Annotated in this window: 58 protein-coding genes and 1 pseudogene (2 of these 59 cut by a window edge); 35 read left to right on the forward strand and 24 right to left on the reverse strand. The window is 62.6% G+C overall.

The genetic code is table 11. The features are described from left to right. The 3 genes from adhP to ACP7BY_RS16870 all read left to right on the forward strand — a co-directional run. Positions 1–376, forward strand: the 3' end of a protein-coding gene (gene adhP, locus ACP7BY_RS16860; protein WP_033963068.1) for an alcohol dehydrogenase AdhP. The gene continues 662 nt to the left of window position 1, outside the view; 376 of the gene's 1,038 nt are visible here — the last part of the coding sequence; its start codon lies off the left edge, out of view; the stop codon is at positions 374–376. 177 nt (positions 377–553) lie between these two features. Continuing rightward, entirely contained in the window at positions 554–2,137 is a 1,584-nt protein-coding gene (locus ACP7BY_RS16865) for an oleate hydratase (protein WP_281047991.1), read from the forward strand. Between the two features lie 234 nt (positions 2,138–2,371). Then, positions 2,372–3,661 (forward strand): glycoside hydrolase family 130 protein, encoded by a 1,290-nt coding sequence (locus tag ACP7BY_RS16870; protein WP_010405616.1) that lies wholly within the window; start codon positions 2,372–2,374, stop codon positions 3,659–3,661. 139 nt (positions 3,662–3,800) lie between these two features. Here the strand turns inward: ACP7BY_RS16870 and ACP7BY_RS16875 are convergent, their stop codons facing one another. The 21 genes from ACP7BY_RS16875 to ACP7BY_RS16975 form a co-directional block, all read right to left on the reverse strand. Then, on the reverse strand, positions 3,801–4,547 hold the full coding sequence (locus ACP7BY_RS16875) for an HAD-IIB family hydrolase (RefSeq protein ID WP_010405618.1): 747 nt from the start codon (positions 4,545–4,547) through the stop codon (positions 3,801–3,803). Beyond that, the gene (locus ACP7BY_RS16880) at positions 4,544–4,750 is read right to left on the reverse strand and encodes a hypothetical protein (protein WP_010405619.1); all 207 of its coding nucleotides are present in this window, start codon (positions 4,748–4,750) and stop codon (positions 4,544–4,546) included. Before ACP7BY_RS16880 ends, ACP7BY_RS16875 begins: the two co-directional genes overlap by 4 nt. Then, positions 4,747–5,562: a Cof-type HAD-IIB family hydrolase gene (locus tag ACP7BY_RS16885; RefSeq protein ID WP_033963066.1), complete on the reverse strand. Its 816-nt coding sequence runs from the start codon at positions 5,560–5,562 to the stop codon at positions 4,747–4,749. Before ACP7BY_RS16885 ends, ACP7BY_RS16880 begins: the two co-directional genes overlap by 4 nt. After that, positions 5,559–6,989 carry a glucose-6-phosphate dehydrogenase gene (gene zwf / locus ACP7BY_RS16890; RefSeq protein ID WP_029622668.1) on the reverse strand — a complete coding sequence of 477 codons (1,431 nt, stop codon included), beginning with the start codon at positions 6,987–6,989 and terminating at the stop codon, positions 5,559–5,561. The genes ACP7BY_RS16885 and zwf overlap by 4 nt, the downstream gene beginning before the upstream one ends. Beyond that, a complete protein-coding gene (gene gnd / locus ACP7BY_RS16895; protein ID WP_010405622.1) occupies positions 6,986–7,969 on the reverse strand; it encodes a phosphogluconate dehydrogenase (NAD(+)-dependent, decarboxylating) in 984 nt (327 codons plus the stop codon). The genes zwf and gnd overlap by 4 nt, the downstream gene beginning before the upstream one ends. An 11-nt stretch (positions 7,970–7,980) precedes the next feature. Then, positions 7,981–10,788 carry a bifunctional transaldolase/phosoglucose isomerase gene (locus tag ACP7BY_RS16900; RefSeq protein WP_010405625.1) on the reverse strand — a complete coding sequence of 936 codons (2,808 nt, stop codon included), beginning with the start codon at positions 10,786–10,788 and terminating at the stop codon, positions 7,981–7,983. After that, positions 10,785–12,869, reverse strand: coding sequence for a transketolase (tkt, locus tag ACP7BY_RS16905; RefSeq protein WP_010405626.1), 2,085 nt, complete (start codon positions 12,867–12,869; stop codon positions 10,785–10,787). The genes ACP7BY_RS16900 and tkt overlap by 4 nt, the downstream gene beginning before the upstream one ends. Further along, positions 12,866–15,271, reverse strand: coding sequence for a glycosyltransferase family 4 protein (locus tag ACP7BY_RS16910; protein ID WP_231564839.1), 2,406 nt, complete (start codon positions 15,269–15,271; stop codon positions 12,866–12,868). Before ACP7BY_RS16910 ends, tkt begins: the two co-directional genes overlap by 4 nt. 465 nt (positions 15,272–15,736) lie before the next feature. After that, positions 15,737–17,140: an NRAMP family divalent metal transporter gene (locus ACP7BY_RS16915; protein WP_010405628.1), complete on the reverse strand. Its 1,404-nt coding sequence runs from the start codon at positions 17,138–17,140 to the stop codon at positions 15,737–15,739. A gap of 86 nt (positions 17,141–17,226) precedes the next feature. Beyond that, a complete protein-coding gene (locus tag ACP7BY_RS16920) occupies positions 17,227–17,922 on the reverse strand; it encodes a cytochrome c3 family protein (RefSeq protein WP_029622670.1) in 696 nt (231 codons plus the stop codon). Then, positions 17,919–18,602: an iron reductase gene (locus ACP7BY_RS16925; RefSeq protein WP_029622672.1), complete on the reverse strand. Its 684-nt coding sequence runs from the start codon at positions 18,600–18,602 to the stop codon at positions 17,919–17,921. The genes ACP7BY_RS16920 and ACP7BY_RS16925 overlap by 4 nt, the downstream gene beginning before the upstream one ends. Position 18,603: 1 nt before the next feature. Further along, positions 18,604–20,583, reverse strand: a complete 1,980-nt coding sequence (locus ACP7BY_RS16930) for an FAD-binding oxidoreductase (RefSeq protein WP_010405631.1) — start codon at positions 20,581–20,583, stop codon at positions 18,604–18,606. A 12-nt stretch (positions 20,584–20,595) separates the two neighbouring features. After that, entirely contained in the window at positions 20,596–20,976 is a 381-nt protein-coding gene (locus tag ACP7BY_RS16935; RefSeq protein WP_033963060.1) for a hypothetical protein, read from the reverse strand. Positions 20,977–21,117: 141 nt separating this feature from the next. Continuing rightward, a complete protein-coding gene (locus ACP7BY_RS16940) occupies positions 21,118–21,489 on the reverse strand; it encodes a DUF1622 domain-containing protein (RefSeq protein WP_033963148.1) in 372 nt (123 codons plus the stop codon). Further along, positions 21,486–21,863, reverse strand: a complete 378-nt coding sequence (locus tag ACP7BY_RS16945; protein WP_137902814.1) for a hypothetical protein — start codon at positions 21,861–21,863, stop codon at positions 21,486–21,488. The genes ACP7BY_RS16940 and ACP7BY_RS16945 overlap by 4 nt, the downstream gene beginning before the upstream one ends. A gap of 80 nt (positions 21,864–21,943) precedes the next feature. Next, positions 21,944–22,408, reverse strand: a complete 465-nt coding sequence (locus ACP7BY_RS16950; RefSeq protein ID WP_010405637.1) for a heavy metal-responsive transcriptional regulator — start codon at positions 22,406–22,408, stop codon at positions 21,944–21,946. 102 nt (positions 22,409–22,510) lie between these two features. Then, a complete protein-coding gene (locus ACP7BY_RS16955; protein WP_010405638.1) occupies positions 22,511–22,849 on the reverse strand; it encodes a hypothetical protein in 339 nt (112 codons plus the stop codon). 86 nt (positions 22,850–22,935) lie between these two features. Next, complete coding sequence (locus tag ACP7BY_RS16960; RefSeq protein WP_010405639.1) at positions 22,936–23,151, reverse strand: hypothetical protein; 216 nt, start codon at positions 23,149–23,151, stop codon at positions 22,936–22,938. A gap of 2 nt (positions 23,152–23,153) precedes the next feature. After that, positions 23,154–23,633: a MerR family transcriptional regulator gene (locus tag ACP7BY_RS16965; RefSeq protein ID WP_033963057.1), complete on the reverse strand. Its 480-nt coding sequence runs from the start codon at positions 23,631–23,633 to the stop codon at positions 23,154–23,156. Between the two features lie 174 nt (positions 23,634–23,807). Further along, entirely contained in the window at positions 23,808–24,170 is a 363-nt protein-coding gene (locus ACP7BY_RS16970) for a hypothetical protein (RefSeq protein ID WP_010405641.1), read from the reverse strand. A gap of 139 nt (positions 24,171–24,309) precedes the next feature. Then, positions 24,310–24,669 carry a hypothetical protein gene (locus tag ACP7BY_RS16975; protein WP_010405642.1) on the reverse strand — a complete coding sequence of 120 codons (360 nt, stop codon included), beginning with the start codon at positions 24,667–24,669 and terminating at the stop codon, positions 24,310–24,312. Positions 24,670–25,268: 599 nt separating this feature from the next. Between ACP7BY_RS16975 and ACP7BY_RS16980 the strand changes: the two genes are divergently transcribed. The 24 genes and pseudogenes from ACP7BY_RS16980 (at position 25,269) to ACP7BY_RS17095 (ending at position 48,247) form a co-directional block, all read left to right on the forward strand. After that, positions 25,269–25,535: a hypothetical protein gene (locus ACP7BY_RS16980; protein ID WP_010405643.1), complete on the forward strand. Its 267-nt coding sequence runs from the start codon at positions 25,269–25,271 to the stop codon at positions 25,533–25,535. Positions 25,536–25,600: 65 nt separating this feature from the next. Further along, positions 25,601–25,864: a DUF2933 domain-containing protein gene (locus ACP7BY_RS16985; protein ID WP_010405644.1), complete on the forward strand. Its 264-nt coding sequence runs from the start codon at positions 25,601–25,603 to the stop codon at positions 25,862–25,864. Continuing rightward, positions 25,861–26,535, forward strand: a complete 675-nt coding sequence (locus ACP7BY_RS16990; protein WP_010405645.1) for a methyltransferase family protein — start codon at positions 25,861–25,863, stop codon at positions 26,533–26,535. The genes ACP7BY_RS16985 and ACP7BY_RS16990 overlap by 4 nt, the downstream gene beginning before the upstream one ends. Before the next feature lie 162 nt (positions 26,536–26,697). Continuing rightward, a complete protein-coding gene (locus ACP7BY_RS16995; RefSeq protein WP_010405646.1) occupies positions 26,698–27,447 on the forward strand; it encodes a Bax inhibitor-1/YccA family protein in 750 nt (249 codons plus the stop codon). 102 nt (positions 27,448–27,549) lie between these two features. Further along, on the forward strand, positions 27,550–29,958 hold the full coding sequence (locus ACP7BY_RS17000; RefSeq protein ID WP_033963050.1) for a heavy metal translocating P-type ATPase: 2,409 nt from the start codon (positions 27,550–27,552) through the stop codon (positions 29,956–29,958). Further along, on the forward strand, positions 29,945–30,805 hold the full coding sequence (gene ppk2, locus ACP7BY_RS17005; protein ID WP_426288227.1) for a polyphosphate kinase 2: 861 nt from the start codon (positions 29,945–29,947) through the stop codon (positions 30,803–30,805). The genes ACP7BY_RS17000 and ppk2 overlap by 14 nt, the downstream gene beginning before the upstream one ends. 197 nt (positions 30,806–31,002) lie before the next feature. Then, positions 31,003–32,256 carry a hypothetical protein gene (locus tag ACP7BY_RS17010; RefSeq protein ID WP_231564832.1) on the forward strand — a complete coding sequence of 418 codons (1,254 nt, stop codon included), beginning with the start codon at positions 31,003–31,005 and terminating at the stop codon, positions 32,254–32,256. A 171-nt stretch (positions 32,257–32,427) separates the two neighbouring features. Next, positions 32,428–33,846, forward strand: a complete 1,419-nt coding sequence (gene atpD / locus ACP7BY_RS17015) for a F0F1 ATP synthase subunit beta (RefSeq protein ID WP_010405650.1) — start codon at positions 32,428–32,430, stop codon at positions 33,844–33,846. Beyond that, on the forward strand, positions 33,843–34,253 hold the full coding sequence (locus ACP7BY_RS17020) for a F0F1 ATP synthase subunit epsilon (RefSeq protein ID WP_010405651.1): 411 nt from the start codon (positions 33,843–33,845) through the stop codon (positions 34,251–34,253). Before atpD ends, ACP7BY_RS17020 begins: the two co-directional genes overlap by 4 nt. Further along, on the forward strand, positions 34,250–34,531 hold the full coding sequence (locus ACP7BY_RS17025) for an AtpZ/AtpI family protein (RefSeq protein ID WP_010405653.1): 282 nt from the start codon (positions 34,250–34,252) through the stop codon (positions 34,529–34,531). Before ACP7BY_RS17020 ends, ACP7BY_RS17025 begins: the two co-directional genes overlap by 4 nt. Next, positions 34,528–34,794, forward strand: a complete 267-nt coding sequence (locus ACP7BY_RS17030) for an ATP synthase subunit I (RefSeq protein WP_010405654.1) — start codon at positions 34,528–34,530, stop codon at positions 34,792–34,794. Before ACP7BY_RS17025 ends, ACP7BY_RS17030 begins: the two co-directional genes overlap by 4 nt. Next, entirely contained in the window at positions 34,791–35,495 is a 705-nt protein-coding gene (locus ACP7BY_RS17035; RefSeq protein WP_010405655.1) for a F0F1 ATP synthase subunit A, read from the forward strand. The genes ACP7BY_RS17030 and ACP7BY_RS17035 overlap by 4 nt, the downstream gene beginning before the upstream one ends. Continuing rightward, positions 35,492–35,734 carry a F0F1 ATP synthase subunit C gene (locus tag ACP7BY_RS17040; protein ID WP_010405656.1) on the forward strand — a complete coding sequence of 81 codons (243 nt, stop codon included), beginning with the start codon at positions 35,492–35,494 and terminating at the stop codon, positions 35,732–35,734. Before ACP7BY_RS17035 ends, ACP7BY_RS17040 begins: the two co-directional genes overlap by 4 nt. Before the next feature lies 1 nt (position 35,735). After that, a complete protein-coding gene (locus ACP7BY_RS17045; protein ID WP_010405657.1) occupies positions 35,736–36,488 on the forward strand; it encodes a H+-transporting two-sector ATPase B/B' subunit in 753 nt (250 codons plus the stop codon). Further along, a complete protein-coding gene (locus ACP7BY_RS17050) occupies positions 36,469–37,989 on the forward strand; it encodes a F0F1 ATP synthase subunit alpha (protein ID WP_033963044.1) in 1,521 nt (506 codons plus the stop codon). The genes ACP7BY_RS17045 and ACP7BY_RS17050 overlap by 20 nt, the downstream gene beginning before the upstream one ends. Continuing rightward, on the forward strand, positions 37,986–38,852 hold the full coding sequence (locus ACP7BY_RS17055; protein ID WP_010405659.1) for a F0F1 ATP synthase subunit gamma: 867 nt from the start codon (positions 37,986–37,988) through the stop codon (positions 38,850–38,852). The genes ACP7BY_RS17050 and ACP7BY_RS17055 overlap by 4 nt, the downstream gene beginning before the upstream one ends. Positions 38,853–39,066: 214 nt before the next feature. Next, on the forward strand, positions 39,067–41,448 hold the full coding sequence (locus ACP7BY_RS17060) for a phosphoketolase family protein (protein WP_033963140.1): 2,382 nt from the start codon (positions 39,067–39,069) through the stop codon (positions 41,446–41,448). A gap of 158 nt (positions 41,449–41,606) precedes the next feature. Continuing rightward, positions 41,607–43,367 (forward strand): PHA/PHB synthase family protein, encoded by a 1,761-nt coding sequence (locus ACP7BY_RS17065; RefSeq protein WP_010405662.1) that lies wholly within the window; start codon positions 41,607–41,609, stop codon positions 43,365–43,367. 18 nt (positions 43,368–43,385) lie between these two features. Next, a complete protein-coding gene (locus tag ACP7BY_RS17070; protein WP_405053021.1) occupies positions 43,386–44,792 on the forward strand; it encodes a bifunctional enoyl-CoA hydratase/phosphate acetyltransferase in 1,407 nt (468 codons plus the stop codon). Next, complete coding sequence (locus ACP7BY_RS17075; protein WP_033963042.1) at positions 44,789–45,985, forward strand: acetate/propionate family kinase; 1,197 nt, start codon at positions 44,789–44,791, stop codon at positions 45,983–45,985. Before ACP7BY_RS17070 ends, ACP7BY_RS17075 begins: the two co-directional genes overlap by 4 nt. Beyond that, a pseudogene (fabI, locus tag ACP7BY_RS17080) lies at positions 45,982–46,755 on the forward strand (enoyl-ACP reductase FabI). Before ACP7BY_RS17075 ends, fabI begins: the two are co-directional and overlap by 4 nt. Positions 46,756–47,128: 373 nt before the next feature. Further along, a complete protein-coding gene (locus tag ACP7BY_RS17085; RefSeq protein WP_010405671.1) occupies positions 47,129–47,407 on the forward strand; it encodes a hypothetical protein in 279 nt (92 codons plus the stop codon). Positions 47,408–47,454: 47 nt separating this feature from the next. Next, entirely contained in the window at positions 47,455–47,859 is a 405-nt protein-coding gene (locus ACP7BY_RS17090) for a hypothetical protein (RefSeq protein WP_010405672.1), read from the forward strand. A gap of 118 nt (positions 47,860–47,977) precedes the next feature. After that, entirely contained in the window at positions 47,978–48,247 is a 270-nt protein-coding gene (locus tag ACP7BY_RS17095) for a hypothetical protein (RefSeq protein WP_010405673.1), read from the forward strand. Between the two features lie 20 nt (positions 48,248–48,267). On the opposite strand, the gene ACP7BY_RS17100 is transcribed toward ACP7BY_RS17095, so the two are convergent. Then, the gene (locus ACP7BY_RS17100; RefSeq protein ID WP_029622678.1) at positions 48,268–49,563 is read right to left on the reverse strand and encodes a hypothetical protein; all 1,296 of its coding nucleotides are present in this window, start codon (positions 49,561–49,563) and stop codon (positions 48,268–48,270) included. 153 nt (positions 49,564–49,716) lie between these two features. Between ACP7BY_RS17100 and ACP7BY_RS17105 the strand changes: the two genes are divergently transcribed. Then, complete coding sequence (locus tag ACP7BY_RS17105; RefSeq protein ID WP_137902815.1) at positions 49,717–50,664, forward strand: lytic transglycosylase domain-containing protein; 948 nt, start codon at positions 49,717–49,719, stop codon at positions 50,662–50,664. Between the two features lie 12 nt (positions 50,665–50,676). Here ACP7BY_RS17105 and ACP7BY_RS17110 read toward each other — a convergent pair whose 3' ends face one another. Beyond that, positions 50,677–51,207, reverse strand: a complete 531-nt coding sequence (locus ACP7BY_RS17110) for a helix-turn-helix domain-containing protein (protein WP_010405676.1) — start codon at positions 51,205–51,207, stop codon at positions 50,677–50,679. Between the two features lie 104 nt (positions 51,208–51,311). Continuing rightward, positions 51,312–51,785, reverse strand: a complete 474-nt coding sequence (locus ACP7BY_RS17115) for a hypothetical protein (RefSeq protein ID WP_010405677.1) — start codon at positions 51,783–51,785, stop codon at positions 51,312–51,314. A gap of 356 nt (positions 51,786–52,141) precedes the next feature. Here ACP7BY_RS17115 and ACP7BY_RS17120 point away from each other — a divergent pair, with 356 nt between their 5' ends. The 7 genes in view from ACP7BY_RS17120 to traV are tightly spaced (at most 58 nt apart) and all read left to right on the forward strand, a layout consistent with a single transcriptional unit that may run on beyond the window. Beyond that, positions 52,142–52,462 (forward strand): TrbC/VirB2 family protein, encoded by a 321-nt coding sequence (locus ACP7BY_RS17120; protein ID WP_010405679.1) that lies wholly within the window; start codon positions 52,142–52,144, stop codon positions 52,460–52,462. 58 nt (positions 52,463–52,520) lie between these two features. Then, positions 52,521–52,811 carry a type IV conjugative transfer system protein TraL gene (gene traL, locus ACP7BY_RS17125; protein ID WP_010405680.1) on the forward strand — a complete coding sequence of 97 codons (291 nt, stop codon included), beginning with the start codon at positions 52,521–52,523 and terminating at the stop codon, positions 52,809–52,811. Between the two features lies 1 nt (position 52,812). Next, a complete protein-coding gene (locus ACP7BY_RS17130; protein WP_029622679.1) occupies positions 52,813–53,379 on the forward strand; it encodes a type IV conjugative transfer system protein TraE in 567 nt (188 codons plus the stop codon). Then, entirely contained in the window at positions 53,379–54,182 is an 804-nt protein-coding gene (locus ACP7BY_RS17135; protein WP_010405683.1) for a type-F conjugative transfer system secretin TraK, read from the forward strand. The genes ACP7BY_RS17130 and ACP7BY_RS17135 overlap by 1 nt, the downstream gene beginning before the upstream one ends. A gap of 1 nt (position 54,183) precedes the next feature. Then, positions 54,184–55,512 (forward strand): TraB/VirB10 family protein, encoded by a 1,329-nt coding sequence (locus ACP7BY_RS17140; RefSeq protein WP_010405685.1) that lies wholly within the window; start codon positions 54,184–54,186, stop codon positions 55,510–55,512. Further along, positions 55,499–56,383, forward strand: a complete 885-nt coding sequence (locus ACP7BY_RS17145; protein ID WP_010405687.1) for a DsbC family protein — start codon at positions 55,499–55,501, stop codon at positions 56,381–56,383. The genes ACP7BY_RS17140 and ACP7BY_RS17145 overlap by 14 nt, the downstream gene beginning before the upstream one ends. After that, positions 56,380–56,609: the 5' portion of a type IV conjugative transfer system lipoprotein TraV gene (traV, locus tag ACP7BY_RS17150; protein WP_010405688.1), read on the forward strand. Its footprint extends 787 nt past the window's final position; the window shows 230 of its 1,017 coding nt (coding positions 1–230); it begins with the start codon at positions 56,380–56,382; the stop codon falls past the right edge of the window. Before ACP7BY_RS17145 ends, traV begins: the two co-directional genes overlap by 4 nt.

The following is a 56,609-nucleotide window of genomic DNA, read 5'->3' on the forward strand; positions in this document are numbered from 1 at the left end:
CGTCGACCCTGCCGCATTCATCAAGAAGGAGATCGGTGGCGCCCATGGCGCACTTGTCACAGCAGTGTCGCCGATCGCATTCCAGCAAGCACTCGGCATGGTCAGGCGGGGAGGCACGGTGGCGTTGAACGGGCTTCCGCCAGGCGACTTTCCGCTGTCGATTTTCGACACGGTCCTGAACGGGATCACTGTTCGTGGCTCCATCGTCGGCACGCGGCTCGATCTGCAGGAAGCGCTTGATTTTGCCTCGGAGGGCAAGGTTCGCGCGACCGTCACGACGGACACGCTGGAGAACATCAACGATATTTTCGCGCGCATGCATCATGGTGAAATCGAGGGGCGGATCGTGATCGATTTCGAGGGCGGCGCCCACTGACCAAGCGAATGCTCTGACGGTGTGCCCCGCCTGTGCCCAACCACCCGTGCGTGCGCCCACATCGTCCCGGCAGGTCCGATCTTTTGGTGAGAACCGCCGCGCCGTCGGCCCCCGGCATAGTGGCATCGCTCGGACCGGGACTCCGGCTCATTTCGATCATGGCGCCACTTGGCGCCAGTGGAGAACAACATGGCAAGCGGTAGAAAAGCGTATCTTGTCGGCGGCGGCATCGGCTCCCTGGCCGCAGCGGCCTTCCTGATCCGCGACGGTGGCCTGAAGGGCAGCGACATTACCGTCTATGAAATGCTTCCGATCCTTGGCGGCAGCCTCGACGGCGCCGGCAGCGCATCGGATGGCTATTCGATGCGCGGCGGCCGGATGCTGACAACGGATAATTACGAATGCACCTGGGGTCTGTTCAAGACGATCCCCTCGCTCGAACATCCCGGCTTGACCGTCTTCGAGGAGACGATCGCGTTCAACGAACGTGTACGATCGCATTCGAAGGCACGCCTGATCGACCGCGATTGTGCCATCCTCGACGTGACCTCGATGGGCTTCTCGATGAACGACCGGCTGGAATTGCTCAGCCTTTCCGTCGCCAGTGAAGAGCGATTGGGCGCCACACGGATTACCGATTGGCTCTCGCCTTCATTTTTCGAGACCAAATTCTGGTATATGTGGGCAACGACCTTCGCCTTTCAGCCATGGCACAGCGCGGTCGAATTCAGGCGCTACCTCCATCGTTTCATCAAGGAATTCTCGAGGATCGAAACGCTCGCGGGCGTAAAGCGCACGGTCTACAACCAATATGATTCCCTGGTCCGTCCTCTGGCCGCCTGGCTCGAAGAACGGGGCGTCCATTTCGCCAGGGACACATTGGTCACAGACCTCGTCCTCGCCCCGATCGGCGGCAAGTCAGCGGTCAGCCGCATCCTGCTGCGCCACGGCGAAGCGGCCGAAGCCATTGACGTCGGACCCGAAGACCTCGTCTTTTTTCAGAACGGTTCGATGACCGACGCCTCGAGCCTGGGATCCATGACCAGTGCGCCGCCGCATCGGACGAAACATGACAGCGGCGGGTGGGCCCTATGGGAGAAGCTCGCCGCGGAGCATCCCGGCTTTGGGAACCCAGCCGCCTTCAATAGCTCGATCGCCGAATCTTGCTGGATATCGTTCACGGTCACGCAGGGAAACACGCGCTTCTTCGACCATATGGAATCCTTCACCGGAAACGTGGCGGGCACGGGCGGACTTGTGACCTTCAAGGATTCGAGCTGGTTGATGTCGGTGGTATTGGCGCATCAACCGCATTTCCCCGACCAGCCGGCGACGAGCCGGGTGTTCTGGGGGTATGCTCTGCACCCCGATCGCATCGGCGATTTCGTGCCAAAGGCGATGTCAGCCTGCTGTGGGGAGGACCTTCTGATCGAGCTATGTGGCCATCTCAATATCGACATGACAGTCTTTGAAACGGCAAACTGCATCCCCTGCCGGATGCCCTATATTACGAGCATGTTCATGCCGCGCTCGAAAGGCGAACGGCCGTTCCCGGTTCCCGAAACGACGCGGAATCTCGCCTTTGTCAGTCAGTTCGTCGAAATACCCGAAGATGTCGTCTTCACCGTCGAATATTCGGTGCGGGCCGCGCAAATGGCGGTCTATCAGCTTCTCGGAATCGATGCGCAGATCCCGCCAGTCAGTCACTACGATCGATCTGCCAGGGTCAATCTGAGCGCGGCGATCAAGGCATTCCGCTAGAACATCGCGCATTCGATCGAGCAGGCCAAACGCAGGCATCACGTTTCCCTGGTGCGCTGCGCGCGGCACTGAAATGGCTACGTAACAATCCCAATTCGGCGCGAAGGCACCATGCCCTACCGACGCGACAGTGCCATCCACCGAGGGCGAATGTCGGGCCCAGGACGGGCTCGCGATATTGGCGCTCGCGCCTTTATTGATCTGCGCGGATTATTCGAATGGAGACCGACCAGCATGACCGCACGCGCAAAGCTAAACTTCTATGATCGCGTTCTTCGACCCGATCCATCGCGCACCGTCGTCCGTCCTTTTGAGCCGAATTATCCCAGAGATTTCGACGGCGGCACGTCCCGCACCCAGGAGACTGTCGATCTGATCGTGGCGCTCGATGAGGCTGAGTTGGCGCGTCAGCTGAAAGGCGTCACACTATCCCTGGACGAGAACCACCGCGACGTCGATGCGATGTTGCTTCGCCGGTTCAACGAAGTCGCCAGCGGGATCGCGGGTGCCGATCGTATCAACGCCAAGCAGCGGCGATTAATAGGCGCCTACTGCAGCGAAGAATTTGCATATGAGGCCGCCGCCTTGTTCAACCCAAGCGCCGTGCTCCATCCCGACCAGTCGGGTCTGCCCGAGGGCACGCTTCGTTTCGTGATGTCGCTGCGAGGCATCGGCGAGGGGCATGTATCTTCCGTGACGTTCCGCACCGGCACCTGGACGCCTGGCGGCGCACTTTTGGTCGATGATCCCAGCCCGACATCGGTATCGCCCCTCATCGATACATGCGGGAGAGGGGAGGGCATAGCAGCACGCCTGTGTTGCGCCGGCAGTCGCACGATCTCGGAGACAGTGCTTTTCCCGGTCCTGCCGAGCCAAACGCAGGGTATCGAGGATACGCGCCTTGTTCGCTTCTGCGAGGATGATGGCAGCATCAGCTACCATGGTACATATACAGCGTTCGGCGGTGGCCAAGTGCGATCGGAATTGCTGAGCACGGCCGATTTTAGATCGTTCGAGATGCGCGTCCTGACCGGCCAGGCCTCGAGTGGAAAGGGCATGGCCCTTTTCCCTCGCCGCATAGCGGGAAAATACGCCATGCTTGGGCGTCAGGACAGCAAGAACATCTGGCTTCACTTCTCCGATGAACTGCTTAACTGGGCAGGTGGCGAAAAGCTCATTACACCAAAATTCCCTTGGGAATTCGTCCAGATGGGCAATTGCGGGTCGCCGATCGAGATTGACGAAGGCTGGTTAGTGATGACCCACGGCGTTGGTACGGTCCGCAACTATTGCATTGGCGCATGCCTGCTCGACAAGAATGACCCATCAAAGCTGCTGGCGCGCACGCCGCGCCCGGTACTGGCCCCGAGCCCGCACGAGAGGGACGGGTACGTACCCAACGTCGTCTATAGCTGCGGTGTGATCGTTCACGATCGAACGATGTTACTACCCTATGGGGTGGCCGATAGCTTCACTGCCTTTGCTACGGCCTCGATTGATAACCTCCTAAGTGTGATGGAGTAGGTCACTCGAACTGATTGGGAATTGCAGACTGTTCGAGCGGTAGATGCCGTTCAAGGAAGACGAACGTCAATTCGGGGCGGCCGCGCGTCGTTTAGCGATGTTGGCTGTGCACAGGGGATACCATGCCATAGCAATCGGATCAGGGTTTGAGGCAAGCGAGAATTGCCATCATCGCGGTCCGGGTCTCCGCCACGTCTCGCACGGGGATTACGTCGATTCCGGCTGTGCGAACGGGATCATCGTTGCCACCGGGATAGATCGCGTCTCCCATGAACAGCATAGCCGACTGCGGAATGCCGGATTCCTCGGAAAGACGGCGCATTCCATAAGCCTTGTCGATGCCTTGGCGAGTGATGTCGATGGAGGTTGATCCCCCCACGTTGACGGACAGCTCGGGCAGTCGTGATCGAAGCGCTGCCTGCAGTGCCTTGCGCTTGGCGAAGTCGGGATCCCACGCTTTCTTTGCGTCGAGCGGCGCCTCCTGTCCAAGTCCAGAGAAAGTAATCTGGCTCCCGCGGTCCTCGATCCGCTCACCCCATGTCCTCTCGTCCGGAAGGCCCACTTCCCATGGGGCCAGTTCAAACGCCTGAAGAATGCGCCTGCGCTCGTCGGGGTCGAATACATCAGCATAGACCGGCTTCCAGGCATCCGTGAAGCGGTAGAGCTTGGTGCCCGTGGTTGGCATGATGAATAACTGACGGACGTCAGCTCTGATGGGCAATCGCGACACGACTTGTGCTTCGAACTGAGGCCAGTCGCCACCGGAGATCACCGCGACGCCGACGAGATCAAGCAGCTTGGCAAGCAACTCGGCCGTTTCTTGGCCTATAGGCTGTTTGCTCTCGGCCAGGGTGCCGTCAAGGTCGAAGGCGATAAGGCGCTTCATCGGTGGACTCCAATCAGGGTGCTGTCGCTCGGCGGATAGGCGGCGCTCGAGCGATCGGGTTCGATATTCTTCAGGCGGACGGTAACCGGTGCGACGGTTGTATCGAGGATCGCCTGCACGATAGCCGGCTTTGACGGCCCTCCGAACGCGATGAACTTTTCCAAGATGTCGCGGCGGATCCGCTCTTGGCCAGGCTCGATCATCTCGAAGCCTCCATCAGGATGATATTGTCTATCGCTTGGGCAGCGCCGTCCTCCTCGTTCGACAGGGTCACCTGGTCAGCGGCGGAGCGGACCGCATCGGGACCCTGCCCCATCGCAATCGAGAGGCCGGCGCGCGCGAACATCGGCAGGTCATTACGCTCGTCGCCGAGCACGGCAACGTTGGCGAGCGGTACGCCGATCGCGGCTGCCAGCGCGGCGACGCCATCGCCCTTGTTGGCCTGGGGAGCGGTAATGTCGAGATAGTAAGGCTGCGAACGGCCGACAGTCGCAAACTGTCCGAGCGCTGCCGCGATCTCGCCGTCAAGTCGCGCGAGCAATGCATGGTCACCGCTGACGCCGACGATCTTGTCGGGATGAGCGAGCAATGCCGCGAAGTCGTCCTTGATTATCGGCTCGATGCTTGCCGCGCGCCGCTCGCGTGGAACATACACATCGTCGGTTGCTTGGGCATACCAGAGGCCACCCGAGAACAGCCACGGCGTGACGGCCGGGTGCTCAAGCAGGGCGAGTGCTCGCGCGGCGCATTCGGGCTCAAGTTGATCTGCCGAAACGACAGTCCCGTCGGGCCGGACGATCGTGCCGCCGTTGAAGGCACCGATGACGCCTGTGAGCTCCAGCCGTTTCGCGATCCAGAGCATGCCGCTGGGCGGGCGGGCACTGATCAGGCTCACCGCAATACCAGCCGTCCTGGCCCTTCCAACCGCAGAGATCACGCCGTCGGAGAGGCTTTTGTCCTGGCGGAGGAGCGTGCCATCTATATCGGAGACGATCAGGCGAATAGGGCCGCTCATCCAAGGTGATGCCAGCGTCGATGCGCGCGGTGCATCAGCGCATCTGCACTTTCGGGGCCGGCGCTGCCTGCGGCGTATCCCTCGGGGGTGCCTTGCGCCCACAGATCGAGGAGCGGCTGCACGGCGCGCCAGCCACCTTCGATCTGCGCGGCACGCTGAAACAGCGTCTGGTCGCCCGATTGCACGTCATAGAGCAAAGTTTCGTAGCCGGTCTGGTGGCCCACGTCGAAATGGTCCCGGTAGCGGAAATCCATGGCGACCGGCGCAGTGTTCACGACGAGCCCAGGCCGCTTGACCACAAACTCAAGGCTGATGCCCTCGTCGGGCTGAATTTGCACCACAAGACGGTTGGGGGGCAGCCGGTCCACCACCGTCTCCTGGAAAAGCGCCAGCGGCACGTCGCGGAATTGGACGACGATCTCGGTATCACGGGTCGCCAGCGCCTTCCCGGTGCGCAGATAGAAGGGCACGCCCGACCACCGCCACGTCTCCACGTGCAACTTGAGCGCGGCGAAGGTCTCCGTGCGGCTGGCAGGGTCAACGTCGGGCTCATCGAGATAGGCGGAAACGGCCTTGCCAGCGATGGCGCCGGAGCAATAGCGCCCGCGAATTGCCTCGGTCGGGTCGATCGGGCGGATGGCGGCAATGACCTTCTCTTTCTCCGTCCGGATCGCATCGGCATCGAAGCTGATCGGCGGCTCCATCGCTATCAGCGCCAGCAGCTGGAAGAGATGATTGGGAACCATGTCGCGCAATGCGCCGGTGGCATCGTAGAAGCTGCCGCGGGTGCCGACGGTCACCGCCTCGGCCGCCGTTATTTGGACATGATCGACGTAGCGGTTGTTCCAGACGGCTTCCATCATGGTGTTGCCGAAGCGTGTGACCATGATGTTCTGCACGGTCTCCTTCCCAAGGAAATGATCGATCCGGTAGATCTGGGACTCGCTGGCGCGGGAAAGGATTTGCCGGTTCAGCGCCTGTGCAGAGGCAAGGTCGGTCCCGAACGGTTTTTCGATCACGACGCGGCGGAAACCATCGGTCTCGTTGAGCAGCCCTTCATCGCCGAGCTGATTTACGACGGTACCGAAGAAGGCCGGCGCTGTGGCGAGGTAGAAGATCGCGTTCCCGGTAAGTTGGCGGCCGAGAGCCTGATACATAGTCGAATCGGCGAAATCGCCCTTCAAATAGCGGATACGACTGCGGAGCCATGGCCAGTTGGCATCGTCCTTCACGAATTCGTCAAGCGCCTGGCGCAGCTGCTCGTCGTCGCTGTCATGATGGCTGACACCGACGAGCGCCATGTCCTCATTCAGCAAGCCGGCCCGAGCGAGGTTAACGAGCGCGGGTATCAGCAATCGGCGGGCGAGGTCCCCAAATGCGCCGAAGATAACGAAAGTAGCAGAGGGTGCAGTCAGAGCATCGCTCATTGCGGCATCTCGACATGGCCGCCGAAGCCGAACCGCATCGCCGAGAGCAGCTTGTCGCCGAACGTCGTGTCGACCCGGCTGCGGTAGCGCGCGAACAGTGCCGCTGAGAGCACGTAGGCAGGGACCGCCTCCTCCATTGCCGCCTCGATCGTCCAGTGACCCTCGCCGGAATCCGCGACCTGGCCCGAGAACTGCTCCAGCATTTGGTCTTTGGCGAGCGCCGTCGCGGTCAGATCGAGCAACCACGACGAAATCACGCTGCCGCGGCGCCAGACCTCGGCGATGTCAGTGAGGTTGAGGTCGAAGCGCTCGTCTTCCGGCAGCTTGGCGGATGACTTGCCCTTCAGGATGTCGAACCCCTCGGCATAGGCCTGCATCAAGCCGTATTCGATGCCGTTGTGAACCATCTTGACGAAATGGCCCGAGCCGGCTGGACCGGCATGGATATACCCCTTCTCGGCACGGGTGTCCTCGTTGGGACCGCCGCGATCCGGTGTGCGTGCGATCGTCCCAAAGCCTGGTGCCATGGCCTCGAAGAGAGGATCGAGACTGTCGAGCGTCGCGGCATCGCCTCCGATCATCATGCAATAGCCTCGGTCAAGGCCCCACACACCGCCCGAGGTGCCCACATCGACATAGTGGAGCCCTTTCATGGCGCACAGCTTCGCCCGGCGGATGTCGTCCTTGTAGAAGCTGTTGCCGCCGTCGATGATGATGTCGCCTGGGGAGGCCAGGCCCATCAGCGTCTCGATCGTGCTCTCTGTCGGCGGCCCAGCCGGCAGCATCACCCAGAAGATGCGCGGGCCCTCCAGTTTGGCTGCGACCTCTTCAAGCGAAGCGGCAGCGGTTGCGCCTTCGCCGGCCAGCATGTCCACCAGCGGCGGGTTCCGATCGAAGGCGACGATCTCGTGACCGCCGCGCATCAGACGGCGCGCAATATTGGCTCCCATTCTGCCAAGGCCGATCATCGCTATACGCATGTGCTCATTCCTCAGTTTTGGGTTGCCGCGATGACAGCTGCGCGCAAGGCTTCGATGCCGCTGCCGTCCTTCTTGATGTGGACCCGCAGAACGGGCCGCCCGCGCGCAGCAAGCACGGCCATGTCGCCGCGCGCCTGCGCAATCTGAATGGTGCCGAAGCTCGCCTTCCTGCCTGGGATCGACAGATCGGGATGGGGATCGCGCGTGATCGTCAGAAACAACCCGCTCGCCGGGCCGCCTTTATAGGCCTGCCCCGTTGAGTGTAGGAAACGCGGCCCAAAACCCGCGACCGTCGCCACCGCCTTGGTAGCACGCACCGCCATCCGCATCGCGGCCATTGCCGCCGCATTCGCCTCGTCGCGCTCGATAAATCCGAGGAAACCGGCATAATGTCCGGGCTTCAGCCGGGCAAAGTGGAGCCGCAGCAGGTTCACCGGATCGCCCGAGCCGAATCCGCTTTCGCCAGCAGCGTAGATCGCCAAGTCTGCGTCTTCCGCGATCGCGATCTCTGGTTCAAGCGCACTGGAAGCTTCATAAGCATCGACGAGCTCGCGCGTGGCGATTTTGGCATCCTCCACGTCGGGCTGGTCGAACGGATTGATCCCAATAACGGCGCTTGCAATTGCCGTCGCGATTTCCCAGCGGAAGAACTCCTGGCCGATCAAATCGCGTGAGGCGACCGTGATCCGGATGAGGGGATGGCCGGCCTGCTTTAGCTGCGCGAGCTTGCTGTCCAGCCCGTCCTCCGCGTCTCCTTCGAGGTGAAGATGCACGAACAGGCGATCGCTCCCGTAAACCTCCGGCGGTCCCGCGGGCTCAAGGTCGACCGGAATAATCCCCTTGCCTTTCTTGCCTGTCGACTCAGCAAGCAACTGCTCGAGCCAGGCCCCGAACGGTTCTAGTCCCTTGGATGCCAAGATGGTTAGCTTGTCGCGCCCGCCGATAGCCGCCTCGCCGATTATCACCCCAAGGCGCACGCCAGGGTTTGCTGCAGGAGGTGAATCGGCACCGCAGGCGAAGACCATTGGCTGGGTTTTCTCGTAGAAATCCTGGATATCGATGCCCATCGCGGCGGCGGGAACCATGCCGAAAGCCGACAGCACCGAATAGCGCCCGCCGATCGCGGGATCCCCTGCGAAGATATGCGCGAAGCCATCCGCCTTCGCGGTCTGGTCCAGCTTTGATCCAGGGTCGGTGACCGCAACGAAATGGCTGCCGTCCTGGCCGGCCGCTGCATAGAAATAGGCGCGCAGGAGCTCAGGCTCCATTGTCGATCCCGATTTGGAGGATATTATGAACAGCGTGTTCGCCGGGTCGATCGCTGCCGCGACCGTCGCGATCTGGCCGGGGTCGCTGGTGTCGAGCACGTGCAGCTTTGGGCTACCCTTTGCGCTGCCGAGGATGCGCGCGATCACCTCGGGGCCGAGGCTCGATCCGCCCATGCCGAGCAGCACCGCGTCCTTGAAGCCTTTGGCTTCTTCACCGAGCATCTTGAGCGTGTCTGGATCAACCTGCTCACTGCGGGCGGCGGCGAGCCACCCGAGCCATTTGCCCTCGTCCTTGCCGGTCCAGAGCGAGGCATCGCCCTTCCACAGCCGGCGCGGCCAAGCCTCGGCGCGAGCGGTTTCGAGGCGCGTGGCGACAGCCTCCTGAAGTCCTGCCGGGAGATCGACTGCCATCAAGTTTTGTCGGCGGCCGAGGAACGCGGTACGCTTGCCCGCGACCGCGCCAAGCAGTGCATCCGCCGCATCGGCGAACAGCGTCACACCCGCCTCGACCAACCTGTCCGCAATATCACCCAGTTTAAGGCCGAGACGCTCGGTTTCGGCCAGCACATGGAGTGCTTTATCCAGATTATCGGTCAGTGTGGCCAGGGCCGTGCCATGGTCACGGAACGCGTCCATCGTCCCAGGCGGCATCGTGTTGACGGTGTCGGGTCCGATCAGCGAGTCGATGTAGAGCGTATCGGGGTAGGCGGGGTCCTTAACCCCGGTCGAGGCCCACAATAGTCGCTGCGGCATCGCTCCCTTGGCGGCCAGCGCCTGCCATCGGTCGCTCGCGAGCAACTCCTGGTACCAGGCATAGGCAAGCTTGGCATTGGCGATTGCGACTTGGCCGCGAATGGCATTTAGAGCCTCGCTTTCCGGGTCGCCTTCCCTGACGCGCGCATCAATCGTCTTGTCGATCTGCGCATCGATGCGGCTGACGAAGAAGCTCGCGACGCTCGCGATCCGGTTGATCGCTTCTCCCTTCTTCACCCGCGCCTCGAGGCCGGCCATATAAGCCTCCGCGACCGCCTGATAAGCGGTGAGCGAGAAAAGCAATGTCACATTGATGTTGAGCCCATCCTCGATCAGTTGACGGATCGCAGGAATGCCAGCCCGTGTGCCGGGCACCTTCACCATCAGATTGGGCTCGGCCACCATATCCCACAGTCGCCGTGCTTCCTCGATCGTGTCGTCGGTGCTGTTGGCGAGATTGGGCGAAACCTCAAGGCTTACATAGCCGTCCCCGCCGCCGAGCCGGTCGTACACCGGTCGTAGATCGGCGGCTGCCGCCTTGATGTCGGCGATCGCCTGGCTTTCGTAGGTATCGGTGACGCTCGCGTCGGCCTTGCCGAGGAAGTTGTTAAAACCCTCGTCATAGGCGTCGCCATGGCCCATCGCCTTCTCGAAGATCGAGGGGTTGGAGGTGACGCCGGTCAGACCGTCCTCCTCAACCAGCTTGCGCAGCCCGCCTTCGTTCAGAAATTTGCGGTCGACGAAGTCTAGCCACACGGCCTGTCCCGCAGCGCCAAGGTTTTTGAGACGGCGGGTCATTTGTTCTTCTCGATCAGATCGCGCGCCACGGCGCAGATATTGTCGACGGTGAAACCGAATTTTTCCTGGAGCTTGGCGAGCGGCGCCGAGGCTCCGAAGGTCTTCATAGTTATTGTCCCGCCGTCATGTCCGACATAGCGGTCCCAGCCCATCGATCCGCCCTGTTCGACGGCGAGCCGCGCGCGCACCGCATCGGGGAACACTCTGTCGCGATAGGCGTCGTCCTGCTTTTCGAACAAATACCAGCTCGGCAGCGAAACCACTCGCGATCGGACGCCTTCGCCCGATAACTTCTCGTGGGCGGCCACCACCATCGGCAGTTCGCTGCCGGTACCGATGAGGATGATCTCGGGATCGCCGCGCTCGGCGTCGCCAAGGATGTAGCCGCCTCTCTCCAGCCCGTCGGCGGACGCATATTTTGTTCGATCGAGCGTCGGGATCGCCTGGCGCGAGAGGATCAGCGCGGTCGGCTCGTGGCTGTGGCTGAGAGCGACCTTCCACGCTGCCGCCACCTCGTTTGCGTCGCCCGGCCGGATCGTGTCGAGCCCAGGGATGGCTCGAAGCGTGGCCAGATGTTCGATCGGTTGGTGAGTCGGCCCGTCCTCGCCGACACCAATAGAATCATGCGTGAACACGAACACGACCGGCAGTTCCATGATCGCTGCCAGCCTTATCGGCGCGCGCATATAATCCGCGAAAACCAGGAAGGTGCCGGTGTAGGAGCGCAGGTAGGATAGGGCCATGCCGTTGGCGATCGATCCCATCGCATGCTCCCGCACACCGAAGTGCATGTTGCGACCTGAATGGTCGTTCTTCCCAAACGATCCCGCTCCCTGAAAAGTCAGGCTAGTCTTGGTAGAGGGCGAGAGATCCGCCGCGCCCCCGATCAGCAGCGGCACGTGCGGTGCGATTGCGTTCAGCACCTTGCCACCGCTGTCGCGCGAGGCCAGCCCCACGGCATCGGGAGGAAAGGTGGGGATTGTTGCCTGCCAGTCACTCGGCAGCTTGCCCCGGCGCAGCAGGTCCATCTCCCTGGCCTCAGCTGGAAAGCTCTCGCGGTAGCGGGCCAAGGTTTCCTCCCACGCCTCGCGTGCCGGCCTGCCGCGTCCCGCAACCGCGGCGTTGAACGCTTCTGCCACACCGTCCGGCACGAGAAACTGGGCGCCTTCGGGCCAGCCATAGGCTTTCTTGGTAGCGCGGACATTGTCTTCGCCCAGTGGCTCGCCGTGCGCCTTCTCGCTACCTGCTCTGGGGCTGCCCCAGCCGATCACCGAGCGGATGACGATGAGGGTCGGCCGGTCATGGGCGTCGCGAAAGGCCGCGATTGCGCGCGCGACGGCCCTGGTGTCGTTAGCGTCATCGACCTGGATGACGTTCCAGCCATAGCCCTCGAATCGTTTGCCGACATCCTCGGTGAAGGCGAGCTCGGTCGAACCTTCGATCGAGATATGATTGCTGTCGTAGATCCAGCAGAGATTTGACAGGGCGAGATGTCCGGCGAGTGATGCGGCCTCACTCGAGACGCCCTCCATCATGTCGCCGTCGCCGCACAGCACATAGATGTTGTGATCGAACAGCTCGAAACCGTCGCGGTTGAAGCGCGAGGCAAGCGCCCGCTCGGCAATCGCCATGCCGACCGAATTGCCGCACCCTTGGCCGAGCGGGCCGGTCGTCGTCTCGACACCGGTAGTCATACGGTACTCGGGGTGGCCCGGGGTCTTCGAGCCGAGTTGGCGGAACTGCTTGATGTCGTCGAGACCGACCGCGGGCCTGCCCGTCGGCTTGCCGTCCGGGTCAATCTCCTTGACCAAGGCCAAGTGCAGCACCGCATAGAGCAGCATCGAGGCATGGCCGACCGAAAGAACGAAGCGATCGCGGTTCGGCCAGTCGGGCGTGTCCGGATCGTAGCGGACGAAGTCCCGCCACAGCGTGTAGGCCACCGGCGCCATCGCCATCGGCGTGCCCGGATGGCCCGAATTGGCCTTCTGTACGGCATCCATCGCCAACGTGCGGATGGTGTCGATCGCGCGCCTTTCGAGTGCTTCGTCCGGTTGAGCCAGCTGTGCCGAGTCCGCTTTCATGAATTTGGGCATCCACAGGAGAGCTGAGATTCTGGGCGGTCTTCGGGAAGACCTGTTCGGAATGCGTTGGGTACCCGCCTGAGAGGTTTATTACCGGCCGTGCAAAGTTCGACCACGCGCGGGGCTTTACTCAACGAGGCATCCTTCTCGGCCGCGCTCAGGATCGCGGTCAGCGCGGAAAGATATGCGAGCGTCGATTCAGCGCCTTGGTTGGCATTGCGCCGGTCCGGATGGAGACCATCGAAGCAGGCGCCTCGTTTGACGTCCACGACGGGAATGCCAAGGTCGTTTGCCCCGAGAAACCAGTTGAATGCACGGCGCGCTTCGCGCTGCCACCATGCGTCGCTCGTGACTCGCGCCGCGGTAAGGCATGCACCAACCGCTGCACAGGCTTCCAGGGGCTGTTGGTCGAATGGCTGCGGATGACGCCGATCGCTTCCAAATGTTTCGGTTCCGATAGGCCGAAAGTGCCCCACTTCGGCCGTCTGCAGCGTCATCAGCCACCGTAGCGTATCGAGGCCGGCATCAAGGTGAGACTGGTTGCCGGTGTCATGGCCGCTTTCGATGAGAGCTTCACACAATCGGGCATTATCATAGCCGAGCCTGTCTTCGAACCAGACCCAGTCGGGCGCAGCTGCGTCACACCAACGTTGGAACAAGCGATTGGACAGTTCTCCTCGCAGCTGCTCCAGGTTGCGATGGCCTGGGAAGCGCCGGAGAAGTTTTGAGATGCCGAGCAGCCCGTAGGCCCAGGCGCGCGGCGTGGTCAGCGCTACCAACGCGGGTGCCATCTCCAGCAAGCGCGCGGCGGCCCATCCGTCCAGGAATCGATCGTCTTTTCGCATTGCGAACGCGCCCAGTGCCCAGACCGTGCGACCATGCGCGTCGTCGGCTCCCGCATCGTCGAGCCATGTGCGGTCGAACCCCATGAAATTATGAACGCGGTTATCCTTTGGCGACCAGGCGTGCTCAACGAACGCGGCATATGTCAGCGCAAGCTGCTCCTCCTGTGGCGTGAGAGAACGCAGCGTCGAGAGTTCAGAGAGAAGCAACAGCGCGCGCGCGTTGTCATCGAGACAGTAGCCGTGCCTCCGGTCCGGAACCGCGAATTTTGTGTGCTGGGTTATGCCGACCATGTCGGTAAGAGCGGCGAGATGGTCCGTCGTTATCGGTGGAAGCGCCCTGTTCCAGGCTTCGTCATTTGAAGGACGTATAGCCCGCGACGCGCCGGAGCGTCTTTCAAATCGGACATCGGAGAAGACTTTCAGGTACTGCTTCGCCACGCTCGACCAGATCATCGCGCGACCGCGCTCGTACGCGCGGGTTCGAATCTCGCTACGCGACGCGCCATCGACGATCAATCGAGCGACGGCAGCTCCGAGTGCATCCGGTTCCGAAAACGGCACCAGAACGCCACAATGGTCGGCGAGCAGTTCCTGCGCATACCAGAAGGGCGTCGAGACGACCGCTTTACCAAGGGCAACAGCGTAGGCCAGCGTTCCTGAAACGATCTGCGCTTCATTGGGGTAAGGCGATAGGTAGATATCGCATGCAGCCAAATGGTCGAGCAGCTCATCCAGTGAGAGATATCGGTCGACAAAGCAAATATTCTCGATGACGCCGAGTTCGGCTGCGAGTGCAACGAGGCTATCGCGATAGCGTTCGCCTTCATCCCTAACGAGGTTGGGGTGGGTTGCGCCGACGATCATATAGAGCAGATTGGGATGGTCGCGAACGAGTGCCGGCACTGCACGAATTGCCGTTTCGATACCCTTGCCTGGACCAAGCAGGCCAAAGGTCATCAACAGGGTCCGGTCTGCAAGTCCCAGTTTGTGCTTCGCCATCGCCGGATCGATAAAGGCTCGGTCCGGAACGCCGTGTGGTATCACGGCGATGTGCTCGGCCGGGACATCATAGACGTCCTGCAGAATGCGCCGTCCTTTGTCCGCCATGACGACGAGGCGCGATGAATGTTCGATGATGCCATCCATGACGCGACGTTGTGCAGGGTTGGGGTTGGCCAGTACGGTGTGTAGCGTCGTGACGATCGGAGCGCTGAGGCCGCTGAGAAGGCCAAGGATGTATTCACCGGCCTCGCCTCCGAAGATCCCGAACTCGTGCTGAAGAGAAACGAGATCGACGTTCGACACGTTGAGGAAATCGGCGGCGACTGCATAGGACGCGGGCGTGGCCTGCTGGATCTCCAGGGCGACATCGGGCGGATAGGCGTAAGTGTTGGCATCGTCCGTCAGCGCGATCGTCGTTGAAGAAAGATCGGAATCGCAGTTCTTCAATGCCTGCTGCAGATCGTTGGTGAAGGTGGCGATGCCACACTGCCTCGGAACGCACGTTCCTATCACGGCAATACGCTTGAGCGGGGGAATGATCACAGAGTGGTTCATGCTCAACCTCAAATATGAAAGTGTCTCTGGGAGTGGCTTACACTGGCTGGAGGCCGCGTCCGCTGCTCCCTCATGATCGCGCCGCGGCAGGACGCCGGTTTCTGAGGAGTGGGATTCGTGACCCGACCATGTTGTCGGGCTTCGACCACCGTCCAGAGTCAAGGCCGATATTCTGTCCCCACGGCCCGAGCAGCTTGGACGCAGGATTGCGCACCCAAGCCGGCTTTAAGGCGTCAGTGCTTGCGCGGTGGCTTGGGCGATTGGCTTGCATTTCCTTGATTTATGTCAGGCACACACACGTAGCGTTACGTAATGTTCACAAGACTTGCTGACCGATGTCGTCCTGAGCGAGGCCGCGCGTCGTTCGGATTCGCGATGCTGCATTGGCTGAGGCGGAAAGCTTCAATCTCAAGCCGAGCTTGACCTGTCAGTGCGAAAGCTGGATCGCTAGGCGCCAATCATCATTTACCGCGCGGCCGGCGCGATCCACGAAACCGTCGTCATGATGGCGACGCCAACCATGACCAGACAGGCCGCGCCACCGAGCAGTTGCAGCCGCCGGGGAATGGGGTGACCGTTCATCGCTTCGGAATCCGAGCCGAGCCATATCACCAGGGCAATAAGTGGGGCTGCAACAAAGCCGTTGATGACAGCACTCCACAGCAGCGCCTGCATGGGACTGATCGGCGAGAAATGAACGAGAATGCCCAGAATGCCGGCCGAAGCTATCACGCTGTAAAAAGCCTTGGCATTCCGAGGTGCCAGCCCAAGGCCCGCACGCCACCCAAAGGCTTCGGAGACCGCATACGCCGCCGAGCCGGCTAGAACCGGGACGGCAAGAAGGCCGGTCCCGATGATACCGCTGGCAAAAAGTGCAAAGGCAAAGTCGCCCGCCAGCGGCCTGAGTGCTTCGGCCGCCTGCGCGGCCGTATCGATCTGCGTAATACCAGCGATATGCAAGGTCGCGGCGGTGGTTATGATGATAAAAATGGCAATGAGGTTTGAAAAAAACATACCGAACCAGCTATCGAGGCTAATCCGGCGCTCTTCGCCGGCGCTGACTTCCGATGTCGAAAGGCTTTTCGCTTTAGCTCTGGCATCTTCTGCTTCCTGGGAGGCCTGCCAGAAAAACAAATAGGGGCTGATCGTGGTGCCGAAGATCGCGGCTACCAGCATCCAGGCGCTTGAGTCCGGCATGCTCGGTAGCAGGACTCCACGCAGCACATCGCTCCATGACAGGTGCACGGCAAATGCCGTAGCCGCATAGGCCAGCAATGCCAGCGTCATCCATCTCAGGAAACGCGCGTAGCGCTTGTAGTCGAGGAAGGTCTCTAACAGCGTTGAGAGCAAGGCGAATATGATGACCCAGAGGTGCGGCGCGCCGCCGCCGATGAGCGACATTGCCGAACCCATCGCTCCCAGATCAGCACCAAGGTTGATGACATTGGCGACCACGAGGAGCAGAACGACCGTTCGGAGCAGCGCGAGCGGGCAGCGCTTGCTGATCGCCGCCGTCAAACCTTCGCCCGTCGTTCTGCCGATCCGCCCGCACGTCTCCTGCACAGCTGCGGCGAGCGGCCAGGTAAGCAACATCGTCCAACCGAGCGTGTAACCGTAAGCCGCTCCCGCTTGCGCATAGGTTGCAATCCCGCTTGGATCGTCGTCGGCCGCCCCGGCAATGAATCCCGGGCCAAAAATCCGCCCGATACTCTGAAGCCGGTGAGCGTGCGGGATCGCCACTTGCCCCTCGCCCGCGGCCTGGCCAGGGGTCGGCGGCAAGTGCAGATCGGCTTCAAGAAGCGTGGTCCCTTGCCCGGCCTGCCCGGGCAAGGGGACACAGCGTTCCGCAGGATCATTGGGCGCGTTCACGGTGACACTCCTCGCCTGGGCGAAGATGTCGCCGGGTTTGATAATTGGAGGGCTCTTCGATGGCAGGTCGGGTTTGGCGAGGATTTTCAGTGCACTTTGACCATGCCGACACCCTTGATATTGTTGAACGAGTCGGTCTGGTGGCAACTGAAGCATTGATCAACCCGCGCCCGTTTTTCACCGCTGATCATCTTGTCCATCATTTCGAAGTGCATCATGTTGTGGCTCGGCGGCGGCTTGTGGCACTGCGAGCATTCGGTGGATTTGGGGCTGGGGTGCAGATACCCGCTGATTTTCCAGCTCGTTGTGGTGTGGCAGCTTGCACAATCACTGCCGAAGAACCCCAGGTGCTTGTCGCGGGGGGCGTGACAGGACTGGCAATCGAGAGGAGTGTCACGCCCTGTCGCCCGTTCGGCGATGCGCTCGAGAACCTGGTGATCCATCCGGACCGGACGGAGCGTGTTTCCCTGATGCTCGATATGGCAGCCACTGCATTCCTTGATGTTGACATGGAAAGCGGTCGAAGGCTTCTTCAGGATTTCCGGCGAAGCTGCGTGGCAGGCTATGCAGGTCTCGGCCTTGATGCCCCGATTGGGTGTATGGCAACTCTCGCATTTGCCCTCGAGAAAAGCATGGGCGTTCGACAGCGAACCGGGTCGAACCGACGCCGCCCATTGCGGCAGCGCGGCGCTGCCCGAGCGGTAAATGGTAAGGGGGATGATGATCGCGGTGGCCAGGACCAGTGTCGCGAGGATCAGGCAGACGATACCAGTCCGCTTCATGGCCACCACCGCAAGCCGAAGTAGACGCTGCTCCAGATGTGGATCGTCAGCAATCCGTACATGATGATCGCAGCGACAATATGCACGACGACCCACTTGTCGAGCGTGGCCTTGATGACGTCGCGTGCAGTAATCGTGAATTCGAGGTCGGATATTGCGCCAAGGAGCGAGTCCAGCGGCAACCCTGACGGATCAACGACGCTTTGATGGCGCAGATCGGCCGATACGGCGGCAAGCACATCATAGCGGTCGCGCAGAACCTTGAGTTCCTTTTGCTGAAACCGCAATTCCTGCCCGACCTGCGCCAGATAATATCGGCCAATGAAGCCCGTGACGACGACAGTCAGCATCGCGATCACGAGGGCGATGCCGATCGGGCTTTGAAACTTGTGCCCCGAATGGATGATTCCGAGCAGAGCGCCGATCGCGCCGGCATACACATGGAAGCTGAGCAGTCCTCCGAGGGAGACGAGGCGCTGCGTGCGCTCCTTGACCCACGCCTGCCGCTTTACGATGCTGTAGACGAGCAGAAGCACGAAAAGCAGGGCGGCGGCGATGCCGAACAGTCCGCCTGCCAGGCTCCCGGGGAAACGCGGTGCGGAATGCAGCAGGAAGGCCGGGACCAGCAGCGCAAGAGCGCTCAGCAGAGCGCCGACCGTTACTTTCTCGGTTTCGGTCATTTCATGCGTCCACCACGAGATCACCCACCGATTTTGCCTGGCAGGCGAGGATGATGCCGTCAGCCTTCTCGTCGGCGGCAAGCGCGTCTTCCACTTCCATCGTCACTTGGCCTTGCCGCAAGGGGACCTTGCACCTTCCGCAGATGCCGACCCGGCATTCATAGTCGATGGCCACGCCAATCGCCTCGGCCGCCTCGAGGACGGATTGGTCGGGCGCGAGCGCGCCGTTCTTGCCGGACTTCGAAAATGAGATCGTCGCCTGCGCAGAAGGAATGGCGGGCGGCGTCTGCGGGGTGGCCGATGCCTGGCTGTCGGTCGCGGTCGCTGCCGGTTCATCTTCAAGGACGGGGCCGCCCTTGGGGGGGGCAAATTCCTCGGTCTTGACCTGCTCCGCCGGCACCTTGAGCTGCGCAAGCGCCGCCTTCACCGCGTCCATCATCGGCGGCGGGCCGCACAGGTGAACGCGCCTGCTGGCGATTTCGGGAACGGAAGCGGCGATGAAATCGGCCGTCAAATAACCGGAAGGCCCGGCCCAGTCGGTCCCTTCGGGCTTTGCGACGATGGAGACGATGTGAAGCTTGTGGTGGCGCCGCGCCAGATAGTCGCATTCCTCGCGAAAGATCAGATCCGTCGGCGTGTTGACACCGTAGAGGAGGTAGATGTCGTGTTCATAGGAGCGGTCCGTCAGGCTGCGCAGCACACTCATCATCGGTGTGATGCCGACTCCGCCGGCGATCAGGACGATCCCCTCGGCTTCCTTGCCGGTGAAGAAGAACCGGCCCGCGGGCGCCGCAATCTCGAGAAGGTCGCCCGTGGCGGCATGATCATGGAGATGGCGCGATTCCAGCCCATATTGTTCGCGCTTGATCGTGAGCTCGATATAGTCGCGCTGTGTGGGCGATGACGAGATCGTGTAGGATCGGCGGACCTTCTGGCCTTCGATCTCCGAGGTGATCGAGGCATATTGGCCGGGCAGGAACGTGAACGGCATCGGCCCGCGGTTCGGTTCCATGAGCCGGAACGTCTTGACGCTCGGGGTCTCGTCGAAGATCGCGGTGATCCGCAGGACGCCTTTCCACAGTCGCGGCGCTGCCGGCGTGGCGCTTCCGGGCGTAGCTGCGCCTGCAGGAGCAGCGGGCGCCGGCACGATAGCGGCCGGGGCCGGAGAGGTGGCCGGCCTGGCCGGTGGTGTAGCCCCGCCTGGTGCGAGCCGCTCCATCAAGCTTGCGATGCGGCGCAGCCGCGCCCATCGGAGTAGCAGCGCCGCAACCAGAGCCGCCGCCAGCAGCGCCATCGCGATCAGGTGCCACCAGGAAAGGCCCGCCAGCTCGTTTCCGTATGCCATCTGGTCGCTTTCGGCAAAACCCGACTGGGTCTTGAACCAGCTCAGGGCAATCTGCCGGGGAGGGCGGCCCTCTTCGAGGCCCCTGAGCGCGCCTGCTCCGCTGTCCGCGAGTGCGAGGCCTTCGCGAGCGCCCCTGATCGCATCCTGGGCTCCTTTCGTGTCGTTCGACATGAGAGCGTGGTGAAGCCGGGCTTGCTCCGCGGTCAGGACCTCGGCGCCCGACCCCAGGCGGGCGAGAGCCGCGGCGCGTACCGTCCGTCGTGCCTCATCGGTCAGGACGGGCCAGTCCATCAGCGAGGGGTAGAAGGGTTTGGCGCCGCCGTTCCCACAGCATCCCGCCGGTCCCGCGCCCATTTTGGCACCCGGCGACGGCGCCATCATCCCTTTCATCATCGCCGCCATGGGATCGGCAGCTTTCGCCGCGGCCGGAGCTGCTGCCCCCATCACGTTGCCCGCTGGCATCGCCGCTGGCGCGGCGGCTCCGCCCGCTGGATGATGCGACGCGTGCTCGGACTCGGCCATCTGCGCCGACGCTGGCGGTGATCCGGAGATCATCGCCAGCGCGAGTGCGATACCGCTCGTCCTCAAAGCCCGCGATAGCTTGAGGCCGGTGATGTTGTTGTGAGGGCGCGTCACCTGAGGACTTCCTTACATGTCATCCTTCATGGGCATCGGCTTGTCCGCGGGCATCGGCGCCGGCTTCGCGGCGGCGGGTTTCGGATGGCGGTGCGGGGCGGCCTTGTGCTTGGCCATCGGCTTCTTCTTCATGCCGCAGCATCCGGCCTTCTTCGCCATCGGAGGCATGGCCGCGGGCATCTTGTCGTGCTGCATCGGCATGCCGGCCATGCCCGGCATCGCGTCGTGCTTCTCCATCATGCCGCCTGCCGGCATCGACCTGTCGGCGGGAGGCGCGGGCTGGGCCGAAGTCTGGCCGGCGGCTTGCCCTTGGGCGGAAGCGATGGCGGGCGACAGCAAGATGGAACCTGCCAGCGCAAGCGCGCGCAAGCGGAAAGAACCTGTCATGATCATAATCAATACTCCATTGCAATGACCTGGCCGATCATCCGGCTGGCCACGGTTCTGAGGGACCACAGATGGATTTTGGCCAATATACGTAATTTCCTATTCGCCCGGCGTCGTCGCCTGGCCGCCAGGAGCCGGCGACGACACTCAATCATCGCGTGGGGTTCCTGTCGCTCTCTGCCACGGCCAACGGCCCTTGATCTCGACCTCGAGCGAGAAACTCAGGAAGGTTCGTATCAGTACGATGCCGGCAAGGACCGCGAGGCTGCTGAGCGTGGGCTGGATCGCGATGGTGTTGATGATGTCGGCCGCGACCAGGAATTCGAGTCCGAGAAGAATGGCTTCGCCAAGGCTCGACCTGAAGCTGCCCACCACATGCTGGTCGATCGGACCTTTCACGGATTGCTGCAGGAATCTGATCAGCGAAGAACCCGCGCCCACGACGATGATCGCCGTCCCCGTGACTTCAATTGCCCGCGTGATCCAGTGGATGCCCTCCACGATGAGGCTCTCGGTCATCGCGGGCACCGGTGCATCACGTGGCGAACCCTGCGACCGCCCAATGCGACGAGGCGATCGGGTTCGCGTTCGATGATCACCATGCGTTTTTCGGGCGGCCCCGGGGCGGCGGTCTCCGGCCGCGCCAGGGAATAGAAGATGGTGTCACCGAGTTCGTACCACTTCCCGGTGGCGCGCGGTGTCCGGTCGGGCAAACGGAGTTCGTTGTAAGAGCCGTCTGCCCTGAACTCCCAGGCTGTGCCGGTCTCGCATCCGGACCGGGCATCGAACGACCAGATACCGACAAGATCCGTTTTCGTGCCACGACCCTGGGCGGGCTGGCTCTCCGCAACAGAAGGCTGGGCCAGGCCGCCAGCTGCAGCGACGATAGCCAAGGCCAAACCTGCTCGGCGGCGGAGCGACGGGGACCGGCCGGGCCAAAGCAACGGCGGACCCAAGCGCTGCAAAACGGGTCTCATGAGGGCGCCTTCACCGCGCCGGCTGCAGGAGGGTTTCCGTGCCCTGGTGCGTCTTCCCTGGGAATGCTCGCGAGATGCGCGAGGATCGGGCAATCCGCGATGGGAATGTCGATCGAGCATTGGGCGGACAGGGCGGACAGGGCGGTCTTGATGCGGGTCAGATCATCGATACGGGTGGTCGCTTCATTGATCTTGCTCTCGGTGATGGCCAGGACATCGGCAGTTGTCGCGGTGTCGGACGCGCGCAAATCGAGCAGGCTTCCGATTTCGCGAAGCGTGAAACCCAGCAGCTGCCCCTTGCGGATGAACCGCACGCGCTCGAGATCGGCGTCGCCATAGGTGCGGTAACCGGCAGAAGACCGGGCGGGCGGAGGAAGCAGACCGTTGCGCTCGTAATAGCGGATGGTATCGGGACGGATGCCGAGCGCACGCGACAGCTTTCCGATCGTGAAATATGTCATGGCGCGTCTCCGTTGCCGCGACCATTCGAAAGGTCGCGGCATTATTCCTTCGATTTGATCTTGCTCGGCCCAGGCAGCGCCGGGCGTTCCCGCCCGCTTTGCTTACATGTCCTTCATCGGGGCGGACTGACTGTTGTCGGGCGTGCTCGTAGGCGGGGCGCCATTGGGCATCATCGGCCCACCCCGGCGCATGTCGCTGTGGTCCATATCCTGACGGTGGCGCTCATCCATATCGGCCGCCGCGTTGTCGGTCCCGACAGAGTCCGTGGCGGCGGCGGTGTCGTTTTCAAGCGCGCCGGGCGCGCTTGCAGAGGCATTGGAGGCAGCCTGGTTTTGCGTGCCGTCCGTCTTCTTGCCGCACGCAGCAAGCGTTCCGAGAAGCGCAAGGGCTGTGAGCCCCGAGACGATCTTCCCGGACGTATTCGTGAGGTGAGTCTTCATGATGTGTCTCCGAATGAGAGTGAGCGGTCGAACGCAAATCCCGTCGGACGAGCTTGATAAGCGTGCTCGACCGACGGATCAGGGTGTCATTGCTGCTTGAGAATCTGCAGGCAGCGATCGTGCGAGAGATTCATCGGGTTGCGCCCCTGTCCCTTCATCTCGTTGTGATCATGGGGCGTCGCGAGACCCATATTGTCTTCCATGGCCTTGCAGCTCGCGATCTGCGCGCTAGTCGGCGGAATGGTCGCGCAAGCGCCGAGCAGCGCCAGTGGTAGCAATCCCAGCGAGATAGAGTATTTCATGTTCAGTCCTTCCCGGTGCAGGTGGTGTGGTCCTCTCCCACGGAAATTTGTTCTGGTTGATCTGCGGCCAATTGAGACAGCCGCCCGTCCCGAACCAGAAAGAGGATCGGGCAAGGGTCGCTTTCGGCTTCGTGCGAGGGCGCTTCACCCAGCTGCTCAAGGCCTGTTTCGATAAGCTTGAGCTGTTCCACCCTGGCCAGTGCTTCGTGCAGTTTGACCCGCGTGACGGCGAGGATCTCCGACCCGGCGAGGGCGTCTCCGGCCCGCACCAGCAGGAGCGCCTGCGTTTCGGTGAGGGTGTAACCGAGCCCCTGTGCAGCGCGAACGAACTTGATGCGTTCGACGTCTGCAGGATGATAGACGCGGTATCCTGCACTGGTCCGTTGCGGAGCGGGGAGCAGGCCGGTGCGCTCATAATAGCGTATGGTATCCTTTCGAACGCCGGCAGCCTCGGCCAGCTCACCGATTCTAAGCCGTGACATGGCAAGTCTCGGAGGCACCGTGCCGCTTGGACCTAGGTCCAGGGTCAAGAGAAATATTTGGACGTCGGTCGATCATCGCCGCTCTCCTGTCCGCTCAAACGCCGCGCGATTTTTCGTTGCTTGCGGTCGCCATCAGGCATCATGGGGAGCGGCAAGCCCCTCCCCGGCACTCCCTTATTTCTTGCGGAGCTCGACGATGTCGTGAACTGCGGGCGTGCCGTCGGCGACGCTCACATGCGCGAAATGGTCATCGAAAATATGGTCGACCCTGACGTGGCCGATGAGGTCTCGACGATAAGCGGGGCCAGTTCCTTTGAAGCCGGAGCCGGGCAGCGTCTTCATGCGATAGACGTCGAGCACCTGTCCGACTGTCGCGCCATCGGCTTTGCCGACACACACGATCGTTCCGGTCGTGTCTTTGCCGACAATGGATCCGCGCATGAAGAATGTGTGGCCGATGCCGGTCGCCAGAGCGGGAACCGCGCCGGCGAGGGCGATACCAGCGAGGGCCAGCGATATTGATTTCCTGAAACGCATCTCGATTCCTTTCAATTCATGTCCCCGAGCGCCAAGTCCGGTGTTCGTCGTTTGATTGCGAGCGCTGGTGCCGGTCTGGTTTCGCAGCGAGGTGTCGCGTTGATGGTAGGGGACGGCGATCGCCGTCCCCGCTGCCAGCTTATTTCTTGCGGAGTTCGACGATGTCGTGGACCGCGGGAGTGCCATCGGCGACGCTCACATGCGCGAAATGGTCATCGAAGATATGATCGATCTTGACGTGCCCGACGGCCACGCGACGGAAGCCCGCGCCGGGGGTCTTCGAAGGACCAGGCGTGCTTTGCACACGGTAGACCTCGAGGACCTGTCCGACAGTCGCGCCATCGGCCTTGCCGACGCAGACGACCGTTCCGGTCGAGTCTTTGCCGACGATCGATCCGCGCATGAAAAAGCTGTGGCCGATGCCCTGGGCGAAGGTGGGCGCGGCGCCGAGCATGGCGAGGCCAGCAAGCGCGATGGTGATCTTCTTCTTGAGCAACATGGTGGAAGCCTCCTTGGCTGAGTTTACAAGACCCGCCGAGGAAACCTGGCGGTGAAGAACCTTTCTTCGCCACCAGAACTATGGACCCAGCTCCCGACTCAATATGCGTAATGTTACGAGGACGGATCAAAGGCTCCGGGGAGACATCTTTGCGTCTTACGCTTCTCTATTCGCTACTCATTTGCTTGGAACATCGCACAAAAAGGGGAGGACCCAGCCGGATTCCCGCTCGGCCCTGCACCATAGATAGAGACCGAACATCGCCAGCCCGAAAAGAAGAATCAGGTCAAGAGACAATCCCAGACCGACCGGAATGGCCACGATGTCCGGCAAGGCTCATTGGCCTTGCAGGGCTATGCGCGGCCTCCGAGCGCTTGACGGCCCCTTATGGCAGCCGCAGCGGATGCGAGGTTCAATGACCACGCGCATCTCTCCCGTACGATGCGGCGGTTTATGGTTGTCACGCCAAGGACTGCGGCATGGGCGATGCCCTCCCGCTGACGGCAGCATCGACCAGCGTCGAGTGACCAAGCCTTGGGTGGAATACGTATAGTGGCTGTCTTCGATCCGGCCCAAATTTGGGGGGAAAGGAAGCCGTCATGACCGATGCAAGCAAGCTCAGTGTGATACGATGTGCCGCGAGCAGCGCTGCCGCTCTTTCCACTGTCTTCGTGCTTTGCTGGCTCGCGGCGACTTTGTTCGGTCCGATCGGGTCACACATGTTTGTGACGATGTTCACGCCAGCTCCGCCGGGATCGTTCGTCGCGCTGGGGGCGGGGTTGTGCTGGTCGATCGTCTTCGGAGCAGCCGTGGGAGGTCTCTTCGCCGCATTCCACAATTGGATCGGTCATTGGCAGCGTCCCTAGGACGGCGCAGCGCAAGTGAGCAATCAGCAATTTTTAACGAGTTCTATATTCAAGGAAACGTGATCATGGAACGGCAACGACCGGCACATACTGGGAAAGAGAATTTCCTGACGTCGCGCGCGGGCATCGTGATGATGGGCTTTCTTGCGCTCGGTTTCGTGCTGCTGTTCACGGAGCATCGCGCGCATGTACTTGGCGCGCTGCCCTTTCTGCTGCTGCTGTCGTGTCCCCTGATGCACCTCTTCATGCATCACGGACATGGGCATAGTCACGATGGAACACCGCAGCCGGGGGCCGATCGTTCGCCCCATGAGGTTCAGGGCCAGTGACGGGCCATGCGCAAGCCTATGGCCTTTGGGATCTCGTCGTCGTCAATGCGGCGGTGTTCATCCTGTTCGCCTACAGTTTCTTCAAGCCGCGAACCACTCGGGACTGGCGATCGTTCAGCGCATTCAGCGCGTTCCTTGTGGCGCTGTTCGTCGAAATGTACGGCTTCCCACTGACCCTCTATGTCCTGTCCGGGTGGCTGCAGAGCCATTATCCCAATATCGACTGGTTCTCACATGATGCCGGGCATCTGCTTGAGATGCTTTTCGGCTGGCGGGCTAATCCGCATGCCGGGCCATTCCATATCATGAGCTTTTTCCTGATCGGCGGCGGGTTCATTCTGATCTCGACAGGTTGGAAGGCGCTGTACGACGCGCAAAAGGTCCACGAGCTCGCGACCCAGGGCATCTATTCCTATGTGCGGCACCCGCAATATGTCGGGTTCGTGCTGGTGATATTCGGGTTCCTGCTGCAATGGCCGACGATCCTGACGCTCGCGATGTTCCCGGTGCTCGTCGTCATGTATTTGCGGTTGGCGCGGACCGAGGAGCGTGAGGCGCTGGCCGAATTTGGCGATGCCTATCGTCGCTACACAAAGACCGTTCCACCGTTCGTGCCCCACCTCGCGCGCCTGTTCGGGGCAAAGCGTGACGCAGGAGCGGGTCAGCGATGAATTCCCTGCCAGCCGACCGGCGCAAATCCCGAGGGAACCGCTCAGCCGTCCGCCCGGCATCGGGACGCGGCGCACAGACTGGCGCGGCTGCATGTACGGTGCCGGTCGCCTCGCCGAAGTGACTGAACCTTGAAACCGCCACACCGAGAAGAAGCACTGGCTATGGCAGATCCGCTGAAACCGACCACATCGCCGCTTACTGCTGGCAGGAATCCGGTAATCCCCGCGGTCGCCTTCGATGCGGGACTGCGAACATATATGCTCGCAGTCTACAACTACATGGCCAGCGGTCTGTTGTTGACCGGGATCGTCGCGATGTTGGTTGCGAACAGCGCCGGGGTACGCGCCGTGTTTTTCGCCGCGAGCGGCACTCCGACACTGCTCGGATGGATAGCGGTCTTCGCACCGCTCGCCCTCGTCTTCACGCTAAGCGTCGGTATCAACCGGCTGTCCGAACCCACCGTCAAGGCATTGTTCTGGACGTATGCGATCCTGATGGGCGTGTCGCTGTCGACCATCCTTCTCGCCTATACCGGCGTGAGTGTCGCACGCACATTCTTCGTTACGGCCGCAGCCTTCGGAGGCCTGAGCCTGTGGGGGTACACTACCAAGAGGAACCTGTCGGCGTTCGGGACCTTCCTGATCATGGGCGTCGTCGGCCTGCTCATCGCCATGATTGTCAACATGTTCCTGCGGTCGTCCACTTTGGATCTCATCGTCAGCGCGATCGGCGTGCTTCTGTTTGCGGGCCTGACTGCGTTTGACACGCAAAAGATCAAGAGCGTCTACTTCGATGTGGCCGGTACCGAGTTTCGCGGCAAGGCGGTCGTGATGGGAGCGCTGACGCTCTATCTCGACTTCCTCAACCTGTTCCTGTTCCTGCTGCGCTTCATGGGTGATCGGCGGCAATAGGTCAGCCGTGATGACTGGCCCACACGCGCAGGCCTTCGCGGCGGGCGCATCTATGGCTGCCGACCCGTCGGCAGCGCCTTGCCTCGATTTCGGAGACCTGCCTTGAAGACGTCGACCTTCGATCTGCGTGGATCATTCGGAACACTCGACCATCTCGGGGTCGAAAAGCAGTTGCTGCGGGTTCCCGGCGTGACGCGGGTCTCCGCGAACGCCGCCTCCGACAGCGTCACCGTCAGCTTTGATGAAGCGCGCACCAGCGAAGCCGCGATAGAGGAGAAGATCGCGGATTGCGGCTTCCATTGCGGCGGCCGGCTCGTCCCGCGGCATGTGTGCGTGATCGGAAGCACAACCCTGTCCTCTGTCTTGCCCGCCGCGACGCACCCTGCCGATCATCGTTCCGATGGAGTCGCCGCCAAATCGGTTGCTCCCGATCGCAAGCCCGTGACGGCCGAACACGACGCCATGGCGCACGAGATGGGCCATGGCGACGGCAAGGACATGGCGACGATGGCGCGCGACATGCGCAACAGGTTTATCGTCAGCCTCGTTTTTGGCCTGCCGATCTTCGCGCTGTCGCCAATGGGCCTGGACCATCCCCTGCTGAAACCGATGTTCGGACTCAGTCTCGACCTGACCCTGTTCCTGCTTGCCAGCGCCGCGATCCTCTATCCGGTCTGGCCCTTCGTGGTCGCCGCGATCCGCGCGCTTCGAAACGGTGTGCTCAACATGGCGGTGCTCGTCCTGTTGAGCGTCGGTACCGGTTATCTGTTCAGCGTGGCGTCGACATTCCTGTTCAAGGGCGAGCAATTTTACGAGGCTTCCGCGGTCCTGCTCATCTTCATCCTGCTCGGCCATTGGCTGGAGATGCGCGCCCGCGCCGGCGCGTCCCAGGCAATCCGCGCGCTCATGGATCTGGCGCCGCCTATGGCGACCGTGGAGCGGGACGGAAAGGACGTCGAAGTGCCGACCGCGGAGGTACTGGCCGGCGATGTCGTGCTGATCCGGCCGGGCAACAAGATTCCTGTCGACGGCGAAATCCTCGAAGGCAAATCCGAGGTCGACGAGTCGATGCTCACGGGCGAATCGATGCCGGTGTCGAAGGCGCCCGGCGACACAGTGATCGGCGCGACGATCAACCGCAGCGGCAGCTTCCGCTACCGTGCGACCAAGGTGGGCGCCGACACCGCGCTCGCCCAGATCGTCAAGCTCGTCCAGGAAGCGCAGAACTCGAAGGCGCCGGCACAACTGCTCGCCGACCGGGCATCGCAGTGGCTGGTGCTCGCGGCAATTCTGATCGGTCTCGCGACGTTCGCCATCTGGTACTGGATGCTGGGTGGGACACTGCTGTTTGCGCTGACCATGACGATCACGGTCTTCGTGATCGCCTGCCCGGACGCCCTTGGCCTTGCCACGCCGATGGCGATAATGGTCGGCACCGGCCTTGGCGCGATGAACGGCATCCTGTTCAAGAATGCCAGCGCGCTCGAGGATGCGACCAAGCTTGACGTCATCGTGTTCGACAAAACGGGCACGCTCACCATGGGCCGGCCCAACGTTGTCGAGGTTGTCACAGCGGAAGGCATAACCCGGGACGAGGTGCTTCGCATCGCCGGCGCGATCGAGCGCAACTCCGACCACCCGCTTGCGATCGCGGTCCTCGAAGGTGCATCCGGTATCACCCTTCCTGAGACGCGCGACTTTGCCAATATCGAGGGGAAGGGCGCCAGCGCCCAAGTCGAGGGCGCAACCGTGCTGCTTGGCAACCGGCGCCTCATGGATGAAGGAAAAGTCGCGCTGGGTGCCCTCGAGGAACCTGGCGAACGCCTGAAAGGGGCTGGGCGCACCGTCGTCCATGTTGCGCGCGGCGGCGAGATTCTCGGGTTGATCGCCATAGCGGATGCGGCGCGGCCAACCGCGAAGGCGACCGTCGCGGCGCTTCGGGAGCGCGGCGTCAAGGTCGCGATGATTACCGGCGACAACGCCGGCACGGCCAAGCGAATCGCCGATGAGCTTGGCATCGACATCGTCCTTGCCGACGTGCTTCCCGGTCAAAAGGCGGAGAAGGTCAAGGAGCTGCAGGCCCAGGGCCAGCGTGTCGGCATGGTCGGTGACGGAGTCAACGATGCCCCCGCGCTTACCCAGGCCGACGTAGGGTTTGCGATCGGGGCGGGCACTGACGTCGCGATGGAAAGCGCCGATGTCGTCCTGATGAAGAGCGATCCTTATGATATTGTCGGTGCCATAGCGCTCTCACGCGCCACGCTTCGCAAGATGCACCAAAATCTGTGGTGGGCGGTCGGCTACAATGTGATCGCCTTTCCACTCGCGGCAGGTGTGCTCTATCCGGTGCTGCTGAGCCCCGAGGTCGCTGCGCTGGCTATGTCGGGCAGCTCCGCACTCGTCGCGGTCAACGCGCTGCTGCTGAAGCGCACCCGGCTGGCGGGTATCAGTCGGGGCGGCATGAGTCGGGCATCAGCGGTGGAGCACAATGCCGTTGGTGCCGCTGTTTGAGACCGGCCCACGAGTGCGGCCCCGGCCCCTCGCGGCCCGCTACCGTGGTGTGTATGATTGCCGACAGGAGAAAGAACCGGTGGTGAAGGCGAAGAACGAGCCCCGTTACGCCGAGCAGCTGCGCGCGCTCCAGATCGGGCTCACCGCCCTGCAGCGGGGAATTATCGAGGATGGCCGCAAGGTGCTGGTCATCGTTGAAGGGCGCGACGCGGCCGGCAAAGACGGCACGATAAAGCGTGTCGTCGAGCACTTGAGCCCGCGCGAAACCCGGGTGGTGGCACTCGGGCCCCCATCGGATCACGATCGCCGGTCGTGGTATTTCCAGCGCTGGGTCCCTCATCTGCCGGCTGCCGGCGAGATCGTCCTGTTCAATCGTAGCTGGTACAATCGCGCCGGGGTGGAGCGCGTGATGGGCTTTTGCACCGACAAGGAATATGAGGAGTTTCTGACGACCGTCCCGATGTTCGAGCAGTTGCTCGAACATTGCGGGGTCACGCTGGTAAAATATTATCTCGATATCTCGAGGGCGGAACAGAAGAAACGCCTGACCGCCCGACGCGAGGATCCGCTCAAACAGTGGAAGATCAGCCCGATCGATGATCAGGCGAACAAGCGCTGGAAGGCCTATAGCAAGGCGCGCGATGCAATGCTCGCCCGCACGCACAGCATCGCAGCACCCTGGACGGTGGTGCGAGGGGACGACAAGCACCAGGCCCGTCTCGCGCTGATCAGGGATATGCTGACCCGGCTGGGAGAAACGGATTCTGATCGCTATGGTCATCCTGATCCCAATACCGCCTTCCTTTATGACGATGCCGCCCGGGAACAGGGCCTGATCGCGCCGTGAGCGAGCCTCTTAGGTCATCGCGCGGAGGGCGAAGTCGTTGCCGCTCACGTGAAATGAAATTTGCATGAGCCAAAGAAGGATCAGGCTATGTTCTGGGTCCAGTTTCTATTCCAGGGAAGCTCGATAGCGTGCCGAGCCTAGAGGAAGCCCGAGTCTCAGACCTCCAGAACGGACGTCCGGAATGCGTTTGCGTCACCTTGGATCGCGCCGCCCTGAGCGACGCCCTCGTCCGGGAGACGGGCGATCTGGCAATGGGAGCGTCATATCTGGAAACGCGTCCACATCTATTCTCGGACGTCGCGGTGTTCATCAATGCGTCCCAACTCGCCGGGATGCAGCGCATCATCGCCGCGATCGAGACGGTCGCCCGCCACCCGGATTATCTAGCAGCCACCATGGCCTGGGCGCCAGTAAGTGCCCGACAGGACTTTGGTCCGCACGGCGTCTTCATGGGCTATGACTTCCATCTGAGCGAGCGCGGCCCGGCCCTGATCGAAATAAATACCAATGCAGGAGGAGCAATGTTGAATGCCGTGCTCGCGCGGGCGCAACGAGTCTGCTGTCCTTCCGAGCCGACAGATTTTCTTCGCGCAGATCCCTTCGAGACCGTGGTCGCGGGCATGTTCTCGAAGGAATGGCGCTATCAACGCGGCAGCGGCGAACCGGTCTCTATCGCCATTGTCGATGACGATCCCGTATCGCAATATCTGTTTCCCGAGTTTCTGCTGACCCGCCATTTGCTGGAGCGGGCCGGCCATAGCGTCTGCATCGCCGATCCTTCTGAATTCGCCTATGCGTCCGGCACTCTTCGCTATGGGGACCGGAATGTGGATCTCATCTACAACCGGCTCGTCGATTTCTCGCTCGATCGACCCGAGCACTCGGCATTGCGAGCGGCATATCTCGATGGCTCGGTGGTCGTAACGCCCAATCCCCATGTCCACGCGAAATTCGCCGACAAGCGCAATCTCACCCTGCTGTCCGACACCGCGCAGCTGCGGGAATGGGGTTTCGACCCGGCAATTGTCGACACGCTTGTTGCCGGGATTCCGGCAACCGAACGGGTCGACAAGGCTTCCGCCGAGCGGCTTTGGGCGGGCCGCAGGCAATTCTTCTTCAAGCCGGCCGGAGGGTATGGGAGCAAAGCGGCCTATCGTGGCGACAAGCTGACGAAATCGGTGTGGGCCGAGATCCTGGAGAGCGACTATGTCGCCCAAGCCTATGTGCGGCCAAGCGAGCGGACCATCCGGCTGGATGGAGAGATGGTCAAGCGCAAGATCGACGTCCGTCTCTACACCTATGATGGGGAGCCACTTGTTGCCGCTGCGCGACTATATCAGGGCCAAACCACCAATATGCGCACCGCCGGTGGCGGTTTCGCGCCTGTTCTGCTGATGGCCGCCGACGATGCGCCGCAGGACTGCGGCAGGTGCACCACCGGGGAAGCGTGAGCCGGACAGAACAGCGAAATTGGCGTCCTGGAATTCGGGACGCATCAGACTTCGCCAGACCGGATTGCATTAGCGATCCGGCGAAGCCGCGGCGCAGAGACGAGCATCCGTATTGTCCCGCATATCGATGGCGCCCGATCTCGCTTTAGCTCCCGTTATGAGAAACTTGAGATGAGCACCGCGGCAACCGACATCGATAAGGCGAGCGGACGCGTCTGCGCGATCCGCGGTCCCGTGCTCGACGTGGAATTTGCCGCCGGCTCGCTCCCGCCAGTCAACGATGCGCTGTGCATCGCAACCCCAACGGGAATGCACATCGCCGAGGTGCAGAGCCATGTCGATGCGCGCACCGTCCGAGCGGTCGCACTCCAGACCACCAGCGGACTCGCGCGCGGCGTCCATGTCGAGGCCACGGGTGCAGCGATCATGGTACCGGTCGGCGATGCGGTTCTGGGCCGCCTGCTCGATGCCACCGGCGTCATTGGCGACGGCGGGGCGGCACTTCCAGTGGACGTTCCGCTTCGCCCAATCCATCGCCAACCGCCGCCACTCGATGCCCAGAGCACAGCGACGACGATGTTCGAGACCGGGATCAAGGTGATCGATCTGCTTGCGCCCCTCGCGCAAGGCGGCAAGGCGGCGATGTTCGGCGGCGCCGGGGTCGGCAAAACCGTGCTGGTGATGGAACTGATCAACGCGATGGTCGCACGCTACGAGGGCGTGTCGGTGTTTGCTGGTATCGGCGAACGCTCGCGCGAAGGGCATGAACTGCTCACCGACATGCGCACTTCCGGCGTGATCGCGAAGACCGTGCTGGTCTTCGGACAGATGAACGAGCCGCCGGGCGCGCGCTGGCGGGTCGGCCTGACCGCGCTTACCATCGCCGAATATTTTCGCGACGAGCAGAAACGCAATGTGCTGCTGCTGATGGATAATGTCTTCCGCTTCGTCCAGGCGGGCAGCGAAGTTTCGGGGCTCTTGGGGCGGATGCCGTCGCGGGTCGGCTATCAGCCGACGCTCGCGAGCGAAGTCGCGGCGCTCCAGGAGCGGATCGCCTCGGTCGCGGGCGCATCGGTGACCGCGATCGAAGCGGTCTATGTGCCCGCTGATGATTTCACCGATCCTGCCGTGACGGCGATCTCGGCGCATCTCGACAGCAATGTGCTCCTGTCACGCACGATGGCCGCGGAGGGCATGTACCCGGCGATCGATCCGCTTGCCTCCACCTCGATCCTGCTCGATCCGCTGGTCGTGGGCGAGGACCATTATGCGCTGGCCCAAAAGGTCCGCGAGACGATCGCTCATTATCGCGAGCTGCAGGACATCATCGCGCTGCTCGGCATGGAGGAACTGGGACAGGAGGATCGGCTGATCGTTGGCCGTGCCCGCCGACTCCAGCGCTTCCTGACGCAGCCTTTTGTCGTAACGCAGGCTTTTACAGGCCAGCCCGGACGATCGGTGCCACTCCACGCCACACTTGATGGCGTGCGCGCCATCCTCGGCGGCGAGGCCGACGACTGGCCCGAAAGTGCCTTCTATATGGTCGGAGACCTGGAAGAGGCGCGCGGCAAGGTGGGGCCCAAGCCATGAGGCTGCGCATCACTGATCCCACCGCGATCATGGTCGACCGGGAGGTCGCCGCGATCCGCGCCGAGGATGCGACGGGCAGCTTTGGCATCCTGAACGGCCACGCCGATTTCCTGACCGCGCTCGACATCTCGGTCGTCTCCTGGCGCGACATGGACGGGCGCGCCGGCTACTGCGCGGTACGCAACGGCATTCTGACGGTGAGTGGCGGCAAGGAGGTCGCGATCGCGACGCGCGAGGCGCATGTCGGCGACGATCTCGACGAACTCGAGACGGTAGTGCTTAGCCGTTACCGCGAGCGCGGTGATGCCGAACGCAGCGGTCGCACCTCCGCGACGCGGCTGCGCATGCGCGCGATCCGGCGCATGGTCGAGGCTCTGCAAGGCGGGCCGGCGGAGATCGGTCTATGACCGAGGCTCTGCCACCCGAGCAGGAACGGCTCGTGGACGCGGTCAAACAGCGCGCCGAACGCCGACGCAGGGCGCGGGGATTGCCCTCCTTTGCGCGCAATTTCGGCCAGATCGGTGTTCTTGGCTGGCAGATCGTCGTGCCGGCGCTGATCGCGCTCGCGATCGGCCGCTGGCTCGACCATCGGCTGTCCAGCGGCATCTTCTGGACCGCGCCGCTGCTGATCCTTGGCGTGAGCCTCGGCTGCTGGTCGGCCTGGAAGTGGATCGGGCGGCAATGACGCCCTGGGCCGTCCTCCTGTTTCTGCTGCTCGGCGCCGCTGCCGGAACAGCACATTACCTCGCTATCGCGAAGGACGCTGACCTGCTCGTCCATGGCGGATCGATTATGCTGTCGCTCGGCCTGCGGCTCGGCCGGATGCTCCTGACGCTCGGCGTGCTGCTCGTTGCCGCAAGGCAGGGCTGGGGGGGCCTACTCGCGGCCGCGGCTGGGTTCATGGCGGCGCGACAGGTCGTGCTGCACCGACTGGGAGCGGTGTCGTGAAGATCGCTTCTCCGCTCGAAAGCCATATCCTCTTCACGATCGGGCCGGTTCCGATCAGCCAGCCGGTTGTCACGACCTGGGGCATCATGGCGGTGCTGACGATCGGCTGTTGGTTTCTGACCCGGCGGCTCGGCCTTCGTCCCACCAGGACCCAGGCGGCGCTGGAACTGGTGGTCGATGTGATCGCGCGCCAGATTCGCGAGACGATGGACGCGGAGCCCCGGCCCTATCTGCCTTTGATCGGGACGCTCTTCATCTTCCTGCTCGTCGCAAACTGGTCATCGCTTTTGCCGGGCGTCGAACCGCCTACGGCGGCCCTCGAAACTGACGCGGCGCTGGCCTTGATCGTGTTCGGCGCGACGCTCTGGTTCGGTGTCCGGGCGCTTGGCGCGCGCGGTTATCTGCGCAGCTTTGCACAGCCGTCGATCCTGCTCGCTCCGCTCAATCTCGTTGAATTGTTTACCCGCAGCTTCTCCCTGATGGTGCGCCTGTTCGGCAATGTCATGAGCGGCGTGTTCATGATCGGCGTCGTGCTGAGCCTTGCCGGGTTGCTCGTACCGATCCCGCTGATGGCGCTCGAGATGCTGACCGGAGCCGTCCAGGCCTACATCTTCGGCGCGCTCGCAATGGTCTTTATCGGCAGCGCCATCAGCGAAGCGAACCCATCCCCGAAAGCGCCGAACCACGAGGTCTCTTCATGAACTGGATCCACATCGTCAGCATCCTCGGCGCGGCGTTCGCCATCGCCATCGGCGCGATCGCGCCAGCACTCGCCCAAGGCAAGGCGGTCGCCGCAGCGATGGACGCGATCGCTCGCCAGCCTGAGGCGGCGAACACCGTCTCGCGCACCCTGTTCGTGGGCCTGGCCATGATCGAGACGATGGCGATCTATTGTCTCGTGATCGCGCTGCTGCTGCTCTTCGCCAATCCCTTCGCCTGACATGCGTATCGACTGGTGGACGCTGGCGCTGCAGGCGATCAACGTCGTCATCCTCGTCTGGCTGCTCGCACGCTTCCTGTTTCGTCCGGTGATGGGGGCTATCACCGCGCGCCAGACGGCTATGGACCAGCTGCTCGCCGATGCGGAGTCTGCGAAGGCAGCTGCGCTCAAGCTGGAAGCGGATCTCAAGGCGCAGACCGACGCCTTCGCCGCCGATGGAGAGGCACGCCGGTCAGCTTTGCTGGCCAGCATAGAGGCCGAACGCAGCCGCCTCCTTGATGCGGCCACGACCGAGACCGATGCAAAAGCGAAGCAGGCGCTTGCTTCTGTCGAGGATGCGCAAAAGGGCATGGCGACACAGCTAGAGGAAAAAGCGGCGGTGCTCGCGGGACAGATGGCGTCTGCGTTGCTGCACCGGCTACCGGCCGGGGCCACCACCGATATGATGTTCGCTGCCCTGCTCGAACGGATCGAACGCCTGCCGATCGAGGAACGCCGGGCCCTGGCCGGTGACGCTCCTCTCGCCATCGTGACGCCGGCCGCGCTCGATGGGGAGGCCCAGGCGCGGTGCGTGCAAAAGCTCGCAGAGGCGCTGCCGGGGCTTGCAGCACCGACTTTCACCGTCGATCCCGCGCTGATTGCCGGGTTCGAGCTCCATGGACCGCACATGCTCGTCCGCAACAGCTGGCGAGCCGATCTCGACACGCAGCTGGCGGCACTCAAGGAGGACGATCATGCCGGGCTCCGCGGATGAATGGCTTGCCCGGGCCGCGACGCGCGTGGCCGCGGCGGAAATCGGCGCACAGGTCCGCCAGATCGGCCGCGTCGAATCCATCGGCGATGGCGTAGCGCTGGTCTCGGGTTTGGCGGAGGCCCGGCTCGACGAATTGCTGCAGTTTGCCGGAGGTCAGGCGGGCTTCGTACAAACGCTCGACCGCGATCGCATCGGCTGCGTGATGCTCGAGGATGCTGACAGCATCGAGGCGGGGGACATCGTCTCGGGCACCGGCGCAGTGGTGCGCACGCAAGTGGGGCGGGGACTGCTCGGCCGTATCGTCGATCCACTCGGCCGGCCACTCGACGGCGGGCCGGCGATCGTCGCCGAGCGGTTCGAGCCGGTGGAGCGTCCCGCGCCGTCGATTATCGAGCGCGACCTCGTCGTTCAGCCGGTGCAGACCGGGATTTTGGTCATCGACGCGATGTTCGCGCTCGGCCGCGGCCAGCGCGAGCTGATCCTGGGCGACCGCGCGACCGGCAAGACCGCGCTCGCCGTCGATGCGATCATCAACCAGCGGTCGAGCGACATGATATGCATCTATGTCGCGATCGGCCAGAAATCCTCCAGTGTCGCGCGCGTGATCGATCAGGTGCGCCGCCATGGCGCGCCGGAACGCTGCATCTTCGTGGTCGCGAGCCCGGCTTCCGCACCGGGGTTGCAATGGGTCGCGCCATTTGCCGCGTTCACCATGGCGGAATATTTCCGCGATCAGGGCGGTCATGCGCTCGTCGTGCTCGACGACCTCACCAGGCATGCCGCCACGCACCGCGAGATCGCGCTGCTGACCGGCCAGCCGCCGGGACGCGAGGCCTATCCGGGCGACGTTTTCTACCTCCATTCGCGGTTGCTGGAGCGCGCCGCCCGCATGTCGCCCGAAAAGGGCGGCGGTTCGCTCACGGCGCTGCCGATCGCGGAGACCGATGCCGGCAATGTCAGCGCCTATATCCCGACCAACCTGATCTCGATCACTGACGGGCAGATCGTGCTCGACACCCGGATGTTCGCCGAAGGCCACAAACCCGCGGTCGATGTCGGCACCAGCGTCAGTCGCGTAGGCGGCAAGACGCAGGCCCGGGCGCTGCGGGACACGAGCGGCACGATGCGGCTCGACTATGCCCAGTTCCTCGAACTCGAGATGTTCACCCGCTTCGGCGAGCAGCCAGAGCCGCGCGTGAAGGCCCAGATCGAGCGTGGGAGGCGGCTGCGCGCATTGCTCTCCCAGCCGCGCTTCCAGCCTCTGCGGGTCGTGGATCAGGTGGCGCTGGCAATCGCGCTCACGGAGGGCCTCCTGGATGCCCTGGCGATCCCCGACATCGCTGCGATCCGCGCGACGCTGCCGTCATGGCTCGATGCCAATGCCGCCGAGCTCATAGGGCAGGTCGAGGAAAAGGGGACAATGGATGCGACGTTGCGGGCCGCATTGTTGGCGGCCGTAAAGCGGATGATCGCCAGTTCCAGCGCTGGCGCCGCGACATGAGCGATCGTCTGGCCACTGTCGGGCGACGGATCGCCACGGTGCGGCAACTCGGTGCGGTGGTCAATGCGATGCGCGGCATCGCCGGCGCCCGTGCCCAGCAGGGCCGCGCGTTGTTGCCCGCGATCCGCGCCTATGCCGCGACGGCGGGCCATGCGATTGGGAGGGCGCGGCAGCTACAGACAGGATCTGCGGCACCGCCGCTGAACAGCGCAAAGGGCAAGACAGGTCTTATCGTCTTCGGCGCAGAGCAGGGGTTCGCGGGCGCCTTTCCAGAGCAGGTCTTGAACGCCGCTGCGAGCGATTCCCGAGTGGCGCACATCTTCCTCGTCGGCGATCGTGCCGCCGCGCTTGCTGCCGAGCGGACACTGCCCGTTGCCTGGGCCACCAGCCTTCCTAGTCGCGCCGCTGCGCTTGCCGATATGGCAACCGAGCTGCTTGGCGCCCTCTACGACTATGTGGCCATGGCCGGCGCGGTCCCGGTCGCAATGATCTATCCGGTCTGGACGGCAGGGCATGGTGCGTCGGTCGTCCGCCGCAGTCTTTTGCCGCTCGATCCAGATATGTTTCCGCCGGAGCCAGTTGGGTCGATACCCCTGATCAATCTGACGGCAGGCGAACTCGTCGAGCGCTTGGCCCAGGAATATGTCTTCGCCCAGTTGTGCGAAGCGGCCACCGAGGCCTTCGCCGCTGAAAACGAGGCTCGCATGGCGACGATGGCGGCCGCGAAAACCAATATCGACGCCAGACTCCAGGCGCTTGAACGCGAGGAACGGCTGACGCGTCAGGAGGAAATCACCGCCGAGGTGGTTGAGCTGGCGGCCGGGGCACGCGCACGCTGCCGAACCAGGACGGTATCGGAGTAGGGGGCTGAGCTGATGCCGGAAGCGACGTGATTGCCTGGCATAAGTGTGCGGCACTGCCATCCGTATCAATACGCATGTTGCGAGCGGTCTGCGCCATTCATGGGTGCGCAAGCAGTTCGAGCGCTGCGCGGTGGCGCATCAGCGTTCCGGCATTACACCAGCTCCGGCTAGGCGGCCGGGAACCCATGCCTTTTCAGTTTCAGGAAGAATGACCATGGACCCGCAGCCCGAGGCAAATGGCCAGCCACTCTCCAGCGATGAGATCGGCCTGATCCACGCCTGGTGGCGCGCCGCCAATTACCTCTCGGTTGGGCAGATTTATCTTCTCGATAATCCGCTGCTCCGCGAACCGCTCAAGATGGATCACGTCAAGCCGCGGCTGCTTGGACACTGGGGTACGACCCCCGGGCTTAACTTCCTCTATGTGCACCTCAATCGTGTCATCAAGGCGCGCGGCCTCAATGCGCTCTTCATCGCCGGGCCTGGTCATGGCGCACCAGGTGTCGTCGCCAACACATGGCTCGAGGGCACCTATAGCGAGGTCTATCCTGCCATCGGTCCCGACGAAGATGGCCTGCGCCAGCTTTTCCGGCAATTCTCCTTCCCTGGCGGCATTCCCAGTCATGCGTCACCCGATACGCCCGGTTCAATCCATGAAGGTGGTGAACTGGGTTATTCGCTTCTGCATGCGTTTGGCGCCGCCTTCGACAATCCCGATCTGATCGTTGCTTGCGTCGTCGGCGACGGCGAAGCGGAGACCGGACCGCTGGCGACCTCGTGGCACAGCAACAAGTTCCTTAATCCCGCGACCGACGGGGCCGTTCTGCCAATCCTGCATCTCAACGGTTACAAGATCGCAAGTCCGACTGTCCTTGCGCGCATTTCGCACACCGAGCTCGACGCGCTGTTTCGCGGTTATGGCTACCTGCCGATCTTGGTCGACGGCGAGGAGCCGGACGCGATGCACCAGGCGATGGCGGCCGCGCTAGACGATGCGGTCGATCGGATACACGCGATCCAGAAGGCCACGCGCGAAGGTGGGGTCACGACGCGTCCGCTCTGGCCGATGATCGTCCTGCGCAGCATGAAGGGTTGGACCGGGCCCAAGATCGTCGACGGGCAGAAGAGTGAAGGCTTCTGGCGCGCGCACCAGGTTCCGTTCACGATGGACAAGCCCGAGCATCTTGGGCTGCTCGAGGAATGGATGCGCAGCTACCATCCGGAAGAACTGTTCGACGATGGCGGGCGGCTTCGGCCCGAAATCGCGTCTCTGGCTCCGCGCGGCGACCGGCGGATGAGTGCCAATCCGCATGCCAATGGCGGGGCTCTAATGCGCCCTCTGCGGTTACCCGACTTCGCGTCCTACGCGGTCCCGGTCGTTCATCCCGGCCAGACCGACGGCGAGGCGACCCAGGTGATGGGCACGTTCCTGCGCGACGTGATGCGGGAGAACGCCCAAGCCCGCAACTTCCGCGTTTTCGGCCCGGACGAGACAGCATCCAACCGGTTGCAGACGATCTTCGAAGCCACCGACCGGAGTTGGGATGCGGAGACGATTGCGGACGATGTCCATCTCGATCCCAGCGGACGCGTCATGGAGGTGCTGAGCGAACATTGCTGCCAGGGATGGCTGGAAGGCTATCTGCTGACGGGCCGCCACGGCCTGTTTTCCTGCTACGAGGCGTTCATCCACATCGTCGATTCGATGGTCAACCAGCACGCCAAATGGCTGAAGACGGCAAAGGAGGTGCCTTGGCGTCGCCCGATCGCTTCGCTCAATTATCTGCTGACCTCTCACGTCTGGCGCCAGGATCATAATGGCTTCAGCCATCAGGATCCCGGATTTGTCGATCATGTCGTCAACAAGAAGGCTGACATCGTGCGGGTCTATTTCCCGCCCGACGCCAATACCCTGCTTTTTGTCACCGACCATTGCCTGCGCAGCTGGGACCGAATCAATGTCATCGTCGCCGGCAAGCAACCTTCGCCCCAGTGGCTCGACATGAATGCGGCGATCAAGCACTGCACGCGCGGCATCGGTATCTGGGATTGGGCCAGCAACGATCGCAGCGGAGAGCCGGATGTCGTCATGGCGTGTGCTGGCGACGTTCCTACGCTGGAGACACTGGCCGCGGTCGGCCTGTTGCGCATGCAACTCCCCGACCTTAAGGTCCGCGTCGTCAACGTCGTCGATCTGATGACGTTGCAGCCCAACAGCCAGCACCCTCATGGGCTCAGCGACAGCGCGTTCGACGCGCTCTTCACGACGGATAAGCCGGTAATCTTCGCCTATCATGGTTATCCGGCACTAATTCATCGGCTCACCTACAAGCGCACCAACCACCAGAATATCCACGTCCACGGGTTCGAAGAGGAGGGCTCGACGACGACGCCTTTCGACATGGTGGTCCGCAACCATCTCGACCGCTTCCATCTCATGGGGAAGGTTATCGACCATGTGGAGCTGCCCGATAGCGCGGCCGCCTACGCCAAGCAGACGATCGATGATCAGCTGGTCGAGCACAAGCGGTACATTGCGGCACACGGGATCGATATGCCTGCCGTTCGCGACTGGCGGTGGCCCTCCGGAGCCTGATGGGTCACCGAGACGGGCGGTTTGGGAGAGCCGCGCCCCGGGAGACATGGCAGGCATTCTGCGCGTGCGCTCGTTAACGGACAAGCATATGGGGACATTACGTAATGTTGTTTCGAGCCATGCCGGGCATGCCGCGACGTCCCCCGGAGAAACGCTCCATGATCGATACGTCCGCAGACTGTGCCAAGTGCGACCCGCTCGACGGCATCGCCCAGACGCTCGACCATGCCTCGGCCGCGGCAATCGCGCAGATGACCTCTGGCCTGTCGCCGGTGACAATGATGCAGGCGGGGCTGGACTGGTGTGCTCATCTCACCATATCGCCGGGCAAGCGGCTGCAGCTTGCCGGCAAGGCAGGGCGAAAGGTCCAGCGGATTACCGATTATGCCGTGCGACGCGTGGGGCAGGTCGATGCCGCGCCGGCGATCGAGCCGCTACCGCAGGACCGGCGCTTTATCGGTCCGGCCTGGCGGCAGTTCCCTTTCGACCTGATCTCGCAATCCTTCCTTCTCACGCAGCAATGGTGGCATGCGGCGACCACCGGCATCAGCGGCGTGTCCAGGCATCATGAAGAGATGGTGGCGTTCGCGGCACGGCAGATGCTCGACGTCATCGCGCCAACCAACTTCTTCGCGACCAATCCCGTGCTCCAGCGCAAGATCATCGAGACCGGTGGTGAGTGCCTGGTCGAGGGTGCGAAGCATTGGATGGAGGATGCGGAGCGGCGCGCCCGAGGCGAGCCGCCCTTAGGGACGGAGGCGTTCCGCGCCGGGGAGACGGTCGCGGTCACGCCCGGCAAGGTGGTGTTCCGCAATGCGCTGGTGGAGCTCATCCAATATGCGCCGACGACCGGGATCGTCCGCCCCGAGCCGATCCTCATCGTTCCCGCCTGGATCATGAAATATTACATCTTCGACCTCTCGCCGGAAAACTCCCTGATCCGCTGGCTGGTGGCCGAGGGCTATACCGTGTTCGTCCTGTCCTGGCATAATCCCGTGAGCGCCGATCGTGATCTCGACATCGACGCCTATCGACGCCTCGGACCGATGGCGGCGCTCGACGTTGTCACGGCGATCACGGGCTCGGCCAAGGTCCACGGTGTCGGCTATTGTCTCGGCGGGACGCTGCTGGCGATCACCGCATCGGCCATGGCCCGCGACGGAGATGAACGCTTGGCGTCGCTCAGCCTGTTCGCCGCACAGACCGAGTTCAGCGAGCCGGGCGAACTCGGCCTGTTCATCGACGAGGCACAGCTCAATCTGCTCGACAACATGATGTGGAGCCGTGGCTATCTTGACAGCCAACAGATGGGCGGCGCCTTCCAGATTTTGCGATCCAACGACCTGATCTGGTCGCAGATCCTCGGCACCTATCTGATGGGCGAGCGCGAACCCATGACCGACCTGATGGCATGGAATGCGGACGGAACGCGCATGCCCTACGCCATGCACAGCGAATATCTGCGCACGCTCTTTCTCGACGACGATCTTGCCGAAGGCCGGTTCAAGGTCGAGGGCCGCACGATCACGCTTTCGTCGCTGCGTCAGCAAATCTTTGTAGTGGGGACAGATCGCGATCATGTCGCACCCTGGCGGTCGGTCCACAAGCTGCACTGGCTGAGCAGCGCCGAGATTCGCTTCGTCCTGGCCAGCGGCGGGCACAATGCCGGCATCGTTTCCGAGCCCGGGCATCGCCACCGCAGCTATCATGTCGCGACCCGCGTCCTTGACGGCCCCGCGCTCGATCCGGATGATTGGCTGGACCAGGCCGAGGCGCACGAGGGATCGTGGTGGCCCGAATGGGCGGCTTGGCTCGGCGACCATTCGGGCCGTCCGCAGGCGCCGCCGCCGATGGGCAATGCTGAAAAGAGCCTGACGCCGCTCTGCGACGCACCCGGCCAGTATGTGCTGGAGCGCTGAGCGGTGAGCAGCCTCGAGATGATCGAGAATCGGACCTTCGACGAAATCGTCGTGGGCGAGACCGCGAGCGTGACGCGCACTCTGGGCGAACAGGACATTCAGCTGTTTGCCCTGGTCTCGGGCGACGTCAACCCGGCTCATCTTGATGCCGAATATGCCGCCGGTGACATGTTCGGGCGGGTGATCGCGCACGGCCTATGGGGTGGTGGTCTGATCTCCGCCGTGCTCGGCACGCAGCTCCCGGGGCCGGGCGCGATCTATCTGAGCCAAAGCCTTCGGTTCAAGCGACCCGTAGGGCTGGGGGACACGATTATCGCGTCGGTCACGGTACGCGAGAAGCGCGCCGAGCATCATATCGTCGTCTTCGACTGTTGCTGCATCAACCAGGCCGGCGAGGAGGTGATCAGCGGCGAGGCCGAGGTCAAAGCGCCAACCGAGAAGGTAAGGCGCCCGCGCATGGCGCTGCCCGATATCCAGCTCTCGGATCATGACGGCTTCCGCCGGCTGATCGAGATGACGAGAAGCGGCGAGCCCGTTCCCACGGCGATCGCACATCCCTGCACCGCCGCCGCGATCCTGGCTGCGGCAGCCGCGACCGAAGCCGGCCTGATCGTGCCGATCCTGATCGGCCCCGAGGCCCGCATCCATGCGGCTGCCATGGACGCCGGCAAGGATATCGGTGCCTTCCGCCTGATCGATGTGCCCCACAGCCATGCCGCCGCGACGCGCGCGGTCGAACTGGTCCGCTCGGGCGAAGCGCTGCTGCTGATGAAGGGATCGCTGCACACCGACGAACTCATGGGTGCTGTCGTTCCGGCTGCGACGGGCCTGCGAACCGAGCGCCGCATCAGCCATGCCTATCTGCTGGACGTGCCCGGGCATCCGGCGCCGCTCATCATCACCGACGCGGCGATCAACATCGAGCCGAGCCTGGAAGACAAGGCCGATATCATCCGCAATGCGATCGACCTCGCGCATGTCATCGGCATCGCCTGTCCGAAGGTTGCGATCTTGTCTGCCGTGGAGACGGTCAATCCGGCGATCCGCTCGACGCTCGATGCGGCCGCCTTGTGTAAGATGGCCGATCGCGGGCAGATCATCGGCGGCGTCCTTGACGGCCCGCTCGCCTTCGACAACGCCATCAGCGAGAAGGCGGCAAAGGACAAGGGCATCGTCTCCCCCGTTGCAGGGCGCGCCGAAGTCCTCGTCGTTCCCAATCTGGAAGCCGGCAATATGCTCGCCAAGCAGCTGACCTTTCTCGGCGGCGCGGACGCGGCCGGCGTGGTGCTGGGCGCGCGGGTACCCATCATTCTTACCAGCCGGGCGGATTCGCTCCGCACCAGCGTAGCGTCCTGCGCAATCGCGGTGTTGCTGGCGCGAGCCACTCCCAAGGCCACGCCCGGCCCGATCGCGAAGCGTTCATGAAGGCGATCGTCAGTCTCAATGCCGGCTCGTCGAGCATCAAGTTCGCGCTCTATCGCTTGTCGGGTGGACAGCTCGACTTCGATGCGGGCGGCAAGATCGAGGGTATCGGCACTAGCCCCCGGCTCCTCGCGCGCGACTCGGGTGGCGAGACCATCGTGGAAAAGACGTGGCCGGGCGGGGACGCACTCTCCCACAAGAATCTGCTTGAGGACCTCTTTGCCTGGGCGGTAACCCAATTGGGAGACCGCAAGGTCACCGCGATCGGCCATCGTATCGTCCATGGCGGCGTCTGCTTCGCCGGGCCGCAGATCATCGATGATACTTTGCTGGATGCGTTGGAAGCCCTCATCCCACTGGCGCCGCTCCATCAGCCGCATAACCTCGCCGCAGTCCAGGCCTTGCGCGTGCTGGCGCCTTTGCTCCCGCAGATCGCCTGCTTCGATACCGCTTTCCACCATGGCATGCCGCCATTGGCGACGCGCCTGCCGATTCCGCGCGCCTTTCACTGCCAGGGCGTGCGCCGGTATGGCTTCCACGGTCTGTCCTACGAATACATCGCGGGCCGCCTCCGCGAGATCGACCCTGCTCTGGCCGCAGGCCGCGTCATCGCGGCGCACCTAGGCAACGGTGCGAGCATGTGCGCAATGCGTGCCGGCGCGAGCGTCGATACGACAATGGGCTTCACGGCGCTTGACGGATTGATGATGGGCACGCGCTCGGGGGCGATCGACCCTGGCGTGGTGCTTCATCTTCAGACTCAGGTCGGTATGGCCGCACAGGCGGTGGAGACGTTGCTCTACGAGCAATCGGGCCTGCTCGGTGTGTCCGGGATTTCAGGCGATATGCGTACGTTGCATGCAAGCGACGCGCCGGAAGCGAAGGAGGCGGTAGCCCTCTTCGTCCAGCAAGCCGGCCGTCAGGCTGCCGCTCTCATTCCCGCGCTCGGCGGTCTCGACGGCCTCGTCTTTACCGCCGGCATTGGCGAGAATGATTCGATGATCCGGGCTGCGATTTGCGAGCGCCTGGCCTGGGCTGGGGTGATGCTTGATCCCGACGCCAATGCGACGAACGCGCCTGTCATCAGCGCGCCGGACAGCAAGGTGATCGTACGCGTCATCCCAACCGATGAGGAACGCGTGATCGCCGATCACGTCGTCGCGCTTCTCGAACCTGGTGCAGGGGCTCAGCTATGAAGCCGCTCGTCGACCTTTCGGGCAAGCGCGGGCTGATTGTCGGGATCGCCAACGAAAGCAGTATTGCGGCCGGGTGCGCGGAGGCTTTTGCACATTGCGGCGCGCGGCTGGCCGCAACGTATCTCAACGAGAAGGCGAAAAGCCATGTCGCCCCCCGTCGCCGAACAGCTCGGCATCGAGTGGATGGCACCATGCGACGTGCGGGTTCCGGGTGAGCTGGAAGCGCTGTTCGAACAGGTCAGATCGCATTGGGCGGGCTCGACTTCCTGCTGCACTCGATCGCCTATGCGCCGCGCGAGGATCTTCATGGCCGCGTCGTCGACAGTTCGGCCGAGGGCTTTGCGACCGCGATGGACGTGTCGTGCCACAGCTTCCTGCGCATGGCACGGATTTCCGAACCGCTGATGACCGATGGCGGCTGTCTGCTTTGTGTCACCTTCTACGGCTCGGAACTGGTCGTGGAGAATTACAACCTGATGGGGCCTGTGAAGGCTGCCCTGGAAAGCGTGACGCGCTATGTGGCGGCAGAACTCGGACCCAAGGGCATCCGGGCGCATGCGATCTCGCCGGGGCCGATCGCCACGCGCGCGGCAAGTGGCCTGGAAAGGTTCGACGAACTGCTCGAACGCGCCGCCGCCAGCGCACCGGCCCGCCACCGCGTCGATATCGCAGACGTTGGCGCGCTGGCGGCGTTTCTGGTCAGCGACGCCGCACATCGCATCACCGGCACCATCATCCCGGTCGATGGTGGTCAGCACTTGCTGGCATGACGGTCATCGACAGTGGGGCGGGCATTTGGCGGACTATCGATGTGCAGCCGGCCGGTCAGCCGGCGAAACTGGTGCTATCGCGGCCGTCGAAATTGGTTCCGTTCGAAGTAAACGTTTCCGCAGTTCCATGAGGGATCGTTCCTCGGGCTGCGTATTAGAAATTATGTGCTGGAGGCTACATGGAGGATTTGGATCCGTTGCTGGCGCTCCTGAGGAGCGGTCGCGCACGCTGCGATAGCCGTCGCCGTTGTCGAGACGCTGATCTACCGCGCGGGATCCACAGCATCAGACAGGCGCCGTACCGTGCGAGGCCTCAGGGAATTGCGGTAGACCTCTTTTTGCCGATCGGCTTTGGTTGCTAGGGAGCGAGACTGTGGAGGCGACCGTTCTGGTGATTATACACCAAGGCGCGGAGTTCATTACGATCCACGACAACCATGCGGCGGCGCACGCCGCTCTCGTGGAGTTCGTCGTCAGTCGATGGCCCGAACAACTCGGTGAGAGGCCCGCCCTGATGGCTTCGCGAGAGGAAGACCATCTCCATCGATTCTTCGCGGCGGAGGAAGACTTTTATATCATTGCCGAGACAGAATTGGCTGATCTCGAGGCGCAGCTCGAATCACTTTGTCGGGGTAAATGTGCCAACTTTTGAGCGAACCCATAGGAGCGGCGCGGCGCCTGGCCCTGGGGCATAGAGAAATGTTCGAGTGCCTCATTCTCGGCGACAGCATCGGTGTGGGTATGGCGCAAGCGATCAATGCGCGTCGTGCCTTGCACTGCGATGTCATGGCAGTCGAGCGCGCCTCCGCCGAGCAGATTCTGGCATGGCGTAAACCTGCAAAGAACTATGGTATGACCATCATGGCAATTGGCTCCAACGACCCACCAAGACGGACATTGCAGCGCGGTCTCGCCGAGATCAGGCGACGCATCAGCACAAGGCGCGTGATTTGGCTGCTGCCATATTCTCGGCCTACGGCTTATGCGGTGACTTCGGTAGCACTCATATTCGGCGACGAGACGTTGGATCTGGGTCGCTTCCCAACGCGAGATCGGGTTCACCCCCTTCGCTATGGTGACGTGGCCAGCGCGTTGCTAAAATGAGGTTGTTACATCGGTCAGGCTAGCCGAGATGTTGCCGTCTCGACGATCGCCTTCGGCGGAATCGATCCTCGAATGAGAACGTCGAGGCATTACGCGTGTGGAGATTGGAGTTTTGCTTATGACAACTCTGTCTCAAGCAGAGATCGCCAACTGGCTCGCGCTTTACGCGGCGGCAGGTGTGTGTTGCGGCCTGGCCGTGATGCTGTCTGTCGCAACGTCAATCTATGATCTGTATCGCGAGCGGGCCTGGCTCGGGCTGAAGTCGACCGGCGATGTGCTGCGCTTTCTGCCAAGAACCTGGTGGCGTTGGCAGAAGAGCTACTTGTTATCGACGCCCGTGACGCTGCTCATCGTCGGATCATTCGCCGCGACGCTGACTTGGAACTGAAGGCCGCGGCCGTCCTCGCTTCAACCTAACAGCGCGTAGGCCAGAATACTTCCGACGTGTCCGGCTTCCAGATCCTCCGGCGTGATACAGACGACGGGGGCGATCTGCGCCATTCTCGGGTGGGTGGCGGCCTTGGAGGCCAGATATTCCTCGTTGGAAAATCCCATCGCCTCAACGATGAGCGTCCGGATTTCGCCTGTGCGTCGCGAGCGCGCCTCAAGCATGAAATCAGGCCGGCAAGAGCCGAGCGGTGTTAGTCTGTCGAATACCGGCTTCTCGATCGCAATGTCGATGCCTTCACGGTCCAAGGCGTAGCGCGCACCAAGAAGCGCCCGCAACATGCTTCGCTCAAATTCTGAATCGACGGGGATGAAGCGGTTGCCGGAGAAAACGGGCTGAGCATAGGCTCTCAAAGGCGCATAGCCATGGGCCTCGGGATATTCGCCGATCACCACGATGATGAGAAAAGGGCCCTTGATGTGATTGCCACGTACCGACGGTGACTGAATTCGGTTTGCAACGGAAATCGGATCCGACCCAGCTGGAAAGATGGTCGATCCCCGAAACCCTTTTGCGAAGACCGTCAGAAAGCCTTGGGGTGCATGCCCGCGAGGCCATGTTCGGGCGAGCTCGCGGATGCCAGCGTATGCGCGCTTGCTGTGAAGAGCCTTGGCGTGTGTCCACAGTGCCCGGCCGAGTTCGATGCCTGGCGCGATCTCGACCTTTCCCGCCGCCGCGGTCAGTGCTTCGAATTCATGCGTGATCGAGCGTTCCGTCGACTCCTCTGAGATCGGGGCGGAGAAGTTGAGGCCGGAGACGTTCAAAAGGCGCCAGAGCAGGCGCGCCAACCTGGGCATGGAGGCGTTCCGGGTACGATCGTCACTGCTCTCCTCGTCCGGCCGTTGAGCAAGCTTCTCGGGAGCGGGCCGCAGGACCTCGAAGTAGCCGACGGGCGGGTCGACCGGTGTTTCGGGATTGCGGACTTCGCTGATGCGGTTGGTCGCCTGGTCACGAAAGAAGGGGCAGGTTGGAAGGTGTTCGGCGCGCTTCGAGCCGGTAAGCCGGCGCAGATAGTAGGTTTCGGCCTCTGAAAGGAATGCAGGCGTGAGCATCGGGGGCTCGCGATCGCTGCCAAGGCAGTCGCATGCGAGCCATTTCTCGCCGATGCGCGCCTGCTGGACAAGCATGATGCCGGCCTCTTCGTCAGGCCGGGAGCCCTCGCCGGCATACCACCGGACTAGCGCTTTCCGAAGCGGGCCGGGGAGGGGGATACGGGCCTTGCTAAGCCCGTCGCTATGGCGATCGATCAACCACATGGACGCGCCTGTCGGTACGGGTTTCGGTGATGCTTGCCGAGCCGGGATGCATTGACAACCCCATTCGCCGGATCTCAACTTTTCAAAATCGCGGTTTTGGAGGTTGAGATGCGATCACTTCTACTGAGATGCGTGGTGCTTTGGGTCGGTAGCATGGTTGCCTCTTATGCTTCCGCAGAGCCGGTGAAGCCGACAAGAACGGCGCAGCTCATCGTGATGTCGGCCGGCCGGCCGCCACCGACAGAGGTCGCAGAAGGCCAGCAGGCGCTCGCGAGTGAAGAGAAAGGCGGCGGGGCGAGGTCAACAGGCATTTCGGAGTCCAATGCTCCCTTTAGGGTCCATGATCTGAGCCGCGGATGGGTCGAATTCGAGATGAGGAACAGCTTTGCGTCCGCTGGCCTGTCAGCGGTGCCCGCTGATACCGAAATTGACCCCTTTGCGCATGTGGGCGTCGCCCGGGTCGGAGTTGCATCGCTGCAGACGGCCGCACCAGCACCGCCAGCAATTCCAATTCCTCCGTGGATGCGGAGCGGAATGGCCTTTGCTGCCGCTGCGACGCAATACGCACCAGGATGTGGTGTGAGCGCGTATCGCCCGGCTGGCTTCCTGAGCACCGCGGCCGAAAACCGGCGGTTCGGCTACTATGCGCTGATGAGCAGTATCGCATGCGAGTATGGGATTCCGACGGGCCTGTTCGACGCGATGATTATTAGGGAAAGCGGCTACCAAGCATCCATCTACTCCTCGAAGAACGCATTTGGATTGACGCAGCTGATGCCGGATACGGCGCAGGGCCTGGGTGTCGATCGCTACGATCTCGAGCAGAATCTGCGCGGCGGAGCCAAATATCTGAAGCAGCAACTCGACCGCTTCGGTCAGGTGCACTTGGCGTTGGCCGCCTACAATGCTGGTCCCGGGCGCGTGCGCAACGGCTTCGTGCCGCGCATCGCCGAGACCCAAGCCTATGTCGAAAGCGTGCTGCTGAACTGGCGCCGTTTGGCCGGCGTTCCAGAAGCGGCAAATCTTGGGATGGACGCCTCGCAACAATCCAGGCGCCCGATGCCCGCAGTTGGTCGTGCCGTCAGAGTTTCGACCTTTTGAAGACCATGCGCGCTATAGTCCGATACGGCTGGTCTCGGTCAGCTCCGCCCTGCGGGCCAGAATCCTCGTGACTTCCTTTACCAGCTTTTCGACCACGGCCTCCTTGAGGGGAGTCGCCCATTCGCGTCGGATTTCGGTGCCATCGATGCCCTCGATCTCGTCAAGAGCCTGGATAAGCCTGGAAGGCAAGCCACTGAAGAGTTCAGACAGCATCAGGAGGAGCGTCGTAAAGCGTTCGTCGTAGAGCATATCTGGATCGATTTGCGATTCGACGCTGATAATCGCTTGGATGATACTGATGCCCATCGCCGCAAGGATCTTTTGAAATTCCACCAGGGAAATGTTCGGCCGCTTTCTGGGATCGCTATGCAACAGCAATCCAAGCCTGCTTTTGCTGATGCCCGCCCTTAACGAGAGCTCACGGATATGCAGGCCTCGCTCAGCCATCGCCTTCCGGATCATCATGACATAGTCGCGCGGCTCCTTATCCTCGAGACGATCAGAACTGTCGGAAACCGCGTCCGTGGCAAGTGACGACTTCACACTGCCCCCCCGATCCAAGTGCTTGGGATCAAGTGAGCAAATCATAGCACCCCAGCATTAGCAAGGCGTGGTGGACGTGAGAAATTGTGGTTTCTATAAATTAACTATTTGAAAGGTAAAACATTTCCTTCTCGGGATTGGCCGGAATGCTTATCGTCTCCATTCTGGTTGAATTCGCCAAGACCCATGCGATCGAGCACTTCAGCGGCCTTTCTCTCGGCGACATAGTCGAAGAGCAAGACTGACAATGCGTCGCCGACCGTCATGTCTGATCCGAGCTTCCGGCAGAGATGCTCGCGCGTTTGATCCAGACTCTCGGCGCTGGTCTTCAGGATGTCGAGGCTGATGTGAATATCCCCATCGGTCGGTATGGCATGAAAGTGCTTTCGCAGCGTGTCGGGCCTGTGTTCCTCCCCGCAATTTTTCGTTTCAGCGCGACAGTTCACGAGGTTCGCCAGCGTCTGGTACTGGCGTGTCTCGTTCGAATGAAGGCGCAGGCTCTCAGTCGTCAAACGGAAGAGATCGATGGAAATATCCAGAACGTAGTTGCGGTTGTCCGCACTCATGTTCTCACCCATGACGTTCGATCCCCGCGCTAACGCGAACCCGTCCAGCGCCCCCACCGTGAATGATACGCAGAAACGCGCGCAGCATCGAGTCCAAACAGCGACTCGGTGAAGTGGACACCAAATGATCGTCCGTTCGGCCGTCCCTGCATCGGGACATGGCTTCCTGGAAAGCTGGACAGGACGTCCCGGGATCTGGGACGCGCCGTCCCGTTGCGGGGTCGGCGCGTCTCGGAGTCGCAGGCTCAACCATCATTCCTCCCGGAATCCCCGCCTCGGTCCGAGGGCATCGTTGCCGCCCGGATTTGATTGGCCTCACCTTTCAATCGGGCGCGGTTCCGTCGCGTTCGAATTGAAGGGAAACTCTCATGCAGTCTGTCCTCAAGTACAGCGGTCGTGCGGAGCTGGCGGTCTTCGCCCTCATCGCACTCGCGCTCGCTCTGTTCCTGTTCGCCGGTCCGGCATTCGCCGGCGCCGATACGACGTTCGACACCGCCCTGACGAAGTTCACCGACTTCCTCGAGGGCTCGGGCGGCAAGATCATCACCGTCCTCTCGCTCGCCGGCGGCATCGTAGCGCTCGCTTCGGGGCGTTTCTCGATGGGCCAGATCGCCATCCCGGTCGGCGTCGGCGTCGGCGCGGGTACCGGCATTCCGATCGTCACCTCCACCGTCACGGCAACGATCTGAAGGGTCCGACAGTCGGTCGGAATAGCAGATCCGGCCGGCTTTTGGAGAGGGTGGTGCAATGGCCGCGGACAAGTACGTCATACCGTCTCATCTAGACGACCCTGAGCTAATCGGGCTGTGGACGCTAGATGAATTCCTGGCGATGGTTATTCCGTTCGTCTGGGGAATCCTGTCTCAGCACATTCTCATTGGCGTCGTTCTTTCGGGTGCGGGTTGGTGGGGACTGAAGAAGGCTAAGGCAGGGCGGGCGACGTCTTGGCTCCTCCATCTGGCCTATTGGCATCTTCCTGCCGGCTTCACCGGCATGAGGGCCACACCACCCTCCTATCTCCGATTGATGGCCGGGTAAGATGGAGATCTCCCACACTCACGCTCAAAGCCAACGGGTCCTGCGGCAGCGCAATCTCCTCGTGATTGTGTCGGTGGTCCTGGGAGTCCTCGCCGGGATCCTGTTGCTGGTCACCGCGACCCGCGACCGCGAGATCGTGCTGCAGCCTGTCCTGGCGCGGCCCTTGGCCGTCAGCAGCTCAGGGGTCTCTCGCGAGTATCTCGAACTGATAACCCGCGACACAGCGGTGCTGACCCTGGACCGAAGCCCTGCCAACCTTGAATATTGGATGAAGTCGGTCCTCGAGATCACGGCGCCGAGCGCGCAGGGGAAGATCCGCGGCGACCTCATGAAGATCGTCAACGAGCAGCGCGGCTCCTCGATCGCGCAGTTCTTCACGATCCAGACGATGGAAATCGATCCGAAGAACCTGTGGTCCACGGTCACTGGGGATCTGCACACGATCGTCGGGAACAAGGTCGTTTCGAGCGAGCGCCGGACCTTCCGCTTCGATTGGCAATATTCCGGACTGTCCCTGAAGCTTGTCGGCTTTGGAATGGTGACGACCGGCAAGGAAAAGGATCAGTGATGTCGGTCTACGCCATTGGCAGCGCCGCGACCGGTGCCGTCTTCCTCTCCCGCTATTACTGCTATCTGAGCCGTATCATTGGCGCGTCACTGGTCGCGTTATCATTCTTCCTCATCGCGGGGCCGGCATGGGCAGACCAAACGGTAATGGCGTCCGACGGCAGCCAGGTCGACTGCGCCGCCTCGGCAAAAGACCTCACCAGGATCAGCCTCGTCGAGGATGAATTCGCCTCGGTCTCGAAAATCTCGACGGGCAATCCCGCCGACGACTTTTCGGTCGTGAACGAGCCGGTCCGCGGCGACATCTATCTGTCGGTGCCGGAAGGGTTCGGCCGTCAGGCCCTTTCCTTTTTCGCGACCAGCAAGCGGGGTTATGTCTACAAGTTCGTCTGCCGCATCGCGGGCGAACAGGCGGTCCAGGTATTCATCTCGAACCCGACCATCGCGAAGGACAAGGCGGGCGATGCGACACCGCAGTTAGCAGCGGCAAATCCGCAGGAAACGGCCGTCGAGCTCGTTCAGGCCATGTACTCGAACAGCGTCGTCGATGGCTATGAGATGCGCCAACGGGCGCTTCGGCCGGTCTATGTCGGCACGCTTAAAGTCCAGATGATCGCCGAATATCGCGGCACCGATCTCACCGGCCGCGTGCTTCGCATCGAGAACAAGGGCCCGGCGCCGGTGACGCTGACCGAAGCGACGGTCGCGCCATCGAGCGCGCTGGCAGTGTCGATCGCAGAGCCGAAGCTCGATCCAGGGAAGGTCACGACGGCCTACCTCGTCTCGCAAAACGGGAGGCAGTGACATGGCTTTGGCCGATATCTTCCGGCGCAAGCGCGCGCCTCTCGATGGAGGACCAGAGGAGGAGGGCGTCTCTCCGGTCTCTAGCGATCTGACCGCGAACGAGAGCGTCCGCAAAAAGCAGCGGCTGTTGCTTGCGGGCGTCGCTGGCGCCGGGCTCATCGCCTCCTCGTTTTGGATCTTCGGCGACGACGGCGGAAAATCTGCTTCCACCGATAGCGATCCCGCCAAGGTCGAAGTCTCGACCAAAGACATGGTCAACAAGAACCTCAACCAGCAGGAGTGGATGGCGCTCTCGGAAAATCAGATGCAGTCGGTCGAAAACCAGCTGAAATCGGTCAACGGGCAGCAGCAACGGGTCGACCAGCTCGCCCAGCAACTCGAACAGCTGAAAGGCGAGAATCAGGCGATGCGCGCCGATGGCGCGCGGGTGCTTTCAGCTTACCAGGCGGAGAATGACCAACTGAGGCGGCAGGTCGCCTCCAAGACTACGGCTCTCCCGCCGGCACCCGGGCCCTCTGGGATGTATGGTCCGAACGGCGTCCAGAATTACCAACGCCCCGATGCCAGCCCCGCCGGACGGCCGATGCCCATCGGCAGCGGCGCTGAGGTCAAGATGGTCAGCTTTCAGACGGCCGACACCGGCACGGCCACGCGCGTCGCGAAGGGAACCACGACTTACAGCGATAGTATCAACTATCTGCCGCCGAACAGCTTCGCGAGCGCCAAGGTCATCGTCGGCGTCGACGCGAGCGCCGGGGTCAACAGCCAGACTGATCCGTTGCCCGTAGTTCTCCGCGTCACAGGGCCTGCGCGCTCGGTCTACCAGAATGGCAAGCTGCTCACGACCAAGATCGAAGGCTGCCTCATCAACGGCGCGGCGCGCGGCGATCTGTCGAGTGAGAAGGTCTACGTAAAGCTTCAGAAGATGACCTGCCCGCAACCTGGCGGTCGCTACGCGGTGTCTGAGGTCAAAGGTTTCATTGCCTTCGGCGGCAAGACCGGAGTCCGCGGCCGCGTCGTCAGCCGCGAAGGATCTCTCGCGATGCAGGCCTTCCTGGCCGGTCTGGTCAGTGGCGGCGGCAACGCGCTCAACACCGCCTTCAACCAGCCCTTGGCGACCATCGCCCGCGATGGCGAGGGCAGCATCAACCGCACGCCCAATTTCGGCAGCGTCGGCCTGCGCGCGCTCGGCGGCGGTGCCGCGGAGTCCGGCAAGGACGTCTCGAAATATCTGATCGAGCGCGCCGAGCAATATCAGCCTGTGATCGAGATGCCGACCGGCATCGATGTCGAAATCGTCTTCCTGGAGGGTGTGTATGTCCGCAATTGATCGACTGCGTAAGCTGCGCCTTTTCACACGGCGGGCTCCCGTCCTGGCGGCGATCGGCGCGATCGGCGTGGCTAGCATCGCACTGGCCGCCGATGTGGCGGGTCCAGACGAAGCAAAGGTTACGGGTCTCCTGAAGGCGCGTCTGCCGAAGACGGAAGTCTCCAAGGTCAATTGCGAGAAAATCGAAGGGCTCTGCGAGGTCACCGCGGGCGCGAACCTCTTCTACGTCAATCACGGTGCTCGTTATCTTATCATCGGCCGCGTCTACGACATGGAGACGCGCCAGGATCTGACGGCGGCCCGGCTACTCGAGATCAACCCCGACATGTTGGTCGGCGGGGCTGCGAAAGCAAATGCCGCGGCAGCTGCCGGCGGCGAGGAGGGCGGGGGGGAAGTTACGAGCGCTTCAGCCAGTGCCGGGCGGACTACGGTCCCCACGCGCCCTGCCATGCTTAACCTGACCGGCTTGCCGAACGAGGGCGCGATCGTCTGGGGTAATAAGACGGCCAAACAAAGCGTCACCATCTTCACGGATTTCCGCTGCGGCTATTGCCGCGCGCTCACCAACGTCTTGCGCGGTATGGACGTGAAGGTCGTGGAGCGACCGATCTCGGTCCTCGGCAGCCGAGACATTGCCGATCGCGTCTACTGCTCCAAGAACCAGGAACAGGCGCTTTATGCCGCTTACGCGGGAGAGCCGTTCAAAGCGCCCGCGGCCTGCGACACCAAGGGCCTCGATGCCAATGAGAAGTTTGCCCAGAAGCACGGCCTGAACGCAACGCCTATCATCGTCCGCAGCGACGGTGCAATCCTCGAAGGCTATCGGCCGAAGGAGTTCCTCGAGGCCTGGCTCAGGGGAGCGAAGTCGTGAGCCGGCGGCTGGGTCGATCCCACCGATCACCGCTCCTACTCGGATCGGCCGCTCTGGCAGCGCTGGCTCTGCTCAGTGGCTGCGCGACGTTCGGCAGCAATGTGCGGGGCAGCTTCTCTTGCGCTGCGCCCGATGGCATCTGCGCGCCCTCTTCATCGATCGACGACCGCGCGCTGGCGATGATCGCAGGTGAGAGTGCAGGCGGGGACGCAACGCCCGCCGGACC

Origin of the sequence: Sphingomonas sp. PSPC2-2, assembly GCF_049897725.1 — a bacterium.
In the GTDB taxonomy this organism is placed as follows: Bacteria; Pseudomonadota; Alphaproteobacteria; order Sphingomonadales; family Sphingomonadaceae; genus Sphingomonas.

Bases quoted from the DNA above. Each gene is read 5' to 3' on its own strand.
- ACP7BY_RS16950 (WP_010405637.1), bottom strand. From the start codon at position 22,408: ATGACATATTTCACGATCGGAAAGCTGTCGCGTGCGCTCGGCATCCGT.
- ACP7BY_RS16910 (WP_231564839.1), bottom strand. From the start codon at position 15,271: ATGAACCACTCTGTGATCATTCCCCCGCTCAAGCGTATTGCCGTGATA.
- ACP7BY_RS16875 (WP_010405618.1), bottom strand. From the start codon at position 4,547: ATGAAGCGCCTTATCGCCTTCGACCTTGACGGCACCCTGGCCGAGAGC.
- ACP7BY_RS17115 (WP_010405677.1), bottom strand. From the start codon at position 51,785: ATGGGTGAGAACATGAGTGCGGACAACCGCAACTACGTTCTGGATATT.
- traL (WP_010405680.1), top strand. From the start codon at position 52,521: ATGGCCGCGGACAAGTACGTCATACCGTCTCATCTAGACGACCCTGAG.
- ACP7BY_RS17135 (WP_010405683.1), top strand. From the start codon at position 53,379: ATGTCGGTCTACGCCATTGGCAGCGCCGCGACCGGTGCCGTCTTCCTC.
- zwf (WP_029622668.1), bottom strand. From the start codon at position 6,989: ATGAGCGATGCTCTGACTGCACCCTCTGCTACTTTCGTTATCTTCGGC.
- ACP7BY_RS16925 (WP_029622672.1), bottom strand. From the start codon at position 18,602: ATGACCGAAACCGAGAAAGTAACGGTCGGCGCTCTGCTGAGCGCTCTT.
- ACP7BY_RS17145 (WP_010405687.1), top strand. From the start codon at position 55,499: ATGTCCGCAATTGATCGACTGCGTAAGCTGCGCCTTTTCACACGGCGG.
- ACP7BY_RS17090 (WP_010405672.1), top strand. From the start codon at position 47,455: ATGTTCGAGTGCCTCATTCTCGGCGACAGCATCGGTGTGGGTATGGCG.
- ACP7BY_RS16970 (WP_010405641.1), bottom strand. From the start codon at position 24,170: ATGCGTTTCAGGAAATCAATATCGCTGGCCCTCGCTGGTATCGCCCTC.
- ACP7BY_RS17140 (WP_010405685.1), top strand. From the start codon at position 54,184: ATGGCTTTGGCCGATATCTTCCGGCGCAAGCGCGCGCCTCTCGATGGA.
- ACP7BY_RS17060 (WP_033963140.1), top strand. From the start codon at position 39,067: ATGGACCCGCAGCCCGAGGCAAATGGCCAGCCACTCTCCAGCGATGAG.
- ACP7BY_RS16935 (WP_033963060.1), bottom strand. From the start codon at position 20,976: ATGATCATGACAGGTTCTTTCCGCTTGCGCGCGCTTGCGCTGGCAGGT.
- tkt (WP_010405626.1), bottom strand. From the start codon at position 12,869: ATGAAAGCGGACTCGGCACAGCTGGCTCAACCGGACGAAGCACTCGAA.
- atpD (WP_010405650.1), top strand. From the start codon at position 32,428: ATGAGCACCGCGGCAACCGACATCGATAAGGCGAGCGGACGCGTCTGC.
- ACP7BY_RS17095 (WP_010405673.1), top strand. From the start codon at position 47,978: ATGACAACTCTGTCTCAAGCAGAGATCGCCAACTGGCTCGCGCTTTAC.
- ACP7BY_RS16880 (WP_010405619.1), bottom strand. From the start codon at position 4,750: ATGATCGAGCCTGGCCAAGAGCGGATCCGCCGCGACATCTTGGAAAAG.
- ACP7BY_RS17030 (WP_010405654.1), top strand. From the start codon at position 34,528: ATGACGCCCTGGGCCGTCCTCCTGTTTCTGCTGCTCGGCGCCGCTGCC.
- ACP7BY_RS16985 (WP_010405644.1), top strand. From the start codon at position 25,601: ATGGAACGGCAACGACCGGCACATACTGGGAAAGAGAATTTCCTGACG.
- ACP7BY_RS16965 (WP_033963057.1), bottom strand. From the start codon at position 23,633: ATGTCACGGCTTAGAATCGGTGAGCTGGCCGAGGCTGCCGGCGTTCGA.
- ACP7BY_RS16900 (WP_010405625.1), bottom strand. From the start codon at position 10,788: ATGACCCGCCGTCTCAAAAACCTTGGCGCTGCGGGACAGGCCGTGTGG.
- ACP7BY_RS17105 (WP_137902815.1), top strand. From the start codon at position 49,717: ATGGTTGCCTCTTATGCTTCCGCAGAGCCGGTGAAGCCGACAAGAACG.
- ACP7BY_RS16940 (WP_033963148.1), bottom strand. From the start codon at position 21,489: ATGACCGAGAGCCTCATCGTGGAGGGCATCCACTGGATCACGCGGGCA.
- ACP7BY_RS17045 (WP_010405657.1), top strand. From the start codon at position 35,736: ATGCGTATCGACTGGTGGACGCTGGCGCTGCAGGCGATCAACGTCGTC.
- ACP7BY_RS17075 (WP_033963042.1), top strand. From the start codon at position 44,789: ATGAAGGCGATCGTCAGTCTCAATGCCGGCTCGTCGAGCATCAAGTTC.
- ACP7BY_RS16955 (WP_010405638.1), bottom strand. From the start codon at position 22,849: ATGAAGACTCACCTCACGAATACGTCCGGGAAGATCGTCTCGGGGCTC.
- ACP7BY_RS16870 (WP_010405616.1), top strand. From the start codon at position 2,372: ATGACCGCACGCGCAAAGCTAAACTTCTATGATCGCGTTCTTCGACCC.
- ACP7BY_RS17025 (WP_010405653.1), top strand. From the start codon at position 34,250: ATGACCGAGGCTCTGCCACCCGAGCAGGAACGGCTCGTGGACGCGGTC.
- gnd (WP_010405622.1), bottom strand. From the start codon at position 7,969: ATGCGTATAGCGATGATCGGCCTTGGCAGAATGGGAGCCAATATTGCG.
- ACP7BY_RS16885 (WP_033963066.1), bottom strand. From the start codon at position 5,562: ATGAGCGGCCCTATTCGCCTGATCGTCTCCGATATAGATGGCACGCTC.
- ACP7BY_RS17100 (WP_029622678.1), bottom strand. From the start codon at position 49,563: ATGTGGTTGATCGATCGCCATAGCGACGGGCTTAGCAAGGCCCGTATC.
- ACP7BY_RS16920 (WP_029622670.1), bottom strand. From the start codon at position 17,922: ATGAAGCGGACTGGTATCGTCTGCCTGATCCTCGCGACACTGGTCCTG.
- ACP7BY_RS17065 (WP_010405662.1), top strand. From the start codon at position 41,607: ATGATCGATACGTCCGCAGACTGTGCCAAGTGCGACCCGCTCGACGGC.
- ACP7BY_RS16975 (WP_010405642.1), bottom strand. From the start codon at position 24,669: ATGTTGCTCAAGAAGAAGATCACCATCGCGCTTGCTGGCCTCGCCATG.
- ACP7BY_RS16960 (WP_010405639.1), bottom strand. From the start codon at position 23,151: ATGAAATACTCTATCTCGCTGGGATTGCTACCACTGGCGCTGCTCGGC.
- ACP7BY_RS17070 (WP_405053021.1), top strand. From the start codon at position 43,386: ATGATCGAGAATCGGACCTTCGACGAAATCGTCGTGGGCGAGACCGCG.
- ACP7BY_RS17120 (WP_010405679.1), top strand. From the start codon at position 52,142: ATGCAGTCTGTCCTCAAGTACAGCGGTCGTGCGGAGCTGGCGGTCTTC.
- ACP7BY_RS17020 (WP_010405651.1), top strand. From the start codon at position 33,843: ATGAGGCTGCGCATCACTGATCCCACCGCGATCATGGTCGACCGGGAG.
- ACP7BY_RS17130 (WP_029622679.1), top strand. From the start codon at position 52,813: ATGGAGATCTCCCACACTCACGCTCAAAGCCAACGGGTCCTGCGGCAG.
- ACP7BY_RS17050 (WP_033963044.1), top strand. From the start codon at position 36,469: ATGCCGGGCTCCGCGGATGAATGGCTTGCCCGGGCCGCGACGCGCGTG.
- ACP7BY_RS17040 (WP_010405656.1), top strand. From the start codon at position 35,492: ATGAACTGGATCCACATCGTCAGCATCCTCGGCGCGGCGTTCGCCATC.
- ACP7BY_RS16980 (WP_010405643.1), top strand. From the start codon at position 25,269: ATGACCGATGCAAGCAAGCTCAGTGTGATACGATGTGCCGCGAGCAGC.
- ACP7BY_RS16995 (WP_010405646.1), top strand. From the start codon at position 26,698: ATGGCAGATCCGCTGAAACCGACCACATCGCCGCTTACTGCTGGCAGG.
- ACP7BY_RS17055 (WP_010405659.1), top strand. From the start codon at position 37,986: ATGAGCGATCGTCTGGCCACTGTCGGGCGACGGATCGCCACGGTGCGG.